Raw genomic sequence first — 49358 nt, forward strand, 5'->3', positions numbered from 1 at the left:
CGTGAGGCGGCCGAACAGCGGCTGGTTCATCACCGCGGGCACAAAACTCGACAGCAGCACATACAGCAGGAATCCACCGACGGACAGGATCGTCGCGCGGACGCCGAACCGGCGCTGCGCGCGACGCAGAGAGTGGAATTCGGGATGGTCGGATATACGAGACGGCGGAGTACGTTCGATGTGCGGAAGCGGGAATGCGGGAGTGTCATCCCGCTGCGGTGAATATTCGGGCACAGGCGCACCTTCTTCGCTGCATCGTGCCCCGCACTCGACCCCGTCGGGTCAGTGGACGCGTCCGGTTTCCGGGCAGGGGGGAGGGATGCCGGACGCGCGGTGGGGGGTGCGGGCTCTGTGGGGGCTCGTGTATCCGGAGAACTCGCTTTTCCGGATGCACGCGGACGGCCTCGGGGTTCTGTGTGGAGATCCCCGACCAGCCTCGGCCGCGGGTGATGGCGAGGCTGAGAGCGGAGTATGTCAGTGCTGTGCTTGAGGCATCAACTGTGCGCGTGAATTGACCCGTGTGCATGGCTTGTTCACGCGGGCTGTCTCAAATGCGCTTAGGGTGGGCGGCGTGAGTGACGACCGCAGCAAGGCCCCGCTGGCCGTGTTCGACCTGGACAACACCCTCGCCGACACCACGCACCGGCAGAAGTTCCTGGAGCGCAGGCCCAAGGACTGGGACGGGTTCTTCTCGGCGGCGCCGCAGGACCCGCCGGTCCCGGAGGGAATCGCGCTGGTCCGGGAGAGCGCGCGGGAGTGCGAGATCGTCTACCTGACCGGGCGGCCCGAGCGCTGCCGGCGCGACACACTGGACTGGCTCGCCGCCCAGGGGCTGCCCGAAGGGCGCGTGCACATGCGGCGGGACGCCGACCGGCGGCCCGCCCGGTTCACCAAGCTGGAGATCCTGCGACGCCTCGCCCGCACCCGCGAGATCCGCGTCCTCGTGGACGACGACGAACTGGTCTGCGCGGACGCCCGGCGTGCGGGCTTCACCGTCGTACGGGCCGACTGGGTGACCCGGTCCGCCGAGATGAAATCGGCGCAGGAGCGGGAGGGACGGACCTGAGAGCGCCTGGCGGCGGAGAGCCGGAGCCCGCGCCTGCCTACTCGGACTCGTCCAGCCGGAAGCCCACCTTCAGGCCCACCTGCCAGTGCGCGATCTGCCCGTCCTCGAGCTGGCCGCGCACCTGCGTCACCTCGAACCAGTCCAGATTGCGCAGCGTCTGCGAGGCCCGGTCGACGCCGTTGCGGATGGCCTGGTCGACGCCGTCCGGTGAGGTGCCGACGATCTCCGTGACCCGGTAGGTGTGGTTCGACATGCCGCTGCTCCTCTTCCAGTGACGGGAGTGTCACGCTCCCTCCACCGTGCCCCAAGCGGCGGCGAAGCGCGAGACGTCGTCCCCCGCCGTCGCCGCCGCCCCGGGGCTCACCGGTGTCAGCGCGCCACACTCAGCGACAGTGCGAACCGGCCCGCCCCGTCCGTCCACCAGTGGGCCAGTTCCAGGCCGGCAGCGGACAGTTCGGCGCGCACGCCCTCCTGCCGGAACTTCGCCGACACCTCGGTCCGCATCTCCTCGCCCGCCGCGAAGTGGACGGCGAGGTCGAGCGCCGGAACCTTCACCGTCTGCGCCGTACGGGAGCGCAGCCGCATCTCGATCCACTCGTGCCCGGCGTCCCACACCGCCACATGGTCGAACGCGGCGGGCTCGAAGTCGGCGCCCAGCTCACGGTTGATCACGGTCAGGACGTTCTTGTTGAACGCGGCCGTCACCCCGGCCCCGTCGTCGTACGCCCGCACCAGCACCTCCTCGTCCTTGACCAGGTCCGTGCCCAGCAGCAGGGCGTCGCCCGGGGCGAGCAGGGCGCGTACGGACGCCAGGAACGCGGCGCGCTCGGCGGGCAGCAGGTTGCCGATGGTGCCGCCCAGGAACGCCACCAGGCGGGGCCCCGGCGTGTCCGGCAGGGTCAGCTCCGCGGTGAAGTCGGCGATCAGCGCGTGCACGTCGAGCCCCGGCCGCTCGGCGGCGAGCGCCTGACCGGCCTGCCTGAGGGCGCTCTCGCTGACGTCGACCGGGACGTAGGTGTGCAGCTGCGTGAGGGCGTCGATCAGATGCCGCGTCTTCTCCGAGGAGCCGGAGCCGAGCTCGACCAGGGTGCGGGCCCGGGTCGCCGCGGCGATGTCCCCGGAGCGCGCGAGGAGGATGTCCCGCTCGGCGCGTGTGGGGTAGTACTCCGGCAGTTCCGTGATCCTCTCGAACAGGTCGCTGCCGTGCGCGTCGTAGAACCACTTCGGCGGGAGGGTCTTGGGGCGGCCGGACAGGCCCCGCTGGACGTCGGCGCGCAGCGCGGCGCCCGTGGCGTCCTCGGGCAGGGTGCGGGTGAGGTGGAACGGGCTCACGTACGGGGCTCCTTCACGGGTGCGGGCGCGGAGGCCTCGGTCGGCTCCTTCAGCGGCGTGAGCAGCACGTCGGTGCGGCTCGCCGCGAGCAGGGTGCGGTCGGGCACCTCCTGCCAGTGCGGATCGTCGTCGTAGGGCTCGGAGGCCACGACGGTGCCGCCGCCGGGCGGGGTGAGATACCAGAGGGTGTCGCCCCAGGCGGTCGCGGTGATGGTGTCCCCGTCGGTGAGCAGGAGGTTGAGCCGTGAGTCCGGGGCCGCGGCGGCGACTTCCAGGACGGTGTCGGCCATCGCCTGGCCTTCCTCGTCGCCGCCGCGCAGCCGCGCCAGCACCAGCGCCCAGACGAGCGCCGAGTCGTTGCGGGCCTCCAGGGACAGCAGGTCCTCGGGGGGCAGGGTGCGGGACACCGCGGCCAGCGAGCCGGGCCAGCCTTTGACCGCCCCGTTGTGGCTGAACAGCCAGGTCCCCGCGGCGAACGGCGCCGCCGCGGCCTCCGCGTCCGCGCCCGACAGGGTCGCGTCCCGCACCGCGGCGAGCAGCGCGGTGGACCGTACGACCCGGGCGAGATCGGCGAACGACAGGTCCGCCCAGATCGGCCCGGCCCGGCGGTAGCGGGCCGGCACCGGGTCACCCCCGGCGTACCAGCCGACGCCGAAACCGTCGGCGTTGACCGTCCCGTACCGCTGGTGCCGGGGCGCCCACGACTGCCGGTACAGCCCGTGCGCGGGCTCCACGAGGAGCCGGCCCAGCGACTCCTGCGGCCCCACGTACGCCACATGACGGCACATCAGACGTTCTCCGACCGGGCGGTGCGGAACCCGGAGAAGATCTGCCGCCGGATCGGGTAGTCCCAGTTCCGGAAGGTGCCCCGGCAGGCCACCGCGTCCACCGCGAACGAACCGCCGCGCAGCACCTTGTGCTCGGGCCCGAAGAAGACCTCCGAGTACTCCTTGTACGGGAACGCCTTGAACCCCGGGTACGGCAGGAAGTCGCTGGCCGTCCACTCCCACACGTCGCCGATCAGCTGCCGTACGCCCAGCGGCGACTCGCCGGCCGGGTAACTCCCGGCGGGCGCCGGACGCAGGTGCCGCTGGCCGAGGTTGGCGTGCTCGGGCCCCGGGTCGGCGTCGCCCCACGGGTAGCGCATGGAGCGGTCACCGGCCGGGTCGTGCCGGGCCGCCTTCTCCCACTCCGCCTCGGTCGGGAGCCGGCGTCCCGCCCAGCGGGCGTAGGCGTCGGCCTCGTACCAGCACACGTGCAGCACCGGCTCGTCGGGCGGGACGACCTCGGTGACGCCGAAACGGCGCCTGAGGAACTGCTGTCCGTCGCGCCGCCAGTACAGCGGGGCGTCGATGCCGTGCTTGCGGATGTGCGCCCAGCCGTCGGCCGTCCACCACCGCGGGTTGTCGTAGCCGCCGTCCTCGATGAACGCCTGGTAGGCGCCGTTCGTCACCGGGGTCGTGTCGATGTGGAAGGGCGCCACCTCGCGCCGGTGCGCGGGGCGTTCGTTGTCCAGCGCCCACGGTTCGCCGGAGGTGCCCACCGTGAACGGACCGCCCGGGACGAGGACGTCGGACGGGCCGGTGAACAGCGGCGCCGGCTCGGGGTCCGGGGCGGTCAGTGCCTGCGGCCCCCTGCGCAGCTGATGGGTGATCAGCATCGTCTCGTCGTGCTGCTGTTCGTGCTGCGCGATCATCCCGAAGGCGAACCCGGCCTCCGTCAGCCGCGTCCCGTGAAACGCGTGCCGCTCCAGCACGTCCAGTGCCCTTCCGCGGACGTCGGCCGCGTAGGTGCGCGCCTCGGCGGGCGACAGCAGGGGCAGCTTCGGCCGCTCGGCCCTCGGGTGCTCGAAGGCGTCGTAGAGGCCGTCGATCTCGGGGCGTATCGCCTCGTGCCCGGCGACGGCCCGCAGCAGCCACTGCTCCTCCTGGTTGCCGATGTGCGCGAGGTCCCACACCAGCGGCGACATCAGTGGCGAGTGCTGCGCGGTCAGGTCGGGATCCTCCACGCAGCTCGTCAGCAGCGTGGTGCGTTCGCGGGCGACGACGAGTGAGGCGACCGCCCGCTCACGGAGCACCTCGGGGTCGACGGTCCCGGCGTCGGCAGCGGGATCGGTGTCGGTCATGGGCGGAAGTCCTTCCCGTGGGCGCGACCGTCCGTGCCGCGCTGTCGGTCGAGCAGGTCGTCGGCGGGGCAGCGGCCCAGGACGACATAGCGGTCCAGATGGTCCGTGACGGCCTCGATGACCTCGGGGGCGGCGCCTAGCCGGGGCAGGGCCTCCAGTGCGGTCGTGAAGCACGTGACGGCCACCTCGCGCAGTTCCGCGTCGGCCAGTCCGCCGCGGGCCGCGTCGAGCCACAGCGGGTTGTGCGGGGCGGGCAGCCCCAGCGTCCGCTCGGCCAGCGGCTTCACGGCCCGGTAGGCGGTCTCGGTGGCCTGCGGGTCGTCGAACAGCGCCGCCGTCACGGCGAGCGGCACGATCCAGCCGTCGTCGCCGGGCTGCGCGTCGATCATGCGCAGTTCGAGATGGCCGCGCGGCCTGACCGGCGGGAACAACGTCGTGACGTGGTAGTCGAGATCCTCCCGGGTGGGCGGCCGGGGCGCGCCCGTGCGGATCCAGTCCCGGAAGGTGAGCCCCTCGGGGACGTCCCAGGGCCCGGTGTCCCGCCGTACGCACATCACGGGGGAGTCCAGCACGTGCCGGGCCCAGGCGCTGCGCGGGTCGGTGTCCAGCCGCGGTCCGCCCGCCCGGCCGGCGCCGATCCTGGTCCACGTCAGCTGCCGGGTGGACAGCCAGCCGGTCGGACGGTGCCCGGCGAGCGGGGAGTTGGCGAAGGCGGCCACCAGGACCGCGCCCAGATGGTGGGCCAGCCACCAGCGCCGCACCAGGCCCTGCGGCCCGGGCTCCTCGTGGCCGGCGTCCAGGCACACCTGCACGGAGGCGGAGGTGCACATCATGGCGCGGCCGGCGGGGCCCGTGCGGTCCAGGCACGCCTCCATGGCGTCGTAGCGCGGTTCACGCAGGAACCGGCGGGGCTCGTGCCAGGGATCATGGCCGAGGCCGACGAGGGCGAGGCCGTCCTGGCGCAGTACCGCGCGGACGGCGTCGAGGTCGGCGGAGACGGTACCGATGGCTTCCGTCAGCGAGGCGGCGGGGGGCGAGCTCAGCTCCAGCTGGCCGCCGGGTTCCACGGTGAGCGCCGACCCCAGAGGCAGGGGCCGCAGTGCGGCGTAAGCCGCTTCGAGTCGTTCGGGTGTGACGGGGAGCTGCGGTGCGCGCAGCTCGTGGACGAGCCATTCCACCTCGACACCGAGGCGGCGTGGCGGGCCGGTCTTGAAGCAGATGCCGCGGACGAGTGCCTCGACCTCGGCTTCGGACAGTGAGGTGCGTGGCCGGGTACAGCCACTTACCGATTCGGACATGTCGGGATCCTCCTGAGATTCCACCATGCCATTGGTTCGGGCCCTTCGGCGGCCCGGACCGAGAGCACCCGTCCCACCCAAGACGCTCGTGTCGCTCGGCACAAGGGGGCGAACCGGGGCGTTTCCGGGCGGTCATACGGTCCGGCCCGGTGTTTCCAAGGACTTTCCCGGGCGTTCTCCGATGGCGAAAACTGTGTTGCACCGGAGATCGGGCATCACCCACGATGCCTGCGTGAGCACGACAAGAAGAGCCGCGCGGCACGCGGTCACGGCGCGCACGGGGGTGGCGCCGTGAGCGCGCGCCTGCGCGGTATCGCACAGCAGACCGAGCAGATCGTCGCGGCCGGGGCCTACCGCGCGCCGGACGGGCGCGAGGTGTCGATCACCGCGGAGCTGCGTGCGGCGCGCGAGGGCACGCGTCTGTACGGACCGGAGCCGGTGCCGGTGTCCGCCGATCGGGTGACCGGGGCGCGGGAGACGCTGGTCGAGGTCACGGGAGAGAGCAGCCTGGCGGCCGCCCGCCGGCTGGGCGGGCACGTGGCCCTGCTGAACTTCGCCTCGGCCCGCAATCCCGGGGGCGGCTATCTGAACGGCGCCCAGGCCCAGGAAGAGGCCCTGTGCCGGGCCTCCGCGCTGTACACCTGCCTCCTCGAGGCCAGGGCTTTCTACGACCACCACCGGGCCCACCGCGACCCGTTCTACACGGACCGTGTCATCCACTCACCGGCCGTGCCCGTCTTCCGCGACGACCGGGGCGGCCTGCTGAACCAGCCGTACACCGCCGGCTTCCTGACCTCGCCCGCGCCCAACGCGGGCGTGGTGCTCCGCACGGCGCCCGAACGGGCCCCCGGTCTGCCGCGGGCCCTCGCGGTCCGGGCCGAACGCGTCCTGGAGACGGCCGCCGCCCACGGCTACCGTCGGCTCGTCCTGGGCGCCTGGGGCTGCGGAGTGTTCCGCAACGACCCCGCGCAGGTGGCGGAGGCGTTCCGGGCGCTGCTGTGGCCCGGTGGCCGGTTCGCGGAGGCCTTCGAACACGTGGTGTTCGGGATCCTGGACCGGACACGGGACCGTGCGGTGAGAGGCGCCTTCGAGAGGACCCTCAGCTCCAGCCGTAGCACTCCTGCAGGCGGCGCCTGACCAGGTTGAAGCGCATCCGATCGAGGGCGCACGCCTCCCGGCGCATACCGTCCTCGTGCAGCCGCAGCACCCGGTCCACGTCGACCCACGAGTCCCGGCCCGTCCGGTCCCACGGCCCGCTGCCGATGGGCACCCACTCCCGGTCGCCGTCGTGCCGCTTGCTGGACAACTGCACCGCCAGGAAGGTGCCGCCCGGCTCGCGGGCGACCACCAGCACCGGGCGGTCCTTGCCGCGGCCGTCGTTCTCCTCGTAGGGCACCCAGGTCCAGACGATCTCCCCGGGGTCCGGGTCGCCGTCGTGCGCGGGGGAGTACTCCGTCCGCACCCGGCCCACCGCGCGCGGGTCGGCCTGGACGGTGGCGGAGGGGCCGTGACGGCCGGGGACGTTCTCGTCGGCAAACGTGCTCACGGGGGCACCCTAGAGGCTGCCCCCGTGAGCACGCCGCCCGGGTCACCCGCGGCCGCCATGTAGGCGGCCCCCGGGGGCAGGTACTCGGCCACCCTGCTCGCTCAGGCGGCAGCGGAACGTGCCGTGGCCGGCAGGGACGGCCACTTCTCGGCCCAGCGCAGCTCGGCCTCCAACTGGGCGGCCACCTGCACGAGCAGGGGCTCGCTGTTCGCCGGGCCCAGCAACTGCGCGCCGACCGGCAGGCCGTCCGGCGTGAAACCCGCGGGCACGTTGACCCCCGGCCAGCCCAGTACGTTCCACGGCCAGGCGTACGGGCAGGCGGCGATCATCGCCCGGTCGGTGGCGAATCCGCTCAGTTCGAGCAGGGCGCCGATCCGGGGCGGGGGAGCGGCCGTTGTGGGCGCCAGCACGACGTCGTAGGAGGTGAAGAACCCGCCGATGCGCCGGTGCAGCACGGTCTCCGCACGCCGGGCCGCCCGCAGCGGGGCACCGCCGAGCAGCCGGCCCAGCCGGGCCGCGTCCCGGGTGCGCCGGTCCAGCAGCGCCGGGAAGGGCGCCTCGCCCACGCGCTCGGCGATCCCGGCCGTGGCCCGCGGCACGAAGGTCAGCCCGATCTGCCCGTAGGGCGGGTCGGCCTCCTCGACGAAGTGCCCCGACGCGGCCAGCCGTTCGGCCAGTTCGACCACCCGGGTGCGCACCTCGGGCAGGAGCCGGGCGGGCACCGCCGTGAAGGGCGGTTTGAGGGAGAGCGCGATGCGCAGCCGCCCGGGGTCGCGGCCCACGGCCCGGGACACGTCGAGGGCCGGGGGCCGGTGCGGGTCCTGCGCGTGGTTGCCGCTCGCCGCGTCCAGCAGCAGGGCCGCGTCGGCGACCGTGCGGGCCAGGGTGCCGTTGACGGTGATGCCCTGGAAGGACTCGCCGCGCGGCCAGGTGGAGATGCGTCCGCGCTGCGGCTTGATGCCGACCAGGTGCGTCCACGCGGCCGGGATCCGCACCGAGCCGGCACCGTCCGAGCCGAGCGCGGCCGGCACCAGGCCCGCGGCGACCGCGGCTGCCGAGCCGCCCGAGGAACCGCCGGGCGTGTGCTCCGCACTCCACGGATTGCGGGTCGCGCCGAAGGCGGGACCCTCGGTGAAGGGCCACTGCCCGAACTCGCAGGTGTTGGTCTTGCCGATGATCACGGCCCCGGCCGCGCGCAGCCGCCGCACCGCCTCGCCGTCCTCGGCGACCGGCGGGAACTCCCCGCAGCAGCCGAACGCGGTCGGTTCACCGGCCACGTCCATGTCGTCCTTCACGGCGACGGGGACGCCGAGCAGCGGCCTCGGCGCGGCTGCCGACGCCAGTTCCCGGTCCGCGGCATCGGCCTCCGCGAGCGCGGCCTCGGCCCGGACGATCCGGAATGCGTTGAGGTTCCCCTGCGTCGCCTCGATCCGCGCCAGCGTCCGCTCGACCAGCGCTCGCGACGTCACCTCCCCGGCGGCCAGCGCACGGGCGGCCTCCGCCAGGCTTTCGGAACGGTCGAGCGTCATACGGACACCTCCGGAAGCGGCTGTCTACCGAACGGTAACGTCCGGCGGCCGGTGACGGAACGCCGACGACGGGAGTGGAAGTCCACCGCCGGCCACATCTTCCTCACTGGGCGCATCGGCCCCTGTTCAAACCATTGACGGCCCTCCGCCTCGCCCCTACGTTCTGTGCCCCCACTTCTGATCGAATTTCCGAACCTTGTTCGGAATATCGAACCCGGTGTCCTAGGGAGAGCCGCCCGTGACCCCACACCCCGCCGCCCCGTCCCGCCGCACACTGCTGCGCGCCCTGGCCGCCCTGCCCGCCTCGGCGGTCCTGCTCGGCGAAACCCCCGGGCTGCTCGGCAGCGCCCTGGCCGCCGCACCCCCGAACGGCTCGGCCACCCGCTACACCATCGTGCCGTTCCTCAACAGCGACGACGGCACGGTCAACGTCTACCAGTCGGACGACGCCACCGACTTCCGGCTGCTGCGCTCCTCCGCGTACACGCCACCCGCGAACCGGATCCGCGACGCGAGCGTCATCAGACACACCGACGGCTACTACTACGTCACCTACACCACGCACACCTGGCAGGACACCAGCAGGACCATCGGCTTCGCCCGCAGCTCCGACCGCGTCAACTGGACGTTCCTGTACGACTACACCGTCCCCGTCGCGAACCTCTCCCGCGCCTGGGCGCCCGAGTGGTTCGTCGACGGCGACGGCAGCGTCGGCATCATCGTGTCCTGCTCCACCGCGAACGACGAGTGGATCTTCACGCCGTACCTGCTGAGGGCCACGAACTCGGCGCTCACGGCGTGGAGTTCACCTGTCGCGCTCTCGGGCATCGGTGCCAACCACATCGACACGTTCATCGTGAAGATCGGCTCGACGTACCACGCCTTCCCCAAGAACGAGACGACGAAGTACATCGAGTACGCCACCGCCTCGAACCTCACCGGCCCGTACACGATCCGCCGGACCGGCGACTGGGCGGGCTGGGGCAGCTACCGCGAGGGCCCGGCCCTGGTGCGGCTCGACAACGGCGGCTGGCGGATCTTCTTCGACGGCTACGGCGACGGGAACTACTACTACTCCGACAGCTACGACACCTTCGCCACCTGGACGGCACCGGCCGCGCTGCCCGGGATCTCCGGCACGGCACGGCACTTCACGGTGGTCAAGGAGACGGTCCCGGGCGGCCCCAGCCTGGCACGGAACGTCACCCGTTCCTTCCGGTCGGCCAACTACTCGACCCGCTACTGGCAGCAGCAGTCCGGACTCCTCAACCTGCCCGTGGTCAGCGGCTCCAGCACCACCGCCGAGAAGCAGGCCGCCACCTTCACGGCCGTCGCCGGTCTGGCCGACGGCAGCGGCTGCTCCTTCCGCGACGCGGCCGGCAACTACCTGCGCCACTGGGACTTCCGCGCCCGCTTCGATCCGAACGACGGCACGAGCACCTTCGCCAGGGACGCCACGTTCATCCTCCGGGCCGGCGCGGCCTCGGGCTCCGCCCGCTTCGAGTCGTACAACTACCCGGGCCGCTACCTGCGCCACTATGGCTACCAGCTCCGCGTGGAGCGCTCCGACGGAACGGACCTGTTCCGGCAGGACAGTTCGTTCGTGCCGGTGGCTGCCTGGGCGTGACCCGCACCCCATGTCCGCCGTGCGGACCGCGGATCAGCGCAGTCCGGCGAAAAGATCGTTCTCGGGTACGGCCGCGCCGGTGGCGTCCTGGACCCGTACGAAGGTCTCCATGCCCATCAGCTCGCCGAACCTCTCCTTGCCCATCTTGAGGAAGAAGATGTTCTCGCCCTGACTGGCGTGCGCGGCCAACGCGTCGAACTTCTGACCACTGAACGCGGTGGTGTCCACCCATGTGGTGATCTCATCGTCGGGGAGGCCGATCTCGGCCATCGCGGCGGCTTCGGCAGGATCCGGCTCCGGCATGTCCTCATGAAACTCGCGCATGATCTCGCCGAACCGCCGCATCATCGAGCGGGGCATCGTCGTCCAGTACACCTTCGGTGTCAGCGCGGTCATCTCCAGCGCCGCCATCGTGATGCGGTGGGCCTGGATGTGGTCGGGGTGGCCGTAGAAGCCGTTCTCGTCGTAGGTGACGACCACATCGGGCCGGTAGTGCCGCATGAGGTCCGCGAGTCGGGCCGCACCTTCCTGCACGGGGGTCTGCCAGAAGGATCCGGGGGCGTCGTTGCTCGGCCAGCCCGTCATCCCGGAGTCGGCATAGTCCAGCATCTCCAGATCGCTGACCTTCAGGACGTCACAGCTCGCTTCGAGTTCCTGACGGCGCATCAGGGCGACCGCCGCCGGATCGTGCCCGGGATCGCCCGGCTTGACACCCCCCGGCCCGTCACCGCAACCGCCGTCGGTACACGTCACGAGAACCGTGCGGATGCCCTCCGCCGCGTACCGCGCGAGGACTCCTCCGGTTCCGGTGGCCTCGTCGTCAGGGTGGGCGTGTACGGCCATGAGTGTCAAGGGTCGGTCAGTCATGAAACAGTCCTCCTGCAGAAATATGGACCCGTGCGGCGCCGGTCCCCCGGTCGATGCAACCGTTCCGGCCGGACCGGCTGTTCCCGGCGGGGCCGCTCGGCTTCCAGGTGTCGGCGTTTCCACGCGAACGAGGTGCAGGCGCGACCTGCATTCTGGGTGCTGTGACGGCCTGGGCGCAGGGCCGGCACACGGCGAAGCCGGGCCACCACGGTTGCCCGTGGGGCCCGGCCGGAGGGGGGTCAGCGCGTGAAGGTGACCCGATGTTCCTTCAGGGAACCGCAGTTGGAGCCGTACACCTGCACATACGTGTTGGCGATGCTGCCGCCCCAGTCCACGCAGTGGCCCTTGCCGTAGACGTACGTCGGTCCGGCGTACGACGAGAAGAGGCCCTCGTCGTAGTGGCTCTCCTCGGTGTCCGGGACGTAGATCCAGGCGGACATGTTCACGGCCTTGCCCGGGTTGTTGCGGATGGTCGCGACGCAGTTCTGGCCGTTGGAGGCGTTGTAGGTCAGATAGACGGTCCCCAGCGAGCCGACGGTCGCCGAGTTGACCGTCTTGTAGCCACTTCCGCAGACCTTCTGCGGGGTGGTGTTGGGCGCGGCCGAGGCCGGCGACGCCAGGGCGGTCATGGTCCCCACGGACAGTGCCGCCACGGCGGACGCGGCCAGGACGGAACGGGTGAATCGCATATTTCCCCCTTGCAACTCTTCGAGGTGGTTGCTCCTGCATGGTGTGACCCTCGGGGTGTCCAAAGGGTTGTGCGTCAGTTCGCAGGAAAATCAGGGGAGTTGAGGACGGCTGCGGGCGGAGGCCCCGTCCCGTGACCGAGGGTGGCCGAGCGTTCCCAGTCCTCGACCCTTTTACTCGCGAGTCACGTATGGCACACGCGAGATCCAGAGGATCTGTGCAGGGGTGTCACACAGACTGCACACCGCCCTTTCAAAGTCTCGTTAGCGTTACGGCTCGATCCCACGTGCGAACGTGACCAGGGCGCGGCCGGCGAGCCGCCGGAACAGCCAGATCGGGAAAACCACACATGGACTACTGCTCCTCGTGCCGTCGGCACCTCAACGGCGCCTTGGTCTGCCCGGGGTGCGGCGCCTACGCCCCGGACATCGACCCCCGTGCCGCCGACGGCCCTGTCCGCCCGGCCCCCGCGCACGCCACGGCCCCGGGCGGACCGGCCGCCTGGGAGCACCCGGCCGCCACGGACACCTGGCACGACGGCACCGTCTGGGACGAGACCCCCGCGCGTACGCAGCAGGGTCCCGGTGACGGCTCGTCCGACGGGTACGGCTCCCCTGACACCGGCACGGCCGAGGGCTTCGAAGCCCGGCCGCAGGGGCGGGCGGCCCGTCGCCGTCAGATGGCCCGCTGGAAGAAGAACCAGCGCCGGGCCGTGGTCGCGACGGCGGTCGCGCTCGTCGGAGGCGGTCTGACCGTCGCCGCGATGAACGGGAACGCGAAACCCGGCACGCAGGCGGCCGCGACGCCGCAGGACTCCGCCATGGGCGGCGCCGCGGGGGAGGCGCCGACGTACACCGAACCGACGTCGAGCCAGGCCGACACCCCCCGCTCCGCGCCCACCCCCACGGCCCCGTCGCACGCCGACCGCGCCTCACGTCACCAGCAGTCCCGGGCCGCCGATCCCCGCACCATGCCGGCCGACACGCGGACGGACGCGGCCGCCGCGCCCCGCGAACTGCCGCTGACGACCGCGCCCCGGCGGAAGACCGTCCCGGACACCGTCGACACGGCCACCGGCACCGCGGGTTCGTCCGTGTCGAAGGCCACCGAGCCGACGACGCCGCCGACCGCCGGGTCCGGCTCCGACACGGACGCCCAGCAGCCGGCGTCCCCCTCGACACCCCCGCCCGCGGCGGCCACCGCGCCCGGGACGACTCCCTCCGACGCGAAGCCCAAGGAGCTCTGCCTGCTCGTCATCTGCCTCGGCTGAGGGCACGCGGGCGCCGAGAACCGGTGGCCGCGCGCAGCCGCCCTGCCGGACCGGAACCGCGAGACCCCGTACGACCGTCTCCGAGCTCGTCGCGCAACGCCCGGAAACCGCCCCCTGAGGCGGCCCGGCCGGCTCCGCGGCAAGCGGAAGCCGACCGTACAATCCTCGCGACCAAATCGGGGGCGACATCAGCGGGGGAGTCCGCGTGGAAACGATCATCGTGCAGTTGCCCGGAACCACTCCATGGGGTGCGGGCGAGACGGGCAGTCCCGAACTGATCCACCTGGGGCCGGGCGACATCGCGGACTTCGGACGCGGCGGAGCGGGAGTGCGCATCGTCCTGACCGACCCCGGCATCTCCCGCCGGGCCGGGCAACTGGAAGCGGCGGGGGACTACTGGCGGCTGTCCAACTTCAGCCGCAGTGTGTCGTACGTGGTGGAGAACCTGGAGGGGGCGGGCGAGTACCTCACCGTCGCACCCGGGCGGCTCGGCTCGCCCGTGCCCTTCGAGTTCTCCCGCGTGGTGCTGCCCGCCCTGTCGGGTACCGCCACGTTCAAGGTGTTCGCACCCCAGCATGCCTATCTGGGTGAGCAGTCCGTGCCGGGCGGCGGCGACCAGACCGTCCACCCCTTCGCCCTGGACCCGACGTCGAAGTACTTCCTCGTCCTGGTGGCCCTGTGCGAACCGCGCCTGCGCGACCCCTCCGACTCGGCACTGCCCGGCGTCGGCCAGATCGTGGAGCGGCTGCGGCCGCTGGAGTCCTGCCGGGACCTGACGCGCTCCGCGGTCAACTACCACATCGACTACCTCGCCTTCGCCAAACTGCGCCTGGACCTCGGCGAGGAGGCCACGGCCGCGGCCGACGGCGGCCGTACCGGCGCCAAGCGCACCCGGCTCGCCTCCCTCGCCCTGCGCTTCGGCCTGGTCCGCGAGGAGCACCTCGGTCTGCTGCCGCCCCGCGGCGCCGGCCGCCTCGCCGACCCGCAGGAGGCCGGCGTATGACGACGCCGGACGAACGGGACGACGAGCTGGAAGCGCCCCGCCCGCCCGGCCTCCCGGAGGGCTTCCGCATCGAAGGGTGGGAAGTGGGCGCGGTCATCGGCTCCGGCGGCTGGGGGACCGTGTACGAGGCCCGTACCGTCGCCGACGGCACGACCGTCGCGGTGAAGGTCCTCCCGACCGGCGCCCTGGGGCCCGGGCAGCGCGAGGCGCTCGGTGAACTCGTGGCGCGGGAGGTCAGGTTCAGCGCGGAGGCCGACCACCCCCACCTCGTCCGCACTCACGCCGTGTGCACGGTCGAGGCACCGGAACTGCCCGCCCTGGACGGCGCGATCGCGCTGGTCATGGACCGGGCCGAGGCCAGCCTGAAGGACGCGCTGGACGCCGCCGGGACGGGCGGGCCGATCACGGACGCCGACCGCGTCCTGCGCGGAGTCGCCGCCGGGCTCGCCCACATGCACGACGCCGGATGGGTGCACGGTGACCTCAAACCCGCCAACGTGCTGCTGGGCCCGGGCGGCCAGGTGTGGCTGGCGGACTTCGGCCTGGCCACCGAACTCGACGGCACGCACGCCCACTTGCCGCCGCTCGGCACCCTCGACCACCTGCCGCCCGAGTGGTGGTCCCAGCGCACCGGCACCAAGGGCGCCGTCGTCCGGCCCACCGCCGACATCTGGGCCTTCGGCGTCCTCGCCCACCAGGTCCTCACCGGCGGACTCCACCCCTTCCCGGGCGCGACGGCCCGGGCCCGGTCGCTCGCCGCCCAGACCTACGCACGCGGCACCGCGCCCCTGCGGCTCGACGCCGGCCTCGGCGAGGACATGCGCCGGCTGATCGCCGACTGCCTGGCCCCGGACCACGCCGCCCGTCTCCCGCACACGGCCGACAGCGTCGCCGCCCGGGTCGAGGCCGCCACCGGCGGCCCGCACCGCCGCCGAAGACGCCTGGTGCCCGCTGCCGCGGCCGGGCTCGTCGTCCTGGCCGCCGCCGCGGTCGCCGGGGCGGCCCTGCTCGGCGGAGGCGGCGACACCCAGGACGACGACCTGGACCGCGACACCCCCGTCGTCACCGGTACGCCCAGCCCGCCGGCCGGTGAGATCCCCGAGAACTCCGACGTACCCGAGGCGCTGCGCCCCGTCATCGCCCGCGCGGCCCACCGCTGCACCGACGAGGAGATCACGCCCGCCCTGCTCGCCGCGCTGATCAAGGCGGAGAGCAACTTCGACGCGAAGGCCTCCCGTCCGGAGAGCGAGGAGTACGGCATCGCCATGTGGACGCCGTCGGTGTTCCGGGCCTGGGCCGTCGACGGGGACGGTGACGGCGACAAGGACCACATGTCGCCGCCGGACGCGATCGCCACCATGAGCCTGTACGTGTGCTGGCTCGACCAGCGCTTCAAGCAGGCCGGGCTGCCGAAGAAGGACCTTCCCGCGCTCGTCGCGGCCGGCTACCGCACCAGTGACCGGACGGTCATCGAGGAGCGCGGCGTACCTGAGCGGGTACGGCCGCACGTGGACACGGTGCTGCGCTACCTCGCCGAGTACGAGGGCTGAGCCGCACGAAAGCGAGCGGTGGGCGGGGCCTCGGCCCCGCCCACCGCTCGTCCCCCGTTCCCGTCACGGCCGCGGCGAGCCGCACTCCGGGACGTTCGGCAGCCGGTTGTCCGGCGAGCTGATGTAGATGTTGGACATGTAGCCCCCGTACTGGGGCAGATAGGCCCACCACTCGTTGGTGTAGGGCGGCACGTCGACCACCTGGCCCCGGGTCTGGCAGCCCACCAGCACCTCGACCCCGGCGGGGAGCCGGGTGATCCGGTCGTCGCCCGTGGTCGGGCCCTCGCGGACGCTCACGAGCTCGCCCCAGGTGCCGAACCAGGTCCCGGCGGGCCGTACCCCGCCCGGCACGTTCAGCGAGCGGGTCAGCCGGCCGATGTCGGTGTACGCCTTGCCGTACGACGTGCCGACGGGGTGCAGTGTCAGCACGGCCACGATCGTGCGGTCGTCCGCGCCCACCGTGCCGGTGGTGTGCAGGGCGGGGCGGGTGAGGTCCACGCCCGCGGCGGCACGGGGGGCGGGGGCGGCCGACTCCGCCTGCGTTCGCGCGGACTCCGCCCCGGAGCCGCACGTGCCGTTCCCGTACTTCCCGGCCCAGCCCTGCTTCACCGCCCAGGGCCGGTCGAAAGACCCCGCGATGCCGAAGTGCTGGTCGAAGTGGTCGGTGGAGGAACAGCGGGTGGAGCGCCGCAGGTTGTCCATGATGAAGGTGCGAACGGGCGCGGGCGCCTTCTCCAGGATGTACCGGTAGACCGCCACCGTGTCGCGGGCGGACATGGCCGTGTAGCCCCAGTAGCCCGCGTACTCGGCGGGCGGCGCCGCCGTGTCGCGCAGACCGAGCGCAGGCCGGTCGAGCATCCGCTTGATGATCGCCGAGCCGCCGTACGTCGACCAGTAGTGGTTCGCGGCGTCGTCGTCGCTTCCGCGCAGCATCGGCTCCAGCCGGGCGCGGTCGGCCGCGGGGATGGTGTAGTCGGGCCCGCGGTTCCACAGGAAGTCAAGGGCCAGCAGGAGCTTGACGACGGAGGCGGACCGGAACTGCGCGCTGTCGTTGACCTGTTCCGTGAACGTGCCGGCCTCGCGGTCGAAGACGGCGACGCCGGCGGTGACACCGGCCGGGATCTGGGCGGCTTCGGAGGACGGGACGGTCCCGGCGGCCCGTTCCGTGCGGGGGTGTGCCGCAGCACCGCTCGTGAGTGACGCGACCGTGACGACGGCCGCGAGCGCGGCGGCGCCGCGCAGGAGCATGCGCATGGTTGCCCTTCCTGGATCGGCCGGTTGTCCGACGGGACCTTGGCCCACGGCGCCACGATAGGAGCCCGGGCCGGCGGGCGGTCCTGACGAATGTCAGGGCTCCGGCAGACCAGAGCGACCTGCGGCTTCGACCCTGATAAGTGTCAGGTGTCGGCGGTGCGTGACGCCCCGTACGGTCACGACCAGCGAGCGACGGCCGACCCGAGGGCCGGTCGCCGCGCACGACTTCACCCGCCGACACACGAAAGAGGGCTCATGAGCCGCCGATCACTCACGACAGTGCTGGCCGCGGGGGGCGCCGCCGCGGTGATGGCGTTCCTTCCGGCCACCGCCCAGGCCCAGCCGTTCTCGGGCGGCAACTACGGGCTTTACGGCATGGAGGGGCAGTACCCGACCACTTCGTTCTGCACGGGCACGTTCCGCCAGATCGGGCCCACCCAGTACGCCGAGGGCATGGCCCTGAAGTACTTCTACTCCGACAAGTGCGGCTCGTTCGCCCGGATCGAGAACTCCCGGCCCGGCTGTGCGGCCGTGCTGCAGCGCTCCGACAACGGCGCGGGCCGCAACGACGGCTGGGTCTCCGAGACCGTCGACTCCGGCATCAACTACGCCTACACGAAGATGGGCAACAACCTCAACGGCCGGGTCTCGCGCGCCCTGCTCTCGTGCGACGGCCACGACCTGGTGAACACCGGCTGGTACTGAGCCGCACCGGACGCCACACGCCTGCGGCCGGGTCGTGCACGCGCTTGCCGCGCGTCCGGCCCAGCCGCAGACGTCGGTGGGCGCACTTCGGACACGGCCGAAAACCGCTCGACGACCCGCTTGCCCCCTGTCTACGATCACCGCGCGGCATCGCGTGCCGGTCACCGCCCGGGTGAGGCATGGAGGCGCCGCGGAGATGCCCGTGGAGGCATTCAACCGTGTCAGTCGAGTTCAATCACACCATCGTCCTGTCCCGAGACCGGGAGAAGTCCGCTCACTTCCTCGCGGAGATCCTGGGACTGGAGGTCGGGGCACCGGCCGGTATGTTCCTGCCGGTGACGACCGCCAACGGCGTCACGCTGGACTTCCTCACCATCGACTCCGACATCCCCATGCAGCACTACGCGTTCCTCGTCTCCGAGGACGAGTTCGACGAGGCCCTCGCCCGCCTCGTCAAGGTCCGTGTCCCCATCCAGGCCGACCCGCGCGGCGAACACCCGCGCCGTATCAACCGCAATGACGGCGGCCGGGGCGTCTACTTCCTCGATCCGGCGGGCCACGGCCTGGAGATCATCACCCGTCCGTACGGCACGGATCCGGCCTCCGAGCTGAACGGGGTCACCGAGGACGTGCCCGGGGCGGTCTGAGCCCGAGCCCGGCCGGTTCGGGGCGGAGGCGCTGCCGCTTCCGTCCCGGACCGGCCGAGCGGGCCGTGGCGGTCAGCCGCCGTCCGGCTCCACCGCCGCGGGGGCCTGTTCAGGACCGGCCCCCGGCGCGGGACCGCGGCGGGGAAGCAGCAGCGGCGTGGCGAGGAGCAGGACACCGGCCAGTGCGATGGCCGTGCGGGGGCCGGTCCGGGCGGCCAGAACGCCCCACAGGGCGGTCATCGTCGCGGTGGTGGCCTTGCTGGTGGCCGACCAGGCGGACAGGGTGCGGGTGACCCGGCCCGTGGGGGTGCGGTCGAGGCGGTGCGTGGCGAGGACCGGGTTGTAGACGGCGCAGCAGGTGATCAGGCCGAACTCCACCAGCATGACCAGGGCCAGGCCGGGCGTGCCGGGGCCGGTGAAGGCCAGGCCGATCGGCCAGCAGACCCGGAGAACCCCCGCCGCGAGCAGGACCCGGTGCGAGCCGTGGCGCGCGACGAGGTGCGGGGCCAGACGGGAGCCGAGCAGGCCGCCGGTGCAGGGCACCGCGAAGGCGAGGGCGTACTGCCAGGGCGCGAAGTGCAGGTCGTCGACCATCAGGATCAGCAGCGGCGGAGACGCCGCCATGATCAGGGAGTTGACCAGGAGGGTGTTGAAGAACAGCGGGCGCAGTTCCGGATCGGCCAGGATGTGGCGCCAGCCTTCCAGCAGGTCCCCGGCCCGGGTCACCGTGGGTTCCGGTCGTGGACGCTGCTTCTCGGCGTCGCCGATCGCCCGGATGCCGAACGCCGACAGCAGATAGCTCGCCGCGTCGGCCACCACCGTCGCCACGGGGCCGAACAGGCCGATCGCGGCTCCGCCCAGCGGCGGGCCGACCATGCTGGCGGTCCAGGTCGTCGCCTCGAACCGTCCGTTCGCCACGAGCAGGTCCTGCCGCGGCAGCAGGTCCTTCAGGAACGCCCCGGCCGCCGCGTTGAAGGTGATGTCGGCCGCCGCGACGGCCACCGACACCAGCACGAGCTGGCCGAAGCTCAGCCGGCCCAGCGCGAAGGCCGCGGGGATGCTCAGCAGCACCGCGCACCGGACCAGGTCCGTCGCCATCATGACCGGCCGTTTGCGGCGGACCTCCACCCACGGCCCGAGGGGTACCGACACCGCGGCGCCGACCGCCGGTCCCACCGCGGCCAGCAGCGACACCTGCGTCGGTCCGGCGTCCAGCGCCAGGACCGCGATCAGGGCGAACGCGTCGAACGCGAGCCATGTGCCGGCCGTGCTGACCGCGTACGCGCCCCACAGCCACCGAAACCGCCGCCCCAGCGACCGTCTGCCCGCCATCCCCGGCGCACTCCCCGCTCTTTTGGACAACCCGGTGTTGTCCGGGAGTCATCCAAGCGAGAACCCGAAGTGCCGCGCAAACAACCGCCCGGCATCCGTGCCACAACCAACCGTTGTGGCGTGACGGCAGTCGGGGTGCGGGGTTCAGCGCTGGTACAGCCCCACCAGCGTCCCGTCCGCGAGGCGGCGCTTCCCGGCCTCCTCGTGCACCTGGTCCGCGCGCGGCGCGTCGGGCAGGACACACGGTTCGGACAGGGCGTAGAGCCGGAAGACGTAGTGGTGGGCGTCGTCCCCCGGCGGGGGATGGGGGCCGCCCCAGCCGTGCTGCCCGTAGCCGTTGACGAGTTCCGTGCCGCCCGGTGGGCTCTGCCCGGCCTCGACGCCGTCACTGTGCGGGTCGATGCCGACCACGACCCAGTGCGCGAAGGTGCCCGACGGGGCGTCGGGATCCTCGCACAGCAGGACCAGTTCGGCCGCGTCGTCCGGTACACCGCTCCAGGTCAGCGGGGGAGAGACGTTCGGTCCCTCGTACGCGTGCCGACGCGCGATGAAGGAGTGGTCGTTGAACGCGTTGCTGCTGAGTTCGATGCCGGTCATGCCGCCCGGGGTACCCCCGAGGGCGCCGGGGCACACGGTTGGGGGCCGAAGCCCCTGGGTACCCGGCGGGGCGAGCCGAACGAGGCGGGGGAGTGAGGAACCCGACGATGTCTCCCCTCGCAGAGAACCCCGCGGACGAAGCCCGGCAGGACCGCCGCGCCCCCGCCCGCACCGCCCGGCTGCGCAGCCGCCTCCCCGAGCCCGACGAGGAACCGGACCTCCTCGGCCAGTACCTCGCGCAGATCTCGGCGACCCCGCTGCTCACCGCCGAGGACGAGGTTCGGCTGGCCCGGCGGATGGAGACCGGCCTGCGGGCGCTGGCGGAACTGGACCTGGCCGACGCCGGTGAACACGACCTCGCGGCACAGCGGCGCCGGGAACTGGAGGAGGCCGTCCGCGACGGGCAGGCGGCCAAGGACCACATGGTCCGGGCCAACCTCCGGCTCGTGGTGTCGATGGCCAAACGCCACGCCCATCGCGGCCTGCCGCTGCTGGACGTCATCCAGGAGGGCAACCTGGGGCTGATCCGGGCCGTGGAGAAGTTCGACCACACCAAGGGCTTCAAATTCTCCACGTATGCGACCTGGTGGATCCGCCAGGCGATCGAAAGGGGACTCGCCGCGCACGCGCGCTCCGTCCGGCTGCCCATGCACGTCGTGGAGCAGCTGCAGAAGATCGCCAAGGTCGAGCGGCGGCTGCGCCTCGACCTGGAGCGTGAGCCGAGCGTCGGGGAAGTGGCCCGGGCCAGCGGCTTCGCCGAGGACCGGATCGGCTGGCTGCGCCACGTCGGGCGGGACGCCGTCAGCCTGGACACGCCGGTGGACGAGAAGGGCGAGACCGTGGTCGGCGACCTCATCGCGGACACCGAGGTGCTCCGGGCCCCGGAGGTGGCCGAGTTCCGGGCGCTCGCCGAGGAACTCCGCGAGGCCGTCGGCACGCTCGCGCCCCGCGAGGCCATGATCCTCAGCCTGCGCTACGGGCTGCACGACGGTCACACCCGCACCCTCACCGAGGTCGCGCGGCGCGTCGGTCTGACCCGGGAGCGGGTGCGCCGGCTGGAGAAGGAGTCGCTCGCCCGGCTGCGGGAGCCGGGCAACCGCGAACGGCTGGTGGCCTGGGCGGGCTGACTCCTCACCACCCCGCCGGGGTCAGGCGTCGACCGTCACCGCACACGACCACCCGTACGGATCCGGCCCGATCCGCAGCCGGTTCCACGCCACCGCCGTCGGAACCGCTCCCGTGATCTCCACGTCCGCGATACCGGTGACCGCCAGCCGTACGTCCAGGCCGCCGTCGGCCTCGTCCGCCTCCACGTCCACGGGCACCTGCCCGTACGCCTCCAGCCGGAAGATGATCTCGTCCAGCAGCGAGGCGAGCAGGTCGTCGTCGCTGGCCTCGGACAGCCGCACCCGGTCCACGGCCGTGGGCCGCACACCGGAGACGTCCGCGAAGGACTCCACCATCGCCAGGACGGCCTCGGCCAGACAATGCTCCCGGCATGCCGCCCACGCCTCGATCCGGATATCGCCAGGATGCGGCACCGCCCGGTGCCCGCACTCGCCCGGCTGCCGCCCTTGCCCGCCGTCGCCCGTGTCGCCGCCCATGAACATCACCTGCCCGAGGCTCGCCCACCCATGCGGCCCCGGCGCGCCGACGCCTGGATCAGACGGGCTCGTCCGCGAGGTACGGCGGCGCCGGGTCGTACTGGATGCAGCGCCGTACCGCCCGCGCGTGCTCACGGCCGTGCAGCCGCCCGACCAGCCACAACGCGCTGTCGATACCGGCCGAGACGCCCTGGCTGGTGACCAGGTTGCCGTCGACCACGTAACGGGCGTCCCGGACCACCGTCACATCCCCCCGCGCCTCCAGGGCGTCCTCGTGGCTCCAGTGCGTGGCCACCCGGCAGCCCCGGGCGGGTCCGGCGGCATGCAGCAGAAACGTGCCCGTGCACACGCCGTGCACCCACGCGGCCCGCTCCGCCGTCTTCCCGATCCAGCCGGTGACCACCGGGTTGTGCAGCTGGACCTCGCGCGCGCCCCGCCCACCCGGCACATGCAGCACGTCCAGCGGCGGATGGTCGTCGAGACAGTGGTCGGGCAGGACGCGCAGGCCCTTGTTGCAGCGCACGGGCCCGGGGTGCTCGGAGACGAGCACGGCCGTGTCGGCGCCGTCCCGGAGCCGGGCCGAGACGGTGAACACCTCCCAGGGCCCCACGAAGTCGAGCTCCTCGGCGTCCTCGAAGACCAGCAGGCCGTAGGTCGTCATGTGCTTGTTCCTTCCTCTGCGGAATCTGTCAGGGGTCCCGCGGTGGAGCGGAACCGGGCGCGGTAGTCCGACGGCGCGACACCGAGCCGGCGGTGGAACGTGCGGCGCAGGGTCTCGGCGGTGGCGAAGCCGCAGCGACGGGCGATGGCCTCGACGGGCTCGTCCCCGTCCGTGAGCGCCCGCCGGGCCGCCTCGACGCGTACCCGCTCGACGTACGCCGCCGGCGGCGCGCCCAGCTCGGCGGTGAAGCGGCGCTGCAGATGACGCGGGCTCAGCCCGGCGTGCGCGGCGAGGCCTGCGATGTCGTGCCGGGCGCCCGGATCGGCGTGGATCGCGGCGACGGCGGCCCGCACCGGGTCCGTCGCCGGCTGCCGCGACCAGAGCGCCACGCTGAACTGCGACTGGCCGCCCGGGCGGCGCAGGAACAGCACCAGCCGGCGGGCCACCTCGTGCGCGATGTCCCGGCCCAGGTCGTCCTCCACCAGGGCGAGCGCCAGATCCATCCCGGCCGTCACTCCTGCCGACGTCCACATCCGCCCGTCCCGGACGAAGACCGGGTCGCAGTCCACGCGCACCTCGGGATGCTCCCGGGCCAGCTGCTCCTCCCGCGCCCAGTGCGTGGTGACCCGCCGCCCGTCCAGCAGCCCCGCGGCGGCCAGCAGGAACACCCCGCTGCACACCGAGGCCACCCGCCGGGCACCGGCCGCTGCGGCGGCGACCCAGGCGACCAGGTCCGGGTCCTCCCGGGCCCGGTCCACGCCCCGGCCCCCGACCACCACGAGGGTGTCCGTCCCGGCCGGGTCGAGGTCAGCGACGCCGTGCCCGGCGTGCACGAGCAGCCCGCTCTCCGAGCGCACCGGTCCGGCCCGGGGGGCCACGACCGCGCAGGCGTACTCGCCCGCGCTGTGGAACACCTCGTGCGGGCCGGTGAGATCGAGCGGCTGGAAGCCGTCGAAGACGACGAAGACGATACGGCGATCGGTCACGCCCTCACGCTCCAACGGCCCGCACCATGGCGTCAACGACACGCATCCCACAGATCGCGCCATGGGACGCCCACCGCGACGTGGGTACCACGGGAACCGGGGGAGAGGAGGCTGACGATGATCTCCCGGACGGTCACCCTGCCCGCCGGCCGCGCAGGCCTCATCGGCGATCTGACCCTGCCGCCCGACGCCCGCGCGCTCGTGCTGTTCGCGCACGGCAGCGGCAGCTCCCGGCAGAGTCCCCGCAACCGAGAGGTCGCCGCCGGACTGCGCACCGCCGGGCTCGGCACCCTGCTGATCGACCTGCTCACCGAGGAGGAGGAACGGCAGGACGCCCGCACCGCCGAACTCCGTTTCGACATCTCCCTGCTGGGCCGCCGGCTGGTGGCCGCCCTCGACTGGCTGGCGCGGGAGCCGGACACCTCGGGCCTGCCCGTCGTCCTGTTCGGCGCCAGCACCGGCGCGGGCGCGGCCCTGGCGGCCGCCGCGCAACGCCCCGACCGGGTACGGGCGGTCGTCTCGCGGGGCGGACGGCCCGACCTGGCGGGCGACGCCCTGGACGCCGTGCGGGCGCCGGTGCTGCTGATCGTGGGGGGCCGGGACGCGCACGTGCTGCGGCTCAACGAGGAGGCGGCCCGGCGCCTGCCCGTGCCGACCGCCCTCCACGTGGTGCCCGGCGCCACCCACCTTTTCGAGGAACCGGGGGCACTCGACCAGGTCACCGAGGCCGCCCGGCAGTGGTGCGACGAGCAGATACGGACCGCCCCGGGCCGCTGACCCGTCGGCGTGCATCGTCCGGCGAACCCGGGGGTACGCGGAACCCGGACCGGCCGGAGCCCCTCTCCGTGCGGGAAGCAGAGGTGACCGTCATGCGGTTCCGTGATCGCCGGCAGGCCGGTGAGGAACTGGCCGAAACACTGCGCACCCGGCAGCGCGAGGGCGCCCTGCCCGATCCCCTCGTCCTCGCCCTGCCCCGCGGCGGTGTCGCTGTGGCGCGCGAGGTCGCCGACGCGCTGGGCGCCCCGCTCGACGTGCTCGTCGTACGGAAGATCGGGGCTCCCCACCAGGAGGAGTTCGGGGTCGGCGCGATGGCCGGGGACGAGGTGCCGCTCCTCGACGAGGACGCCCTGCGCCACCTCGGTGTCGGCGAGGCCGCCCTCGCCCCCGTCATCGAGCGGGAGCGCGCCGAACTGCGGCGCCGTGAGCGGCTGTACCGGCAGGGCCGGCCCGCCCCGGACCTGCGCGGACGGACCGTGATCGTCGTCGACGACGGCCTGGCGACCGGCTCCACGGCCCGCGCCGCGCTGCGCTTCGTACGCCGTCAGGCACCCGGGAAGGTGCTGCTGGCCGCGCCCGTGTGCTCCCCGGAGGGGGCCGGGCTGATGCGCGCCGAGGCCGACGAGGTGATCTGCCTGCACCTGCCGGCCGCGTTCATGGCCGTGGGCCTGTGGTACGAGAACTTCGACCAACTGACGGACCAGGACGTCCTGGAGGCGCTGCACGTGCAGCTGTGATCCATTGTTCACCTGGCAGGACTGGCGGAAACAAGCCACACGGACGACGATGTCCCTTCCCCACACCTGCATCAGGAGTACCAAGTGAACGTCTCGCTGTCCGTGTGGCTGCTGACCGTGGCAGCCCTGTGCGTGCTCGTCGCCGTCGACTTCTTCATCGGCCGCAAGCCGCACGACGTGTCCATCAGGGAAGCCGGGACGTGGTCGGTGGTGTGGGTCGTCCTGGCCGTGCTGTTCGGCGTGGGGCTGTGGTACTTCGGTGGGAGCGGGCCCACCGGCGAGTTCTTCGCCGGGTACATCACGGAGAAGTCGCTCAGCGTCGACAACCTCTTCGTCTTCGTCCTGATCATGGGGAAGTTCGCGGTGCCCTCGCAGTACCAGCAGCGGGTGCTGATGATCGGCGTCCTGGTGGCCCTGGTGCTGCGGGCCGTGTTCATCGCGGCCGGCGCGGCGATCATCTCCACCTTCTCCTGGGTCTTCTACCTCTTCGGCGCGTTCCTGATCTGGACCGCGTGGAAGCTCGTCCAGGACGCGCGCAAGCAGGACCACGAGGAGGAGTACCAGGAGAACAAGCTGCTGAAGATGGCGGAACAGCGCTTCGGCGTGGCCGACCGCTATCACGGCACGAAGCTGTTCATCACCGAGAACGGCAAGCGCATCATGACCCCGATGCTGGTCGTGATGCTCGCGATCGGCTCCACCGACGTGCTGTTCGCCCTCGACTCCATCCCGGCCATCTACGGCCTGACGCAGGACCCGTACATCGTGTTCACCGCGAACGCCTTCGCCCTCATGGGCCTGCGCCAGCTGTACTTCCTCATCGGCGGCCTGCTGAAGAAGCTGGTCCACCTCTCCTACGGTCTGTCGATCATCCTCGGCTTCATCGGTGTGAAGCTGGTGCTGCACGCGCTGCACGAGTCGGGCGTGCACGTCCCGGAGATCGGTATCCCGTTCTCGCTGGGCTTCATCGTGCTGGTCCTCGCCGTGACGACGTTCACCAGCCTGCGCGCGTCGAGGAAGCAGGAAGCCGAGGCGGCGGACCGGCCGGCCGCGGAGTCGCGCTAGCCGGCCGGGGAGTGCCCGTCGTCAGACGACGCCGTCCGCGCGGAGCGCCGCCACCTCCTCGGTGGTGCGGCCCAGTTCGGTGAGGATCGCCTCGGTGTGCTCGCCCACCGCCGGCACCGGGTCCATGCGCGCGGGCACGCCGGCGAGGTCGGCCGGCGGGAGCAGGGCCTCCACGGTGGCGCCCGGCACCTCGACCTCGCTCCAGCGGCCACGGGCGGCCAGCACGGGGTGGTCCAGGAAGGCGGCGACGTCATTGACCCCGGCGCAGGCGATGCCGATGCGCTCCAGGTCCTGGAGGATCTCGCCGGAGCCGGAGCGGGCGACACGCTCGGCGACGACGGCGTTGAGCTCCTCGCGGTGGCCGACGCGGTCGGAGCCGGTGGCGAACCGCGGATCGTCGGCCAGTTCCGGCCGGCCGAGGAACTCGCCGCACAGGGCCGCCCATTCCCGCTCGTTCTGGATGGAGAACAGCACCTCTTTGCCGTCCGCCGCCGTGTACGTCCCGTACGGCGCGATGGTGGCGTGCTGCGTGCCGAGACGCGGGGGCTGGGTGCCGCCGTGCCGCGTGTAGTAGGCGGGCTGGCCCATCCACTCCGCGAGCGCCTCGAACAGGGAGACCTCCACGGGGTGCGCCTCGCCGGTGGTGGCACGCGTGTACAGGGCGGTGAGGATGCCGCTGTAGGCGTACATCCCGGCGGCGATGTCGGCGACGGAGATCCCGGTCCGAGCGGTCCCTTCCGGGGTCCCGGTCAGCGACACCAGCCCGGTCTGGCACTGCACGAGCAGGTCGTAGGCCTTGCGGCCGGCCCAGGGACCGGTCGTGCCGTAGCCGGATATCGTGCACGGGATCAGGCCCGGGCGGCGCCCGGTGACGGTCGCGGCGTCCAGACCGAGGCGGGCGGCGGCGCCCGGGGCGAGGTTCTGCACGAAGACGTCGGCGCCGTCGAGGAGGTCGTGCAGGATCTCGTGGCCGCGGGGGTCCTTCAGGTCGAGGGTGAGGGACTCCTTGGAGCGGTTGAGCCAGACGAAGTAGCTGGAGTGGCCGTGCACGGTCGTGTCGTACCGGCGGGCGAAGTCGCCGCCGCCCGGCCGCTCCACCTTGATCACCCGGGCACCCAGGTCGGCGAGCTGCCGGGTGGCGTAGGGCGCGGCCACGGCCTGCTCCAGACTGACCACCGTGACCCCGGCCAGGGGATACCGCTGCACGCTCATGCCTCAAGCTCCTGAATCGTGTACGGGGGGCGCTCGGACAGTCTGCCGCAGGGAAGGGACGGCCGGGCGGGCCACCGGCGCGATCCCGATCACGCCGCAGGACGGTTCGGCGGGTGGCGGTGCCGGTGGGGTGCGGCCGTCATGGACGCGATGCAGGCCTTGGGCGGCCCGTGGCGGACGAGGCCGGGCGTGCGGCGGATGCGGCCGGGTGTACGGCGTTCACGGCCGGGCGTACGGCACTCACGGCCGGGCCAGCCGGCGCATCGCGAGGGCCAGTTGCAGCCGGAGCCGGCCCTGCGGGGTGCGTATCGGCCAGCCGAGAAGGTGCTCGGCGTGGGTGAGACGGTCCTGGAGCGTGGAGTGGTGGACGTTGATCCCGGCGGCGGCCGCCCGCAGGCTCGCCGTGAACGCGACCGCGTGCAGGGTGGCCGGCAACCACGGGGCGGTCGCTGCGGCGCTCTCCAGGGCACGGACGTCGGGCGGCGGCTCGGAGCCCGGCGCGACGAGATCGGCGAGGAGGGCGACACCGCCCAGCTCGTCGGCGTACACGACCCGCGGCCCGGGGTCCTGTGCAGTGCCCTCGGCGGTGAACCGCAAGGCGGTACGGGCCTCGGCCCAGGAGCGGGGCAGCTCCAGCACGGGGACGGCGGGGCCGACGCCGAGCCGTTCGGCGGGGGGACCGGTGCCGGAGCGCGGCCCGGCCTGTCCGGCTGCCGGGTCCGCGCGTTCGGTCCGGGCGGGGGCGCCGCCCGGACCGGCGTCCACGGTGCCGCGGAGAACGGTGAACGGGGGAGTGGCATCCGCACGCGCCGGACCCCGGGCCGGGACCGCCCCGGAGATGACCCGCGGCCGCTCGTTCAGCGGTGCGACGGCCCGGGCCGGGGCGGCGGGATCCAGCCCGAGGCGCCGGGCGGCGCGCACACGCGCCTGTTCTGGGGCGGTGGCGTCGAGCAGCGTCTCGACCAGCGCAGGATCGTCGGCCGGGGCCCGGCCTCGGGTCCGGTCGAGAACGCCCCGCAGCGCGCCGGCGGCCCGCTCGAGAATCACGGCGTCGACGACGCTGGGAGCGGCTTCGAGGGGCTCGGTCTCCACCCGCGTGGGCTCTGCGCGCACCGCGCCCGGCCCTGCCTCGGTCCGCTCCAGCCACAGCGCCCCGGCACCCTCGGGGCTCAGCGGCGCCGACGGCCAGGCGGGGTCCGGCGGGGGCCCGGCGTCTCGCCGGATGCCGTCGGCCTCCACCCGGACGTGCACGCGCCGCTCCGGATCCTCCAGCCGGGCCGGGCAGCCGGCCAGTACCGCGGCACCGCGCACGAGTGCCTCCACCCCGGCCCTGGACTCGGCCAGACGGTCGAAGTAGGCGATGACCCGGACCGCCGCACCGGCATCCGGATCGAGGGCGGTCAGCCGCCCGGCCAGCTCTTTCATGGGCCCATGGTGCGGTATGCGGCCCCGTTCGCGGGCGGTCGGCGTTCGACGGCTTCACCGGGGCCCGCCGCGCGCGGCCCCTCACACCCCCAACAACCTCCGCAGCCATGCCACATGCGCCCCGCGAGCCGCCTGCGACACCGCCGCCTGAGGTGCGAACCCGTCGAAACCGTGGAAGCCGCCCGGCCACACATGCAGTTCGGCCACCCCGCCGGCCTGCCAGATGCGCGACGCGTAGGCGACGACCTCGTCGCGGAAGGTCTCCGCCGAGCCGACGTCGAGGAAGGCCGGAGGCAGCCCCGTCAGGTCCTCGGCCCGGGCCGGTGCCGCGTACGCCGGTACGTCGGGGCCGCCGCGGCGCGAGCCCAGCAGCGCGTTCCAGCCGGTTTCGTTGGCGGTGCGGTCCCACACCCCGAGACCCGCCATCTGATAGGTCGAGGGCGTGTCGTTGCGGTCGTCGAGCATCGGGCACATCAGCACCTGCCCGATCGGCTGCGGCCCCTTGCGGTCCCGGGTGAGCAGGGCCAGGGCCGCGCACAGCCCGCCGCCGGCGCTCGAACCCGCGATGACGATCCGCTCGGGGTCGGCCCCGAGTTCGGCGGCGTGGTCCGCCGTCCACAGCAGCCCGGCGTACACGTCCTCGACCGGCGCGGGATGCGGATGCTCGGGCGCCAGCCGGTACTCCACCGACACCACGACCGCGTCCAGTGCCCGCGCCCATGCCAGCGGGACGTCCACCCCCACCCGGTTGTTCCCGATGATCATGCCGCCGCCGTGCACGTGGTAGATCACGGGACGCGGCCCGGCGTGCTCCGGCACGGCCGGGCGGCAGATCAGCAGGGAGATGTCCGGCTCGCCCTGCGGCCCCGGCACCTGCAGGTCCTCCACCTCGAACGCCCCGCCCATGGTCAGATCCAGCTCGGCCAGCATCTGTATGCCCGGGCCCTGGCGCACCTCGGCGATCTCGTCCGGCGTCAGCCCCGGACTGATCATGTCCTTGATCAGCTCCAGGGCGGCGGCGAGTTCGGGATCGAACGGGGGCGGAACGTACGTCATGGCGTCTCCTGACGAGGTCGCGGCGGCTCGTGCGGCCATGGTCCGTCCAGGGCCCCGTCCGCGGACGCCGCCGGGTGGCGGGAGCTGCCCGCCGTACGGCGGGTGGCGCCGCGGTGACGGGTGAGACCACCGCGGTTCGCGCGGCGACCGGCGCGCATCCCCGAGGCCCTCTGAGCGCTGCCGTACCCGCCCGTGCCCCCGCCGTGAGCCGACGGCGCCACCAAGATACGCGCAGGTGGCGAACGTGGTGGTGCGCCGGTTGCGCCCGCCGGGGGCGTGGGCGGTCAGCGGCGGCAGCGGATCGCCGCGTCGGCCCGGGCCGGAACCGGCCCGCTGCGCGATACGACGCGCGTGCCGCGACCGTCGGCGACCCGGACCTGGAGCGAGCCGCATCCGCAGCGGGTCCACTCCGTGTGGCCGGTCGCGGTGGTGTGCCGGGACAGCACCCGGAACGGCTCGCCCCCGTCCGGCCAGCCGCAGTGCGGGCAGGTGGTGGTGGCGTCGGCGCTCGGCATGACTGACTCCTCGTTCGTCGTGGCTGGTCGGTCGTCGCGACACAGCCAGGGTGCGTTCAGGAGTCCGTACACGTCCAGGTTGACTTTGTGGACGTCACTGTGAAGCCTGGCCTTCATGATTGACCTGCGCCGGCTCCACGTCCTGAGGGCGGTCGCCCACTACGGCACGGTCACCGCGGCCGCCCGAGCCCTGCACTTCACGCCCTCCGCCGCCTCGCAGCAGGTCCGGCAGCTCGCCCGGGATCTGGGCGTCGACCTGTTGGAGCCGCAGGGGCGCGGGGTGCGGCTCACCCCGGCCGCCGAAAGCCTGCTCGCGCACGCCGATGCCATCCAGGCGCGCTGGGACCAGGCCGAACTCGATCTGCGGGCCGACCACGGGGCGCCTTCCGGAGTGCTGCGGGTGGCCGGTTTCACGATGGCCGTCTCGGTGCTGCTGGCGCCGATGGCGGCCCGGCTGGGGGAGCGGCATCCGAGGCTGTCCGTCCGGATCACCGAGGTGGGTGTCCCGGAGAGTTTCGACCTGCTCTTCGAGGGTGCCACCGACCTGGCCGTCATCGAAGCGACCCCGCACAACCCGCCGCTGAGCGACTCGCGTTTCGACCAGCGGCCACTGCTCGACGACCCGTTCGACCTGGTCGTACCGGACGGGCACCGGCTGGCGGGGCTGGCCCGGGTCGATCTCGCCGAGGCGGCGCGGGAGGCGTGGATCGCGCCGGTGGAGGAGAGCCCCTGCCGCCCCCGCGTCCTGTCCGCCTGCGGCGCGGCCGGGTTCACCCCCGAGGTGGTCCATCACGCCCTCGACTGGAACGTCACCGCCCACCTGGTCGCCCACGGGCTCGGCGTCGCCCTCATCCCGCGCCTGGCACACCTGACCCCGCACCTGCCGATCACCCGGGTCCGCTGCACCGGCAACCCGCATCGCAAGCTCCTGACCTGCACCCGCGCCGGCGTCCACGCCCGGCCGGCGGTGGCGGCGGCACTCGAGGAACTACGGAACCTGGCGCCGACGGCGGTCGCCTGAAGCACCCGGTGGCCGAAGGTCTCACTCACTCGAAGGGCGTGAGTTGTCCGAAGGTCTGCCCCCGGGCCCGGGAGGCGCCGCGCGTCACCGTCCGGGTGCCCCCACGCGCAGTGCGTCCATGATGAGATCCAGCAGGCGGGTGGCGCGGGGTTGCCAGTCGGTGCGGGGATCCATCGTCCAGAGGCCGCCGATGGCGAGGAAGAGGTCGCTCGCGGTGATGCCCGGGCGGATGGTGCCGGCCTCTTCGGCGGCCCGGAGCAGGAGTTCCGCCGCTTCGGTCACCGGGGCGTGCCCCGGCTTCGCAGGCTTCCCCGGTGCGCTGGTGGCCTGGCGGATGGCGTCGGCCAGGCCCGCCTTGGCCATGGCGAACCGTGCCAGCCGGTCCATCCACTCGCGCAGTGCCCGGTCCGGCTCCCGGCTCTCGAGCAGCGGCGCCGCGGTGTCGGCGACCTGCTGCATCTCGTGCCGGTATATCTCCAGGACCAGTGCCTCCCGGGTGGGGAAGTGACGGTAGAAGGTGCCCTGCCCGACGCCCGCCTTCTTGGCGATCACGCTCAGCGGGGCGTCCGCCGAACGCGTCAGTTCCTCCAGCGCCACTTCCAGGATGCGCTCGCGGTTGCGCTGCGCGTCCGAGCGCAACGGAGCGTCCTTCTTCTGCCGCACTCGCCCTCCTCGGGGCCGTGGCCGAAACCCGGCCCTTGTTTAAGCGGACAGGTGTCCGTTACGTTTTCCCGAGAAGCGGACACCTGTCCGCTTGTTCCATCGTATCGGCGCGCCGCCCCAAGGGACACCCCGCCCACGACCTCGCGATGTGAGAGAGAAGGCTTCCATGCCCCCATCGACGTCCAGCGACCTCACCCTGTCCGTCAACGGCGAGAAGTACACGCTGACCGTCGACCACCGCACCACCCTCCTCGACGCCCTGCGTGAACGACTCGACATGACCGGCACCAAGAAGGGCTGCGACCAGGGCCAGTGCGGTGCCTGCACGGTTCTGCTCGACGGCCGCCGGGCCGTCTCCTGCCTCCAGCTGGCGATCTCCGCCGAAGGACGCGAGATCACCACCATCGAAGGCGTGGCCGAGGGCGAGCAACTGCACCCCGTGCAGCAGGCGTTCCTCGACCTGGACGGCTTCCAGTGCGGCTACTGCACGCCGGGTCAGATCTGCTCGGCCATCGCCGTGATCGAGGAACACGCGGCCGGCTGGCCGAGCGCGGTCACCGGCGACGTCCGGCCCGAGGCGGAACCACCACCGCTCACCCCGGAGGAGATCCGCGAGCGCATGAGCGGCAACCTGTGCCGCTGCGGCGCCTACGTGTCGATCGTCCAGGCCGTGGCCCGGGCCGCGGCGCAGACGAAGGGAGCGGCGGCATGAGGGAGTTCGGCTACCAGCGGGCGTACGACGTCTCCGGCGCCGTGGCGCTGCTCGACGGCGACGGGGAAGCCCGTTTCCTGGGCGGCGGCACCAACCTCGTCGACCTGATGAAGACCGGCGTCGAGCGCCCCGCCCGGCTCGTCGACATACGCGAACTGCCCCTGAACCACGTCGAGCCGGATGAGGACGGCGGGCTGCGCATCGGGGCGACCGTCACCAACAGCGACCTCGCCGCCCACCCCGAGGTCCGGCGCCGCTACCCGGCACTCGCACAGGCGGTGCTGGCCGGTGCCTCCGGGCAGTTGCGCAACATGGCCACCGTCGGCGGCAACCTGCTCCAGCGGACCCGCTGCGGCTACTTCACCGACGTCAACTCGCCCTGCAACAAACGCGATCCGGGCAGCGGATGCCCCGCCCTCACCGGCGAGCACCACAATCACGCCGTCCTGGGCGCCTCCGACCACTGCGTGGCCACCCATCCGTCCGACATGGGCGTGGCGCTGACCGCCTTCGACGCCCTGGTGTCGTACGAGACGGCCGACGGGCCGGGCGAGATGCCGCTCGCCGACTTCTATCTCCCCGTGGGGGAGACACCCCAGCGGGAGACCGCCCTGCCGCCGGGCGCGCTCATCACCGGCGTCACCCTGCCGCCCACCGCCACAGCGGCCAACTCCCGCTACCGCAAGGTGCGCGAGCGCGCTTCGTACGCCTTCGCCATCGGCTCCGTCGCCGCCGCGCTCGACATCCGGGACGGCCTCGTGCACGACGTCCGCCTGGCCTTCGGGGCCGTCGCCTCCCGTCCCTGGCGGGCCCGCACCGCCGAGAGCGTCCTGACCGGCGCACCGGCCGGCGCCGAGACCTTCGCGGCCGCCGCGGACGCCGAACTGGCGGCCGCCAGGCCCCTGCCCCACAACGGATACAAGGTGACCCTGATGCGCAACCTCGTCGTGGCCGTGCTCAGCGAACTCGCCGAGGAGGCCGCCCGATGACCACCGCCACCAGGGGAGCCGTCGGCAGCGCGCACACGCGCGTGGAAGGCCGCGACAAGGTCACCGGAGCAGCCCGCTACGCCGGCGAGATCCCCTTCGCCGAACTCGCCCACGGCTGGCTGGTGCTCTCGACCGTCGCCCGTGGCCGCGTCCGCGCGATCGACACCGAACCCGTCCTCGGGATGCCCGGCGTCCTCACCGTCCTGCACCACCACAACGCCCCGCGCGTCGACACCGGCTACATCGGCATCATGGGCGTCCCGCCGGACCCGAGCGTCGGCCTCTTCCAGCACGACCGGGTGCTCCACATGGGCTGGCCGGTGGCCCTGGTCGTCGCCGAGACCTCCGAGCAGGCCAGGGAGGCCGCCGAGGCCCTCGTGGTGCACTACGACCAGGAGCCCCACGACGTGGCGTTCTCCGCCGAGCGCGAGCCCGAGGCGCACCCGGTCGACGGGCACGTGCCGGCCGCGGTGGAGAAGGGCGACCTGGAGGCCCAGCTCGCGGCGTCCGCCGTCGTGGTGGACCTGGAGTACACCACCCCGGAGGAGCACCACAACCCGATGGAGCCGCACGCGGCGACGGCCCTGTGGGAAGGCGGCCGGCTGGAGGTCGTCGACTCCAACCAGGGCACCAACTGGGTCGCCGGTGAGCTCGCCAACCTGTTCTCCCTCGACCCGGCCTCCGTGCGGGTGCGCTCCGAGCACGTCGGCGGCGGCTTCGGCAGCAAGGGCGCCCGCGCGCACCAGGTCGCCGCCGTGATGGCCGCGACCGTCCTGCAGCGCCCGGTCCGGGTCGTCATGACCCGCCGGCAGATGTTCTCGCTCGCCGGCTACCGCAGCCCCACCGCCCAGCGGGTCAGGCTCGGTGCCGACCCGGACGGACGGCTGCGCGCCCTGGAGCACCGGTCCCTGAACCAGACCTCGACCGTGCACGAGTTCATCGAGCCGAGCGCCGGGGCGAGCCGGTCGATGTACGCCGCCGACGCCCACCACACGGTCAGCCGCCTCGTGCCGCTCGACGTACCGACCCCGACGTGGATGCGCGCCCCGGGCGAGGCACCGGGCTCGTTCGCCCTGGAGTCGGCGCTCGACGAACTCGCCGAGAAGTGCGGCATCGACCCGATCGAGCTGCGCGTGCGCAACGAACCCGAGGTGGGCCCGGTCTCCGGACTGCCGTTCGGCAGCCGCAACCTGATCGCCTGCTTCCGGGAGGGGGCCCGCAGGTTCGGCTGGGCAGACCGCGACCCCCGGCCCGGCGTCCGCCGGGAGGGGCGCTGGCTGCTCGGCACAGGAACCGCGGCGGCCTCCTTCCCCGCGATGGCCATGCCGTCCACGGCGGCCGTGACGGCGGAGGCCGACGGCACCTTCACGGTCAGGATCAACGCCGCGGACATCGGCACCGGCGCCCGCACCGCGCTCACCCTGGTCGCGGCCGACGCCCTGGACGTGCCGACGGACCGCGTCCTGGTGCTGATCGGGGACAGTGACCTCGGCGCCGCGATGATCGCCGGCGGCTCGATGGGCACCCGCTCCTGGGGCTGGGCCGTCACGGCCGCCGCCGAGGAACTGCGCCGCAGCCTCGCGCCGGGCGCCGACATCCCGCCGGAGGGCATCACCGTACGGTCGAACACGGCCGAGGCCATCGGCGCCCTCACCCAGAAGGAGCGGCACTCGTTCGGGGCGCAGTTCGCCGAGGTCGCCGTCGACCCCGCCACCGGGGAGATCCGCGTGCGCCGCATGCTGGGCATCTTCGCGGCCGGCCGGATCGTCAACCCGCTCACCGCCCGCAACCAGTTCGTCGGCGGCATGACCTGGGGCATCTCCATGGCCCTGCACGAGGAAGCCGTCCGGGACCGGACGAGTGGCGGCCTCTACGGCGCCGACCTCGCCGGCTACCACGTCGCCGCGCACGCCGACGTCCCGCACATCGAGGCCGACTGGGTGGACGACCCCGACCCGGACGACCCGGTCGGCATCAAGGGCATCGGTGAGATCGGCATCGTGGGAGCGGCCGCGGCGGTCGCCAACGCGGTGTGGCACGCGACCGGCGTACGCCACCGCGACCTGCCGATCCGGCCCGACCGCGTGCTGCTGGCAGGCGGCGATGCTTGATCTCGCGGAGCCCCTGCACGGCTGGATCGAGGAGGGCCGGGACTTCGCCGTCGCCACGGTCGTCGCCGTCGGCGGCAGCGCCCCGCGCCCGCCCGGTGCCGCGCTCGCCGTCTCCGCCGACGGCACGGCCATCGGCTCGGTCTCCGGGGGCTGTGTGGAGGGAGCGGTGTACGACCTGTGCGTTCAGGCCCTCCAGGACGGCGAGACTCTCGTCGAACGGTTCGGCTACAGCGACGAGGACGCCTTCGCGGTGGGGCTGACCTGCGGCGGCACCATCGACGTCATGATCACCCCGTTCGCGGGTGGTCGTACGGTAGAGGAGGCCGCCCTGGCGGCTGCCGCCCGGGCCGAGCCGGTGGCCCTGGCCCGGGTGGTCCGAGGCCCGGCCGGGCTCCTCGGCCGGGCCCTGCTGGCCCGCCCCGACGGCTCGTACGACGGTGGCCTCGGCGGCGTGCCGGACCTGGACCGCACGGCGCTCGGCCGGGCCCGCGCCCTGCTCGACACCGGCCGCACCGGCACGGTGGAACTCTCCGAGGACGGGTCGCACTGCCCCGGCGGTCTGACCCTGCTCGTCGAGTCGGCCGTCCCACCGCCCCGCATGATCGTCTTCGGCGCGATCGATTTCGCGGCGGCCCTGGTCCGGGCGGGCAGGTTTCTCGGATACCACGTCACCGTGTGCGACGCCCGTCCCGTCTTCACCACCCGGGCCCGCTTCCCGGAGGCCGACGAGGTCGTCGTCGACTGGCCCGACCGCTACCTCCGGGGCACCGAGACCGACGGACGTACGGTGCTGTGCGTGCTCACCCACGACGCGAAGTTCGACATCCCCCTGCTGACGGAGGCGCTGCGGCTGCCCGTCGCCTACGTCGGCGCCATGGGCTCCCGCCGCACCCACGAGGACCGTAACCGGCGGCTGCAAGAGGCGGGCGTGAGCGAGCGCGAGCTGGCCCGGCTCAGGTCGCCGATCGGCCTCGACCTGGGAGCCCGTACGCCGGAGGAGACCGCCGTGTCCATCGCGGCGGAGATCGTCGCGGCACGGCACGGCGGCACGGGAGCACCGCTCACCGGTTCGGCCACACCGATCCACAGGCCCGGGCGAGAGGCCTGTCCGCAACCGGCCTGAGGACCCTCCCCGGCCGGTCGGGTGTCTGCCCGGGAGGCACGGCGCCTCGGCCGTGCTCTGCCTTCTCGCACGGGGCTCGGCCCGGGAGGTCGACCGGGCCCCGCCCCCTCGCCGGGCAGGCCCGGGGCGGCCGGGCGGGAGCCGGGGCTCGGTCGGGCGGGGGCCGGGATGCCGCGTGGACGCCGGGGCCGGCCGGGCCCCAGCACATCGCCGCGCGCCTGTCCTGGGCCGGTTCGGGGCTTGCCCGGGGTGTCGCCTGTCGTTGTGGGCCGGTTCGCGGCTTGCCCGGGGTGTCGCGTTGTCGTCCTGGGCCGGTTCGGTTTCTGCCCGGCGTGTCGCGCGTCTGGCCGGGCCGGGTCCCGAGCCTGCTCCGGCCCGATCGGCGGAATGTCCGGCACCGGCATGCCGGAGGGGCCGGGGCCGTTGCCGGCCGCGGCCCCTCCGTGGGCGCGAGGTGAGGACGGTCAGGCAGCGGCGGGCTCCGAGGCGTGGCCGTGCAGCCGGGCGATGACCTCGGTCAGCTGCTCGGCGACCTCGGCGTCGTCGGCCGGGTGCGTCTCGGCGAAGCGGGTCATCGAGCCGGGGATGGACAGCTTGACGTCCTCCAGGACCTTGCCACCGGCCACGCCCACGGACTTGCGGGTCTCGTCGTGCGCCCAGACACCGCCGTACTGGCCGAACGCGGTGCCGACCACGGCGACCGGCTTGCCGCTGAGGGCACCGGCACCGAACGGGCGGGACAGCCAGTCGATGGCGTTCTTCAGGACGGCCGGGATGGTCCCGTTGTACTCGGGCGTGAAGAGGATCAGGCCGTCCGCGGCGTTCGCGGCGTCACGCAGCCGCGCGGCGGCGGCCGGGACGCTGCCCTCGACGTCGATGTCCTCGTTGTAGAAGGGAATCTCGGCCAGACCCTCGAACAGGTCCACCTCGGCACCTTCGGGGGCGAGCTTGACGGCCGCCTCGGCGAGCTGGCGGTTGTGCGAACCGGCGCGAAGGCTGCCGACGAGGGCGAGGATACGAACGGACATGCTGACTCCCACATCTGAGGCACTGCTCTGAAGACACTGCTGAACATCCGGACCGGAGTCCGTTTAACGTTCTAGCATCCTAACCGGACCGCGGTCCAGTTTTGTTCCCGATGCTTTACGCTGGCTTCATGTCCGCCGCCCCGCCGCCCTTCCCGACGCCCCAGGAGCCCGTCGACCATCCTGAACTGCTGCAGCTCGGCACCGGCACGCAGGACGACGAGCCATGTCTGCGGGCCGACGCCGCGCGCAACCGCGCCCGGCTCCTGGAGGCCGCCGGGCGGCTGGTGGCGGAGCGCGGCGCGGAGGCCGTCACGATGGAGGCGGTGGCCGCCGAGGCCTGTGTCGGCAAGGGCACGGTCTTCCGCAGATTCGGCGACCGCACCGGTCTGCTGACGGCGCTGCTCGACCACTCCGAGAAGAAGTTCCAGGCCGCGTTCCTCGGCGGCCCGCCGCCACTCGGGCCCGGCGCGCCCCCCGTGGAGCGGCTGCGGGCGTTCGGCTGCGCCATGCTGCGACGCTCGGCCGACGAGCTGGAGCTGCAACTGGCGGCCGAACCCGGCGCGAACCGCCGCCACGTCGTCCCCGCCCGCCGCGTGCTGCGGCACCACATGGAGATGCTGCTGCGGCAGGCGGTCCCCGAAGCGGACTGCGAACTCCTCTCCCACACGCTGATGGGACAGCTCGACCCGGCCCTGATCCACCATCTGACCAGGCAGCGCGGCATACCGCTGTCCCGCCTCGAGGTCGCCTGGATCGACCTGGTCGACCGGGTGACGTGCGCGGGCACCGCCCGCTGACGACCCGCGCTCCACTCCGTGAGCGCTCACGCGTTCCTCACAACTCCCCCGCCGGAAGCGCGCATTGGGGCTTCTGCCAAGATGCCGTACGTCATGGTGCAGATACCGAAAACGCCCGCGCCCCCGTCCCCCGCACCGTCGCGCTCCGTGCCCACGAGCGCCGATGTGGCCCGCCTGGCCGGCGTCTCGCGCGCGACCGTCTCCTACGTCCTCAACAACACCAGTGCCGTACGAATCAGCGACCCCACCCGCCGCCGTGTGCACGAGGCCGCGAAGGAACTGGGATACGTACCGCACGCGGCGGCCCGCAGCCTGCGCGCCGGGCACAGCCGCATGGTCCTGATCCCCGCACCGACCTTCCCCGTCGGCCCGCTCTACAGCCGGTTCCTCACCGACCTCCAGGGATCGCTCGCCGCCCTGGACTACACGGTCGTGCAGTACGGCACCGGCGGCCCGCACGGCGACGAAGCCGCCCGCGCCTGGGCCGAGTTGCGGCCCGTGGCCGTACTCGTGCCCGGTTCCGGGCTCGGCCCGCACGGGGTGGCGGTGCTCAAGCGCTCGGGGGCGCGGGCCGTGGTCACCCTCGGCCCCGAGACCATCGAGGGCGCGCACGCGCTGCTCATGGACCACGACGTCGTCGGTCACAGCGCGGGCGCCCACCTCTACGACCGCGGCCGGCGCCGGATCGGCGTCGTCGTCCCGCAGGATCCCGGCCTGGAGGCGTTCTCCGCACCCCGCCTCGACGGCGTGCGCCAGTCCCTGCGCGGCACGGACGCCACGGTGACCGAACTTCCCCTCGCCTACGACGAGCAGGCCGCCGCGCGCCTCGCCGCCCGCTGGCGCACCATGGGCCTGGACGCGGTGTTCACCTACAACGACGAGTACGCGATGCTGCTGATGCGGGCCCTGCTGGACGAGGGCATCCGCATCCCCGAGGAGACGGCCGTGGTCGGCGCCGACGACCTGATGCTCGGACGGCTGCTGCGGCCCCGGCTGAGCACGGTCCGTCTGGAGCTGCCCTGCGGCCGTGAACTCGCCGAACTGGTCGACCGCGCGGTGCGTAAGCCCACCACGGAGCCCGAGACGCACAAGGTACTGGGCGCGACGGTGCTGCATCGCGAATCGAGTTGATCCGGCGGGCGCGACTTTCCGGCTCCCCGGCAGGGGTCTGATCCCCCGGGTGGGGGCCCGGCGCCCGGGGTTGGCCTGATTGCCGGGTGGCCGGCCTCCCGGCAGGGGCCCGACTCCCCGGGCGGGGCCCGGTCCCCCGGATTTCGTGCCGCGGCACGGCTAGGATGTTGCATGCTCAACAAAACGGGGGCGCGTTCCTGCGCGGGCCACGGCACACACTGCTGCGCCCGCTCGACACGTCCCGCCATGTGACCGCCGAACCGGCCGCGCACGCACGGGAGTTGCGACCACCCCGTCAGCCGGTGACCGATCGATCGGAGAGCCGTCATGCCGTTGCTCGACACCAGGAGCTGGCAGCCCCGCAGCCTCGCGGGACCCGGGTACACCGTCACCGAGCCCGCCACCGGCCAGGCCCTCGGGACCCTGGCCCTCGCCACCCCGGAGGACGTCGGGGCCGCCGCAGGGCGGGCCGCCACCGCCCAGCGCGCATGGGCGCGCACCCCGCACTTCGCCCGTGCCGCCGTACTCCGCAAGGCGGGCGACCTGTTCACCGAGCACGCCGCCGAACTGCGTGACTGGCTCGTCCGCGAATCGGGCTCCGTCCCCGGAAAAGCCGACTTCGAACTGCACGTCGCCGCCCAGGAGTGCTACGAGGCCGCCGCGCTCGCCTCCCGCCCGGCCGGTCAGGTCCTGCCCAGCGAGGCACCGCGCCTGTCGTACACGCGCCGCGTCCCGGCCGGTGTGGTGGGCGTGATCTCGCCGTTCAACGCCCCGCTGATCCTGTCCATCCGCTCCGTCGCCCCGGCCCTGGCGCTGGGCAACGCGGTCCTGCTGAAGCCGGACCCGCGCACGGCCGTCTGCGGAGGGCTGTCCCTCGCCGCGGTCCTCACCGCCGCGGGCCTGCCGGAGGACCTGCTGCACGTGCTTCCCGGCGGCCCGGACGCCGGACAGGCCCTGGTCGCCGACCCGCGGGTGCCGATCATCTCCTTCACCGGCTCCACCGCCGCCGGACGGGCCGTGGGCGAGGCCGCCGGGCGCCACCTCAAGCGGGCCCACCTGGAACTGGGCGGCAATTCGGCCATGATCGTGCTGGAGGACGCCGACCTCGACGCGGTGATCTCCACGGCGGCCTGGGGCTCGTTCTTCCACCAGGGCCAGATCTGCATGACCACGGGGCGCCATCTGGTGCACGCGTCCCTCTACGACGAGTACGTCGAGCGGCTGGCCGCCAAGGCGGACTCCCTCGCCGTCGGCGACCCGTACCGGAACCAGGTCCACCTGGGCCCCATCATCGACTCGGGCCAGCTCACCAAGATCAGCGGCCTGGTCGAGGCCAGCACGAGCGCCGGCGCCAAGCTCGCCGCCGGCGGCACCCACGACAGGCTCTTCTACCGGCCGACGGTCCTCGCCCACGTCGACGACCGCACCCCCGCCTACACGGAGGAGGTCTTCGGCCCGGTGGCGCCCGTGCGCTCCTTCACCACCGCCGACGAGGCGGCGGCCCTGGCCGCGCAGAGTTCGTACGGCCTCTCCCTGGGCATCGTCACCAGGGACCCGGCCCGCGGCCTGGACCTCGCGGAGCGCATCCCGACCGGCATCGTCCACATCAACGACCAGACCGTGAACGACGAGGCCGTGGCGCCCTTCGGCGGAGTCGCCGCCTCCGGCACCGGCGCCCGCTTCGGCGGTGAGGCCAACCTGGAGGCCTTCACCGAACTGCGCTGGACGACGGTACGCGGAGACGTGGCTCCGTATCCGTTCTAGCCCGCCTGCTGACCCTCCTGGGCCTGCTGCTCGGCAATCGCCTTGCGGACCTCGGCCATGTCGAGGTTGCGGGCCTGCCCGATGACGTCCGTCAGGGCGGCCTCGGGCAGGGCTCCCGGCTGGGCGAACACGGCGACCTGGTCACGGACGATCATCAGAGTGGGGATGGACTGGATACCGAAGGCCGCGGCCAGCTCGGGCTGCGCCTCGGTGTCCACCTTGCCGAACACCAGGTCCGGGTTCTCTCCCGCCGCCTTCTCGTAGACCGGAGCGAACTGCTTGCACGGCCCGCACCAGTCGGCCCAGAAGTCGATCAGGACGAACTCGTTGTCGGTGACCGTCTGGTCGAAGTTCTCCTTGGTGAGCTCCACGGTGCTGCTCATGGCGTAAATCCCTCTTCCTGGTGGGGGGTCAAGCCGTCGGCACAACACGGCCGACCGGACACGTATTCCGCGCCCCTACCCATGTGGCCAGGGCGCACACCACCCACCAGACTGACCCCATGACGGAAACGGAAACCAACGCGTACGACGTCGTGGTGCTCGGGGCCGGGCCCGTGGGGGAGAACGTCGCCGACCGCACCCGCGCCGCCGGACTGACCACCGCGATCGTGGAGAGCGAGCTGGTCGGCGGCGAGTGTTCCTACTGGGCGTGCATGCCCAGCAAGGCCCTGCTGCGGCCGGTCATCGCCCGTGCGGACGCCCGCCGCGTCCCCGGCCTGAGCCAGTCGGTGCAGGGGCCCCTCGACGCGTCCGCGGTCCTCGCCCACCGGGACTACTTCACCTCCCACTGGAAGGACGACGGCCAGGTCGGGTGGCTCGACTCGGTCGGCGCCGACCTGTACCGCGGCCACGGGCGCCTCACCGGCAACCGCACGGTGACGGTCACGGGCCCGGACGGCGGCGAGCACGTCCTGACCGCCCGGCAGGCCGTCGCCGTCTGCACCGGCAGCCGCGCCGCCCTGCCCGGCCTCCCCGGGCTCGACACCGTCAAACCGTGGACGAGCCGGGAGGCCACCAGCTCCAAGACCGTGCCCGGCCGGCTGATCGTGATCGGCGGCGGCGTGGTCGCCACCGAGATGGCCACCGTCTGGCAGGCCCTCGGGTCGAAGGTCACCCTGCTGGTCCGAGGCGAGGGCCTGCTTCCCCGGATGGAGCCCTTCGCCGGGGAACTGATCGCCGAGGCGCTCACGGAGGCCGGAGCGGACATCCGTACGGGCACCTCGGTGGAGTCGGTGACCCGGGAGAACGGGACGGTCGTGGCCGTCACCGACACCGGCGACCGCATCGAGGCCGACGAGATCCTCTTCGCCACCGGCCGTGCCCCGCGCACCGACGACATCGGCCTGGAGACCATCGGCCTCGACCCGGGCTCCTGGCTGCCGGTCGACGACAGCCTCCGCGTGACCGGCCACGACTGGCTGTACGCGGTCGGCGACGTGAACCACCGCGCCCTCCTCACCCACCAGGGCAAGTACCAGGCCCGCATCGCGGGCGCCGCCATCGCCGCGCGGGCCACCGGGGAGACCCTCGCCGCCCAGCCCTGGGGCGCCCACGCCGCGACCGCCGACCACGCCGCCGTCCCCCAGGTCGTCTTCACCGACCCGGAGGCCGCGGCCGTCGGCCTGTCCCTCGCCGAGGCGGAACAGGCCGGGCACCGGGTGAAGGCCGTCGACGTGGACCTGTCCTCGGTCTCCGGAGCCGGCCTGTACGCCGACGGCTACCAGGGCCGCGCCCGCATGATCGTCGACCTCGAGAACGAGGTCCTGCGCGGCGTCACCCTCGTCGGACCCGGCGTCGGCGAACTCATCCACTCCGCGACCATCGCGGTCGCCGGCCAGGTCCCGATCAGCCGCCTGTGGCACGCCGTCCCGTCCTACCCGACGATCAGCGAGGTCTGGCTGCGGCTGCTGGAGGCGTACCGGGACGCGTGAGGATGCGGTCGGTGGCCGCCTGGTCGGCAGCGCGGGCGTCCTGGGGGAGACGCCCGACACCGGCCGGGCGGACGACCGAACCGGCGGCAGGCCGCGGTTCGCCCGCCCCTGGGCGCGCAGGGAGATCCGGGGCGGGGCCCAGGCGTGACGGAGGCGCTCCGCCGGGCGCCTCCGGATGTCGGGCGGGCGGTCCTGCGCGTTACGGCAGCTCGAAGCCGAGTGCCCGCGCCGCCTCCTCGGGTGTCGGCTGTGCCCAGCGCTCCACCATCGCCCGGTTGGACGACAGCGAACGCGGCTCGGCGCGGTCCAGATACAGGACCCCGTCGAGGTGGTCCGTCTCGTGCTGCACGATCCGGGCCGGCCAGCCCGTGAACACCTCGTCCAGGGCCCGCCCGTACTCGTCCTGCCCGGTCAGCCGCACCTCGGCGTGCCGCGCCACCACCGCCTGCCAGCCCGGCACGCTGAGGCAGCCCTCGAAGAACGCGGCCCGCCCGTCGCCGACGGACTCGTAGGCGGGATTGACCAGCACACGGAACGGCTGCGGCACCCGCCCGCGCGCGAGACGCACCTCCTCCGGCACCGGCGCCGGATCCTCGATCACCGCGATCCGGAGCGGCACACCGACCTGCGGCGCCGCCAGGCCGACTCCGGGGGCGGCGCGCATGGTGACCCGCAGGGCCTCGACGAACCGGGCCAGCAGAGCGGGCTCCAGCTGACCGTCGTACGGCTCGGTGCCGTGCCGCAGCACCGGGTCGCCGGCCGCGACGATGGTCAACGGCAGACCCCGGTCGAGGAGTTGACCGACCCGCTCGGCCAGGGGCGCGCGATCGCTCGGAGTTCCCATCGCGTCAGGATGGCACGGCACCCCCCACCGTCACGTGGCGCACGTCACACGTGTTCTCCGGGAACTGAACGCCCCGCCGCCCCGACTACTGCACCGCAACGGCCACCGCCCACACCGCGACGGCCCAGAAGACGTCCCCCGGAGAAGCCCGCCGATGACCACCGCTCCCTCGACCACCACGGACGAGGCCCCGCAGCCAGCCGCCCCGGCACCGTCGAAGAGCAGCTGGGCCCCCCTGCGCCCGCTGATCCTCCGCCTGCACTTCTACGCCGGGGTGCTGGTGGCGCCGTTCCTCCTCGTCGCCGCCGTCACCGGCCTGCTGTACGCCGGTTCCTTCCAGGCCGAGAAGCTCGTGTACGACCACGAACTGACCGTCCCCGCGGGAGAGAAGAAGCTGCCGATCAGCGAGCAGGTGGCCGCCGCCCGCAAGGCCCACCCCGAGGGCACGGTCTCGGCCGTGCGCCCCTCACCGGAGGCCGACGCGGCGACCAGGGTGATGCTGTCCGGCGTCCCGGGCGTCGGCGAGGGCCACACGCTCGCCGTGTTCGTCGACCCGTACACCGCGAAGGTGCGCGGCTCCCTCGAACAGTACGGCTCGACCGGCGCGCTGCCGCTGCGCACCTGGATCGACGAGTTCCACCGGGATCTGCACCTGGGTGAGCCGGGGCGGCTGTACAGCGAGCTGGCGGCCAGCTGGCTGTGGGTCATCTCGGCGGGCGGGCTGGTGCTGTGGTTCTCCCGCCGCCGCGCCCTGCGCAAGGTACGGGGGACGAAGGGGCGGCGTCGCACCCTCGGGCTGCACGGCAGTGTCGGCGTGTGGGCGGCGGCCGGGTTCTTCTTCCTCTCGGCCACCGGCCTGACCTGGTCGGCCTACGCCGGGGCCAACATCGACGAGCTGCGGACCTCGCTGGGCCAGGCCACCCCGGCGGTGTCGGCGGCGGCCGGGGGCGAGCACGACGGCCATGGCGCCGCCGCCGGGCAGGCGGGCGACGCCGCGCACGGCGTGGGCCTGGACAAGGTCCTGGCCGCGGCGCGGGCCGAGGGGCTCGGCGACCCGGTGGAGATCGTGCCGCCCGCGGACGCGAACTCGGCGTACGTCGTCAAGCAGGTGCAGCGCGGCTGGCCGTCCAAGCAGGACGCCGTCGCCGTCGACCCGGCCGGCGGCCAGGTCGTCGACGTGCTGCGCTTCGCGGACTACCCGGTGCTCGCGAAACTCACCCGGTGGGGCATCGACCTGCACACCGGCATCCTCTTCGGCCTGGCCAACCAGATCGCCCTGATGCTGCTCGCGCTCTCCCTGATCCTGCTGATCGTCTGGGGCTACCGCATGTGGTGGCAGCGCGGCCGCGGCACCGCCTTCGGCCGCCCGGTCCCGCGCGGCGCCTGGCAGCAGGTCCCGCCGCAGATCCTCGTACCGCTGCTGGCGGGCGTCGCCGTACTCGGATACTTCCTGCCCCTGTTCGGCATCACGCTGGCGGCCTTCCTCGCCGTCGACATCCTGCTGGGGGAGATCGCCCACCGGCGGGGACGGCGGTCGTACGGGACGCCGGCCGGGTAGCGGGCCCGCCGCGACACACGGATGCCCGGCTCCCCACGGAGCCGGGCACCTCCCTGTGCGGTACGGGTCAGCGCTGCTCGAAATCACCCGCGAGCGCCGAGGCGATCCGCAGGTGCGACTCCGCCTCCTCGTGCCGGTTCTGCCGCTCGAGTGTGCGGCCGAGCATCAGACGGGCGTAGTGCTCCACTGGATCCCGCTCGACGATGATCCGCAACTCGCTCTCGGCGCGCCGCAGTTGGGCCGAGTGGTAGTAGGAGCGCGCAAGGAGCAGCCGGGGCCCGGTCTGCTCGGGCACCTCCTCGACCAGCCCGGCCAGGACGCGCGCGGCGGCGGCGTAGTCCTTGGCGTCGAAGAACAGCTGCGCGCGCTCCCAGCGCTCGGCCGGGGTTCCGTGGGCGTAGTACGTCGTGTCCTGCATGGTGTTCACTCGGGGCCTCCTTCGAGGCCGACAACCGAACCTATTGGTTCAATATTCCACTACCGAGTCCGGCGTCTGGTGGGGCGGCCTGCGGCGCGGCCCGGAGGTGACGCTGACGCAAGCCCTCGTGCCGCACTAGGTTGTGCGCCATGAGCAATCTTGAGCGCGAGGCGGCCCCCTCCCTGTGCGGTGGCCGTGGCTTCGTGGTGGCGGAGCCGGTGCGTGAACTCCTCAGCCCTCGCCAGGTCAGGCTGGGCGAGTCCAGCGAGGTCCGCCGGCTGCTGCCCAACCTCGGCCGCCGGATGGTCGGAGCGTGGTGCTTCGTCGACCACTACGGTCCCGACGACATCGCCGACGAGCCCGGCATGCAGGTACCGCCGCATCCCCACATGGGCCTGCAGACCGTGAGCTGGCTGCACGAGGGGGAGGTGCTGCACCGCGACTCCACCGGCAGCCTCCAGACCATCCGCCCGCGCGAACTCGGCCTGATGACCTCCGGCCGGGCCATCAGCCACTCGGAGGAGAGCCCGCGCTCGCACGCCCGCTTCCTGCACGGCGCGCAGCTCTGGGTCGCCCTCCCCGACAGCCACCGCCACACCGAGCCGCGCTTCGAACACCACGCCGATCTGCCGGTCGTCACGGCCCCCGGCGTCACCGCCACGCTGATCCTCGGCGGCCTCGACGGCGCGACCTCGCCCGGCACCGCGTACACGCCGATCGTCGGCGCCGACCTGTCCCTGACCCGAGGCGCGGACGTACGCCTCCCCCTGGAACCGGACTTCGAGTACGCCGTCCTGTCCATGTCCGGCGAGGCCCACGTCGACGGCGTCCCCGTCCTCCCCGGCTCCATGCTCTACCTCGGCTGCGGCCGCAGCGAACTGCCCCTGCGGGCGGAGTCGGACGCGGGCCTGATGCTCCTGGGCGGCGAACCGTTCGAGGAGGAGCTGATCATGTTCTGGAACTGGATCGGGCGATCTCAGGAAGAGATCGTACAGGCCCGCCAGGACTGGATGGAAGGCTCCCGGTTCGGGGAGGTGAAGGGGTACGACGGGGCTCCACTGCCCGCACCGGAACTGCCGCCGGTGCCGTTGAAACCGCGGGGAAGAGTGCGCTGAACTGCGGGAACGCGCCTGCATTGGTGGCCGCCGGGCGGATGGCGGTCAGGTAATTCTCGCTGTCTTCCACCTGCCTGCCGAAAGGCGTCCGAACAGCCGGCTGGCTCAGGCTGGCGCGGCTGGCGATTCCACAGTGCGGCTGTCTGTGGGCGGCTGTGGCAGGACTCTTGCTGACCTGATGCTGACTTTGCTGACGCTCCGTCAGGCTGGGATGAGTGGCACTTTCCCCAGCTTCGGCACTTGCGTAGGCGTTTGCAGGTTCGGTGGTGCCCGGACCGATGCTGACCTGGCCGGCGGTCGAGTCAGGCGTTGCGGAAGGGTAGCGTCGCTCACACTGCCGTCTTGTGGAGATTGCACAAGATTCCGATGTCGCTGTCTGTCGGCACTGCCGCTTGTCTCCGATACGAAAAGCGCTGCGCGGAGAGTGACTGCCAGGTTCTTCGTCTCCCGGCGGTAGAGATATGACATGTCACGTCGCTGACCTGCACAGGTAGTGGCCACGTGCGGCTCGGTGGGTCGTCAGCCCGGGAATGGTCGAGATCTTGTCCTACTCCCCGCGGCAGCCGCCGCGGGGAGCGGTCGGGTCCTGGGCCGACCGCTTGTACTCCTAGTCCGCCGCCTGAGGCAGTGGCCGCCCCGCATACGGCAGCCCGCCCGCTGCTGCCGCAGGGCGACCGCCCGCCGACCTTGGCCGTAGAAGGTGTTTAAGCGGTCTGATGGAGTGGTCCCACCTGGCACAGGTTGTAGAGACCGTCCAGGTACGCCTATGCCAGTCCAGTGAGAGCATGGAATTGCAGGTCAGAGCCTCTTGGTCCGGGTGGGTCTGACCAGTTGGTGATGGCCGTGTGATACGCGGGTGATACGGCGAGACCCCACCGAGGTCCGTCCGGGCGGGATCTCTGCGCGGATCCGTGAGACGGCGAAGCCGCACCGGAGCACTCCGGTGCGGCTTCGCCGTGAGGGCGAACGCGCTGGCGCACAAGACGCGTTCGGCTCCTCACTCCGTCAGGTTCCTGCGTTGCTTGTGGGGACGACGGATTTGCGATCGCATCCGCTGTCAACATTGCAGCCGTAAGACGACGGAACCCCGCGGGGAGGCAGGGCGGGGCTGGCGCCAGAAAGGTTGCGTGCCAGGGACCATTGAAGCTCCGCCGTGGCTGCGACCACCGACCGACCCGGAGTTTCAGTGCCCCGTCACCGTGGTGAGGGGGCCGTGCTCATGCGCGCAGCTCTCGCAGGAGCCGTAGGTGTCCCAGGCAGGGAAGGGATCGGAAGCGGGCAGAGCTACGCCTTCCTGCATGAGGCAGCCGTTCTGGTCGGCCCGCAGCACCTCCGCGTCCCTCTGGGCGCCGATGAAGACGAGTTCCTGCGCATAAGAGCTGGCGGTGTCACGAGCAGAGGAAGGCTCGAAGCGAGCCACCGAACCGGCCTGCGGCCACAGTCCCGTCACCCAGGGCCGGCTGGCGAGGGTGAAGAAGCCCTTGGACCTGAGGACCTGCCCGCAGGCGCTGCTGCCCGGTGTCTCCGTCACCAACGTCCAAACCGGTCCGGGGTGAAAGGACCTTCCGGAGCAGAGGACGAACGAAGTTTCGAAGGAGGGCGTGAACACCGTGTCGCCGGGCACAAGGGCTATCGCACCGAGGTCCTGGAATTCGGAGCTGGTCGGGATCTACCCACC

The 49358-nt window shown here is 72.8% G+C and carries 49 protein-coding genes (1 of these 49 running past the window's edge); 23 read left to right on the forward strand and 26 right to left on the reverse strand.

Features of this window, described 5'->3' with window-relative positions:
* On the reverse strand, nt 1-234 hold the 5' portion of the coding sequence (locus tag IO24_RS0114240) for a DUF485 domain-containing protein (RefSeq protein WP_031135636.1). Its footprint begins 213 nt before the window's first position; only the first 234 of its 447 coding nucleotides appear in the window; the start codon lies at nt 232-234; its stop codon lies beyond the left edge, outside the window.
* A 337-nt stretch (nt 235-571) separates the two neighbouring features.
* Between IO24_RS0114240 and IO24_RS0114245 the strand changes: the two genes are divergently transcribed.
* Nucleotides 572-1066: a phosphatase domain-containing protein gene (locus IO24_RS0114245; RefSeq protein ID WP_031135638.1), complete on the forward strand. Its 495-nt coding sequence runs from the start codon at nt 572-574 to the stop codon at nt 1064-1066.
* Between the two features lie 37 nt (nt 1067-1103).
* Here the strand turns inward: IO24_RS0114245 and IO24_RS0114250 are convergent, their stop codons facing one another.
* The 5 genes from IO24_RS0114250 to egtA form a co-directional block, all read right to left on the reverse strand.
* Entirely contained in the window at nt 1104-1319 is a 216-nt protein-coding gene (locus IO24_RS0114250; RefSeq protein WP_031135641.1) for a dodecin, read from the reverse strand.
* Nucleotides 1320-1435: 116 nt separating this feature from the next.
* A complete protein-coding gene (gene egtD / locus IO24_RS0114255) occupies nt 1436-2398 on the reverse strand; it encodes an L-histidine N(alpha)-methyltransferase (protein ID WP_031135643.1) in 963 nt (320 codons plus the stop codon).
* The gene (gene egtC, locus IO24_RS0114260) at nt 2395-3186 is read right to left on the reverse strand and encodes an ergothioneine biosynthesis protein EgtC (RefSeq protein WP_031135644.1); all 792 of its coding nucleotides are present in this window, start codon (nt 3184-3186) and stop codon (nt 2395-2397) included. Before egtC ends, egtD begins: the two co-directional genes overlap by 4 nt.
* Nucleotides 3186-4523, reverse strand: coding sequence for an ergothioneine biosynthesis protein EgtB (gene egtB, locus IO24_RS0114265; RefSeq protein WP_031135646.1), 1338 nt, complete (start codon nt 4521-4523; stop codon nt 3186-3188). The genes egtC and egtB overlap by 1 nt, the downstream gene beginning before the upstream one ends.
* Nucleotides 4520-5821: an ergothioneine biosynthesis glutamate--cysteine ligase EgtA gene (gene egtA / locus IO24_RS0114270; RefSeq protein WP_031135648.1), complete on the reverse strand. Its 1302-nt coding sequence runs from the start codon at nt 5819-5821 to the stop codon at nt 4520-4522. The genes egtB and egtA overlap by 4 nt, the downstream gene beginning before the upstream one ends.
* 291 nt (nt 5822-6112) lie before the next feature.
* On the opposite strand from egtA, the gene IO24_RS0114275 reads away from it, so the two are divergent.
* Nucleotides 6113-6958, forward strand: coding sequence for a TIGR02452 family protein (locus tag IO24_RS0114275; RefSeq protein ID WP_031135651.1), 846 nt, complete (start codon nt 6113-6115; stop codon nt 6956-6958).
* Here IO24_RS0114275 and IO24_RS0114280 read toward each other — a convergent pair.
* A complete protein-coding gene (locus IO24_RS0114280; RefSeq protein WP_031135653.1) occupies nt 6921-7367 on the reverse strand; it encodes a type II toxin-antitoxin system PemK/MazF family toxin in 447 nt (148 codons plus the stop codon). The genes IO24_RS0114275 and IO24_RS0114280 overlap by 38 nt on opposite strands.
* Nucleotides 7368-7468: 101 nt before the next feature.
* Complete coding sequence (locus IO24_RS0114285; protein ID WP_031135655.1) at nt 7469-8896, reverse strand: amidase; 1428 nt, start codon at nt 8894-8896, stop codon at nt 7469-7471.
* Nucleotides 8897-9134: 238 nt separating this feature from the next.
* Here IO24_RS0114285 and IO24_RS0114290 point away from each other — a divergent pair, with 238 nt between their 5' ends.
* A complete protein-coding gene (locus IO24_RS0114290; protein ID WP_031135657.1) occupies nt 9135-10523 on the forward strand; it encodes a glycoside hydrolase family 43 protein in 1389 nt (462 codons plus the stop codon).
* Nucleotides 10524-10556: 33 nt separating this feature from the next.
* On the opposite strand, the gene IO24_RS0114295 is transcribed toward IO24_RS0114290, so the two are convergent.
* Nucleotides 10557-11390: a PIG-L family deacetylase gene (locus tag IO24_RS0114295; protein WP_031135658.1), complete on the reverse strand. Its 834-nt coding sequence runs from the start codon at nt 11388-11390 to the stop codon at nt 10557-10559.
* Nucleotides 11391-11629: 239 nt separating this feature from the next.
* On the reverse strand, nt 11630-12079 hold the full coding sequence (locus tag IO24_RS0114300) for a hypothetical protein (RefSeq protein WP_031135660.1): 450 nt from the start codon (nt 12077-12079) through the stop codon (nt 11630-11632).
* Between the two features lie 347 nt (nt 12080-12426).
* Between IO24_RS0114300 and IO24_RS45155 the strand changes: the two genes are divergently transcribed.
* The 3 genes from IO24_RS45155 to IO24_RS0114315 all read left to right on the forward strand — a co-directional run bounded on the left by IO24_RS45155 (nt 12427) and on the right by IO24_RS0114315 (nt 15900).
* Entirely contained in the window at nt 12427-13347 is a 921-nt protein-coding gene (locus tag IO24_RS45155) for an SCO2400 family protein (protein WP_031135662.1), read from the forward strand.
* A 205-nt stretch (nt 13348-13552) separates the two neighbouring features.
* Nucleotides 13553-14350, forward strand: coding sequence for a hypothetical protein (locus IO24_RS0114310; protein ID WP_031135664.1), 798 nt, complete (start codon nt 13553-13555; stop codon nt 14348-14350).
* Nucleotides 14347-15900 (forward strand): serine/threonine-protein kinase, encoded by a 1554-nt coding sequence (locus IO24_RS0114315; protein ID WP_031135666.1) that lies wholly within the window; start codon nt 14347-14349, stop codon nt 15898-15900. The genes IO24_RS0114310 and IO24_RS0114315 overlap by 4 nt, the downstream gene beginning before the upstream one ends.
* A 63-nt stretch (nt 15901-15963) precedes the next feature.
* On the opposite strand, the gene IO24_RS0114320 is transcribed toward IO24_RS0114315, so the two are convergent.
* Entirely contained in the window at nt 15964-17154 is a 1191-nt protein-coding gene (locus IO24_RS0114320) for an SH3 domain-containing protein (RefSeq protein WP_031135668.1), read from the reverse strand.
* 255 nt (nt 17155-17409) lie between these two features.
* Here IO24_RS0114320 and IO24_RS0114325 point away from each other — a divergent pair, with 255 nt between their 5' ends.
* The gene (locus IO24_RS0114325; RefSeq protein WP_031135670.1) at nt 17410-17859 is read left to right on the forward strand and encodes a hypothetical protein; all 450 of its coding nucleotides are present in this window, start codon (nt 17410-17412) and stop codon (nt 17857-17859) included.
* Between the two features lie 218 nt (nt 17860-18077).
* Complete coding sequence (locus tag IO24_RS0114330) at nt 18078-18506, forward strand: VOC family protein (RefSeq protein ID WP_031135672.1); 429 nt, start codon at nt 18078-18080, stop codon at nt 18504-18506.
* Nucleotides 18507-18578: 72 nt separating this feature from the next.
* Here the strand turns inward: IO24_RS0114330 and IO24_RS0114335 are convergent, their stop codons facing one another.
* The gene (locus IO24_RS0114335; protein WP_031135673.1) at nt 18579-19838 is read right to left on the reverse strand and encodes an MFS transporter; all 1260 of its coding nucleotides are present in this window, start codon (nt 19836-19838) and stop codon (nt 18579-18581) included.
* A 144-nt stretch (nt 19839-19982) separates the two neighbouring features.
* The gene (locus tag IO24_RS0114340) at nt 19983-20435 is read right to left on the reverse strand and encodes a YbhB/YbcL family Raf kinase inhibitor-like protein (protein ID WP_031135675.1); all 453 of its coding nucleotides are present in this window, start codon (nt 20433-20435) and stop codon (nt 19983-19985) included.
* 107 nt (nt 20436-20542) lie between these two features.
* Between IO24_RS0114340 and IO24_RS0114345 the strand changes: the two genes are divergently transcribed.
* Nucleotides 20543-21562 carry a sigma-70 family RNA polymerase sigma factor gene (locus IO24_RS0114345; RefSeq protein WP_031135677.1) on the forward strand — a complete coding sequence of 340 codons (1020 nt, stop codon included), beginning with the start codon at nt 20543-20545 and terminating at the stop codon, nt 21560-21562.
* A gap of 21 nt (nt 21563-21583) precedes the next feature.
* Here the strand turns inward: IO24_RS0114345 and IO24_RS0114350 are convergent, their stop codons facing one another.
* From IO24_RS0114350 to IO24_RS0114360, 3 genes are read right to left on the reverse strand one after another with little or no spacing between them, the layout of a single operon-like run.
* Complete coding sequence (locus IO24_RS0114350; RefSeq protein WP_031135679.1) at nt 21584-22039, reverse strand: archease; 456 nt, start codon at nt 22037-22039, stop codon at nt 21584-21586.
* Between the two features lie 58 nt (nt 22040-22097).
* The gene (locus IO24_RS0114355) at nt 22098-22700 is read right to left on the reverse strand and encodes a DJ-1/PfpI family protein (RefSeq protein WP_031135681.1); all 603 of its coding nucleotides are present in this window, start codon (nt 22698-22700) and stop codon (nt 22098-22100) included.
* Nucleotides 22697-23686 carry a GlxA family transcriptional regulator gene (locus IO24_RS0114360; protein ID WP_045297095.1) on the reverse strand — a complete coding sequence of 330 codons (990 nt, stop codon included), beginning with the start codon at nt 23684-23686 and terminating at the stop codon, nt 22697-22699. Before IO24_RS0114360 ends, IO24_RS0114355 begins: the two co-directional genes overlap by 4 nt.
* Nucleotides 23687-23803: 117 nt before the next feature.
* On the opposite strand from IO24_RS0114360, the gene IO24_RS0114365 reads away from it, so the two are divergent.
* From IO24_RS0114365 to IO24_RS0114375, 3 genes are all read left to right on the forward strand, one after another.
* Nucleotides 23804-24463: a dienelactone hydrolase family protein gene (locus IO24_RS0114365; protein ID WP_031135683.1), complete on the forward strand. Its 660-nt coding sequence runs from the start codon at nt 23804-23806 to the stop codon at nt 24461-24463.
* A 92-nt stretch (nt 24464-24555) separates the two neighbouring features.
* A complete protein-coding gene (locus IO24_RS0114370) occupies nt 24556-25200 on the forward strand; it encodes a phosphoribosyltransferase (RefSeq protein WP_031135685.1) in 645 nt (214 codons plus the stop codon).
* 84 nt (nt 25201-25284) lie between these two features.
* Nucleotides 25285-26265 (forward strand): TerC family protein, encoded by a 981-nt coding sequence (locus tag IO24_RS0114375; RefSeq protein WP_031135687.1) that lies wholly within the window; start codon nt 25285-25287, stop codon nt 26263-26265.
* 21 nt (nt 26266-26286) lie between these two features.
* On the opposite strand, the gene IO24_RS0114380 is transcribed toward IO24_RS0114375, so the two are convergent.
* From IO24_RS0114380 to IO24_RS0114395, 4 genes are all read right to left on the reverse strand, one after another.
* Nucleotides 26287-27477 (reverse strand): CaiB/BaiF CoA transferase family protein, encoded by a 1191-nt coding sequence (locus IO24_RS0114380; protein WP_031135689.1) that lies wholly within the window; start codon nt 27475-27477, stop codon nt 26287-26289.
* 240 nt (nt 27478-27717) lie between these two features.
* Nucleotides 27718-28902, reverse strand: coding sequence for a helix-turn-helix domain-containing protein (locus tag IO24_RS0114385; RefSeq protein WP_031135691.1), 1185 nt, complete (start codon nt 28900-28902; stop codon nt 27718-27720).
* A gap of 81 nt (nt 28903-28983) precedes the next feature.
* Complete coding sequence (locus IO24_RS0114390; protein WP_031135693.1) at nt 28984-29958, reverse strand: alpha/beta hydrolase; 975 nt, start codon at nt 29956-29958, stop codon at nt 28984-28986.
* A 284-nt stretch (nt 29959-30242) separates the two neighbouring features.
* Nucleotides 30243-30473 (reverse strand): hypothetical protein, encoded by a 231-nt coding sequence (locus IO24_RS0114395; RefSeq protein ID WP_031135694.1) that lies wholly within the window; start codon nt 30471-30473, stop codon nt 30243-30245.
* A 115-nt stretch (nt 30474-30588) separates the two neighbouring features.
* Here IO24_RS0114395 and IO24_RS0114400 point away from each other — a divergent pair, with 115 nt between their 5' ends.
* Nucleotides 30589-31494 carry a LysR family transcriptional regulator gene (locus IO24_RS0114400; protein ID WP_031135696.1) on the forward strand — a complete coding sequence of 302 codons (906 nt, stop codon included), beginning with the start codon at nt 30589-30591 and terminating at the stop codon, nt 31492-31494.
* A gap of 84 nt (nt 31495-31578) precedes the next feature.
* Here IO24_RS0114400 and IO24_RS0114405 read toward each other — a convergent pair whose 3' ends face one another.
* Nucleotides 31579-32157 (reverse strand): TetR/AcrR family transcriptional regulator, encoded by a 579-nt coding sequence (locus tag IO24_RS0114405; protein ID WP_031135698.1) that lies wholly within the window; start codon nt 32155-32157, stop codon nt 31579-31581.
* 166 nt (nt 32158-32323) lie between these two features.
* Here IO24_RS0114405 and IO24_RS0114410 point away from each other — a divergent pair, with 166 nt between their 5' ends.
* From IO24_RS0114410 to IO24_RS0114425, 4 genes are read left to right on the forward strand one after another with little or no spacing between them, the layout of a single operon-like run.
* Complete coding sequence (locus tag IO24_RS0114410) at nt 32324-32869, forward strand: 2Fe-2S iron-sulfur cluster-binding protein (protein ID WP_031135700.1); 546 nt, start codon at nt 32324-32326, stop codon at nt 32867-32869.
* Nucleotides 32866-33858, forward strand: coding sequence for an FAD binding domain-containing protein (locus IO24_RS0114415; RefSeq protein WP_031135702.1), 993 nt, complete (start codon nt 32866-32868; stop codon nt 33856-33858). Before IO24_RS0114410 ends, IO24_RS0114415 begins: the two co-directional genes overlap by 4 nt.
* On the forward strand, nt 33855-35969 hold the full coding sequence (locus IO24_RS0114420) for a xanthine dehydrogenase family protein molybdopterin-binding subunit (RefSeq protein ID WP_031135704.1): 2115 nt from the start codon (nt 33855-33857) through the stop codon (nt 35967-35969). Before IO24_RS0114415 ends, IO24_RS0114420 begins: the two co-directional genes overlap by 4 nt.
* Nucleotides 35962-37092 carry an XdhC family protein gene (locus IO24_RS0114425; protein ID WP_031135706.1) on the forward strand — a complete coding sequence of 377 codons (1131 nt, stop codon included), beginning with the start codon at nt 35962-35964 and terminating at the stop codon, nt 37090-37092. The genes IO24_RS0114420 and IO24_RS0114425 overlap by 8 nt, the downstream gene beginning before the upstream one ends.
* Nucleotides 37093-37556: 464 nt before the next feature.
* Here IO24_RS0114425 and IO24_RS0114430 read toward each other — a convergent pair whose 3' ends face one another.
* Complete coding sequence (locus tag IO24_RS0114430) at nt 37557-38120, reverse strand: NAD(P)H-dependent oxidoreductase (protein ID WP_031135707.1); 564 nt, start codon at nt 38118-38120, stop codon at nt 37557-37559.
* Nucleotides 38121-38248: 128 nt separating this feature from the next.
* On the opposite strand from IO24_RS0114430, the gene IO24_RS0114435 reads away from it, so the two are divergent.
* The 3 genes from IO24_RS0114435 to IO24_RS0114445 all read left to right on the forward strand — a co-directional run bounded on the left by IO24_RS0114435 (nt 38249) and on the right by IO24_RS0114445 (nt 41812).
* Nucleotides 38249-38917 (forward strand): TetR/AcrR family transcriptional regulator, encoded by a 669-nt coding sequence (locus IO24_RS0114435; protein ID WP_037667850.1) that lies wholly within the window; start codon nt 38249-38251, stop codon nt 38915-38917.
* Nucleotides 38918-38998: 81 nt separating this feature from the next.
* Entirely contained in the window at nt 38999-40048 is a 1050-nt protein-coding gene (locus tag IO24_RS0114440; protein ID WP_031135710.1) for a LacI family DNA-binding transcriptional regulator, read from the forward strand.
* A 327-nt stretch (nt 40049-40375) separates the two neighbouring features.
* On the forward strand, nt 40376-41812 hold the full coding sequence (locus IO24_RS0114445; RefSeq protein WP_031135711.1) for a benzaldehyde dehydrogenase: 1437 nt from the start codon (nt 40376-40378) through the stop codon (nt 41810-41812).
* Here IO24_RS0114445 and trxA read toward each other — a convergent pair.
* The gene (gene trxA / locus IO24_RS0114450; RefSeq protein WP_031135712.1) at nt 41809-42195 is read right to left on the reverse strand and encodes a thioredoxin; all 387 of its coding nucleotides are present in this window, start codon (nt 42193-42195) and stop codon (nt 41809-41811) included. The two genes, IO24_RS0114445 and trxA, sit on opposite strands and share 4 nt — an antisense overlap.
* Before the next feature lie 119 nt (nt 42196-42314).
* Between trxA and IO24_RS0114455 the strand changes: the two genes are divergently transcribed.
* Nucleotides 42315-43745 carry a dihydrolipoyl dehydrogenase family protein gene (locus IO24_RS0114455; protein ID WP_031135714.1) on the forward strand — a complete coding sequence of 477 codons (1431 nt, stop codon included), beginning with the start codon at nt 42315-42317 and terminating at the stop codon, nt 43743-43745.
* 199 nt (nt 43746-43944) lie between these two features.
* Here the strand turns inward: IO24_RS0114455 and IO24_RS0114460 are convergent, their stop codons facing one another.
* The gene (locus IO24_RS0114460; RefSeq protein ID WP_031135716.1) at nt 43945-44589 is read right to left on the reverse strand and encodes a peptide deformylase; all 645 of its coding nucleotides are present in this window, start codon (nt 44587-44589) and stop codon (nt 43945-43947) included.
* A 154-nt stretch (nt 44590-44743) separates the two neighbouring features.
* Here IO24_RS0114460 and IO24_RS0114465 point away from each other — a divergent pair, with 154 nt between their 5' ends.
* A complete protein-coding gene (locus IO24_RS0114465) occupies nt 44744-46147 on the forward strand; it encodes a PepSY-associated TM helix domain-containing protein (protein ID WP_031135718.1) in 1404 nt (467 codons plus the stop codon).
* Between the two features lie 67 nt (nt 46148-46214).
* Here IO24_RS0114465 and IO24_RS0114470 read toward each other — a convergent pair whose 3' ends face one another.
* Entirely contained in the window at nt 46215-46565 is a 351-nt protein-coding gene (locus tag IO24_RS0114470) for a tetratricopeptide repeat protein (protein WP_031135720.1), read from the reverse strand.
* Nucleotides 46566-46714: 149 nt separating this feature from the next.
* Between IO24_RS0114470 and IO24_RS0114475 the strand changes: the two genes are divergently transcribed.
* Nucleotides 46715-47680, forward strand: coding sequence for a pirin family protein (locus IO24_RS0114475; RefSeq protein WP_031135722.1), 966 nt, complete (start codon nt 46715-46717; stop codon nt 47678-47680).
* A gap of 1183 nt (nt 47681-48863) precedes the next feature.
* On the opposite strand, the gene IO24_RS0114480 is transcribed toward IO24_RS0114475, so the two are convergent.
* The gene (locus IO24_RS0114480; RefSeq protein WP_031135724.1) at nt 48864-49304 is read right to left on the reverse strand and encodes a CobW C-terminal domain-containing protein; all 441 of its coding nucleotides are present in this window, start codon (nt 49302-49304) and stop codon (nt 48864-48866) included.
* Between the last annotated feature and the right edge of the window lie 54 nt (nt 49305-49358).

The sequence above is a fragment of the Streptomyces flavovariabilis genome, assembly GCF_000725785.1.
Classification (GTDB): Bacteria; Actinomycetota; Actinomycetes; order Streptomycetales; family Streptomycetaceae; genus Streptomyces; species Streptomyces hawaiiensis.

Excerpts from the sequence above, each read along its gene's own strand:
- IO24_RS0114250 (WP_031135641.1), bottom strand. The coding sequence starts at position 1,319 with ATGTCGAACCACACCTACCGGGTCACGGAGATCGTCGGCACCTCACCG.
- egtC (WP_031135644.1), bottom strand. The coding sequence starts at position 3,186 with ATGTGCCGTCATGTGGCGTACGTGGGGCCGCAGGAGTCGCTGGGCCGG.
- egtB (WP_031135646.1), bottom strand. The coding sequence starts at position 4,523 with ATGACCGACACCGATCCCGCTGCCGACGCCGGGACCGTCGACCCCGAG.
- egtA (WP_031135648.1), bottom strand. The coding sequence starts at position 5,821 with ATGTCCGAATCGGTAAGTGGCTGTACCCGGCCACGCACCTCACTGTCC.
- IO24_RS0114285 (WP_031135655.1), bottom strand. The coding sequence starts at position 8,896 with ATGACGCTCGACCGTTCCGAAAGCCTGGCGGAGGCCGCCCGTGCGCTG.
- IO24_RS0114295 (WP_031135658.1), bottom strand. The coding sequence starts at position 11,390 with ATGACTGACCGACCCTTGACACTCATGGCCGTACACGCCCACCCTGAC.
- IO24_RS0114300 (WP_031135660.1), bottom strand. The coding sequence starts at position 12,079 with ATGCGATTCACCCGTTCCGTCCTGGCCGCGTCCGCCGTGGCGGCACTG.
- IO24_RS45155 (WP_031135662.1), top strand. The coding sequence starts at position 12,427 with ATGGACTACTGCTCCTCGTGCCGTCGGCACCTCAACGGCGCCTTGGTC.
- IO24_RS0114315 (WP_031135666.1), top strand. The coding sequence starts at position 14,347 with ATGACGACGCCGGACGAACGGGACGACGAGCTGGAAGCGCCCCGCCCG.
- IO24_RS0114320 (WP_031135668.1), bottom strand. The coding sequence starts at position 17,154 with ATGCGCATGCTCCTGCGCGGCGCCGCCGCGCTCGCGGCCGTCGTCACG.
- IO24_RS0114325 (WP_031135670.1), top strand. The coding sequence starts at position 17,410 with ATGAGCCGCCGATCACTCACGACAGTGCTGGCCGCGGGGGGCGCCGCC.
- IO24_RS0114335 (WP_031135673.1), bottom strand. The coding sequence starts at position 19,838 with ATGGCGGGCAGACGGTCGCTGGGGCGGCGGTTTCGGTGGCTGTGGGGC.
- IO24_RS0114340 (WP_031135675.1), bottom strand. The coding sequence starts at position 20,435 with ATGACCGGCATCGAACTCAGCAGCAACGCGTTCAACGACCACTCCTTC.
- IO24_RS0114345 (WP_031135677.1), top strand. The coding sequence starts at position 20,543 with ATGTCTCCCCTCGCAGAGAACCCCGCGGACGAAGCCCGGCAGGACCGC.
- IO24_RS0114350 (WP_031135679.1), bottom strand. The coding sequence starts at position 22,039 with ATGGGCGGCGACACGGGCGACGGCGGGCAAGGGCGGCAGCCGGGCGAG.
- IO24_RS0114355 (WP_031135681.1), bottom strand. The coding sequence starts at position 22,700 with ATGACGACCTACGGCCTGCTGGTCTTCGAGGACGCCGAGGAGCTCGAC.
- IO24_RS0114365 (WP_031135683.1), top strand. The coding sequence starts at position 23,804 with ATGATCTCCCGGACGGTCACCCTGCCCGCCGGCCGCGCAGGCCTCATC.
- IO24_RS0114370 (WP_031135685.1), top strand. The coding sequence starts at position 24,556 with ATGCGGTTCCGTGATCGCCGGCAGGCCGGTGAGGAACTGGCCGAAACA.
- IO24_RS0114380 (WP_031135689.1), bottom strand. The coding sequence starts at position 27,477 with ATGAGCGTGCAGCGGTATCCCCTGGCCGGGGTCACGGTGGTCAGTCTG.
- IO24_RS0114385 (WP_031135691.1), bottom strand. The coding sequence starts at position 28,902 with ATGAAAGAGCTGGCCGGGCGGCTGACCGCCCTCGATCCGGATGCCGGT.
- IO24_RS0114390 (WP_031135693.1), bottom strand. The coding sequence starts at position 29,958 with ATGACGTACGTTCCGCCCCCGTTCGATCCCGAACTCGCCGCCGCCCTG.
- IO24_RS0114395 (WP_031135694.1), bottom strand. The coding sequence starts at position 30,473 with ATGCCGAGCGCCGACGCCACCACCACCTGCCCGCACTGCGGCTGGCCG.
- IO24_RS0114400 (WP_031135696.1), top strand. The coding sequence starts at position 30,589 with ATGATTGACCTGCGCCGGCTCCACGTCCTGAGGGCGGTCGCCCACTAC.
- IO24_RS0114410 (WP_031135700.1), top strand. The coding sequence starts at position 32,324 with ATGCCCCCATCGACGTCCAGCGACCTCACCCTGTCCGTCAACGGCGAG.
- IO24_RS0114415 (WP_031135702.1), top strand. The coding sequence starts at position 32,866 with ATGAGGGAGTTCGGCTACCAGCGGGCGTACGACGTCTCCGGCGCCGTG.
- IO24_RS0114420 (WP_031135704.1), top strand. The coding sequence starts at position 33,855 with ATGACCACCGCCACCAGGGGAGCCGTCGGCAGCGCGCACACGCGCGTG.
- IO24_RS0114425 (WP_031135706.1), top strand. The coding sequence starts at position 35,962 with ATGCTTGATCTCGCGGAGCCCCTGCACGGCTGGATCGAGGAGGGCCGG.
- IO24_RS0114430 (WP_031135707.1), bottom strand. The coding sequence starts at position 38,120 with ATGTCCGTTCGTATCCTCGCCCTCGTCGGCAGCCTTCGCGCCGGTTCG.
- IO24_RS0114435 (WP_037667850.1), top strand. The coding sequence starts at position 38,249 with ATGTCCGCCGCCCCGCCGCCCTTCCCGACGCCCCAGGAGCCCGTCGAC.
- IO24_RS0114440 (WP_031135710.1), top strand. The coding sequence starts at position 38,999 with ATGCCGTACGTCATGGTGCAGATACCGAAAACGCCCGCGCCCCCGTCC.
- IO24_RS0114445 (WP_031135711.1), top strand. The coding sequence starts at position 40,376 with ATGCCGTTGCTCGACACCAGGAGCTGGCAGCCCCGCAGCCTCGCGGGA.
- trxA (WP_031135712.1), bottom strand. The coding sequence starts at position 42,195 with ATGAGCAGCACCGTGGAGCTCACCAAGGAGAACTTCGACCAGACGGTC.
- IO24_RS0114455 (WP_031135714.1), top strand. The coding sequence starts at position 42,315 with ATGACGGAAACGGAAACCAACGCGTACGACGTCGTGGTGCTCGGGGCC.
- IO24_RS0114460 (WP_031135716.1), bottom strand. The coding sequence starts at position 44,589 with ATGGGAACTCCGAGCGATCGCGCGCCCCTGGCCGAGCGGGTCGGTCAA.
- IO24_RS0114465 (WP_031135718.1), top strand. The coding sequence starts at position 44,744 with ATGACCACCGCTCCCTCGACCACCACGGACGAGGCCCCGCAGCCAGCC.
- IO24_RS0114470 (WP_031135720.1), bottom strand. The coding sequence starts at position 46,565 with ATGCAGGACACGACGTACTACGCCCACGGAACCCCGGCCGAGCGCTGG.
- IO24_RS0114475 (WP_031135722.1), top strand. The coding sequence starts at position 46,715 with ATGAGCAATCTTGAGCGCGAGGCGGCCCCCTCCCTGTGCGGTGGCCGT.